Origin of the sequence: Vannielia litorea, assembly GCF_019801175.1 — a bacterium.
Taxonomy (GTDB): domain Bacteria; phylum Pseudomonadota; class Alphaproteobacteria; order Rhodobacterales; family Rhodobacteraceae; genus Vannielia; species Vannielia litorea_B.
In genome coordinates this window covers 105155-160121 of sequence record NZ_JAHVJR010000003.1, presented here as the reverse complement: position 1 = coordinate 160121, position 54967 = coordinate 105155, and the positions used below count along the sequence as shown (strand labels likewise).

At 66.4% G+C, this 54967-nt stretch carries 54 protein-coding genes and 2 tRNA genes (2 of these 56 cut by a window edge); 30 read left to right on the top strand and 26 right to left on the bottom strand.

Annotated elements, in window-relative coordinates:
* From KUV38_RS19225 to KUV38_RS19210, 4 genes are all read left to right on the top strand, one after another.
* Positions 1 to 281 carry the end of a phenylacetate--CoA ligase family protein gene (locus KUV38_RS19225; RefSeq protein ID WP_222471840.1) on the top strand. Its footprint begins 931 nt before the window's first position, so 281 of the gene's 1212 nt are visible here — the last part of the coding sequence; its start codon lies beyond the left edge, outside the window; its stop codon occupies positions 279 to 281.
* Between the two features lie 28 nt (positions 282 to 309).
* Positions 310 to 1953 carry a peptidoglycan-binding protein gene (locus tag KUV38_RS19220; RefSeq protein ID WP_222471839.1) on the top strand — a complete coding sequence of 548 codons (1644 nt, stop codon included), beginning with the start codon at positions 310 to 312 and terminating at the stop codon, positions 1951 to 1953.
* Positions 1954 to 1977: 24 nt separating this feature from the next.
* Positions 1978 to 2340, top strand: a complete 363-nt coding sequence (locus tag KUV38_RS19215; protein WP_222471838.1) for a VOC family protein — start codon at positions 1978 to 1980, stop codon at positions 2338 to 2340.
* Between the two features lie 104 nt (positions 2341 to 2444).
* Positions 2445 to 3197: an SDR family oxidoreductase gene (locus tag KUV38_RS19210; RefSeq protein WP_222471837.1), complete on the top strand. Its 753-nt coding sequence runs from the start codon at positions 2445 to 2447 to the stop codon at positions 3195 to 3197.
* Between the two features lie 79 nt (positions 3198 to 3276).
* On the opposite strand, the gene ykgO is transcribed toward KUV38_RS19210, so the two are convergent.
* Together ykgO and KUV38_RS19200 are read right to left on the bottom strand one after the other, a co-directional pair.
* Positions 3277 to 3402: a type B 50S ribosomal protein L36 gene (gene ykgO / locus KUV38_RS19205; RefSeq protein ID WP_039685556.1), complete on the bottom strand. Its 126-nt coding sequence runs from the start codon at positions 3400 to 3402 to the stop codon at positions 3277 to 3279.
* A gap of 80 nt (positions 3403 to 3482) precedes the next feature.
* A tRNA-Val gene (locus KUV38_RS19200) sits at positions 3483 to 3557 on the bottom strand.
* A 134-nt stretch (positions 3558 to 3691) separates the two neighbouring features.
* Between KUV38_RS19200 and KUV38_RS19195 the strand changes: the two genes are divergently transcribed.
* Both KUV38_RS19195 and KUV38_RS19190 read left to right on the top strand, forming a co-directional pair.
* A complete protein-coding gene (locus KUV38_RS19195; protein WP_222471836.1) occupies positions 3692 to 4573 on the top strand; it encodes an N-formylglutamate amidohydrolase in 882 nt (293 codons plus the stop codon).
* Between the two features lie 79 nt (positions 4574 to 4652).
* Positions 4653 to 5057, top strand: coding sequence for a PaaI family thioesterase (locus KUV38_RS19190; RefSeq protein WP_222471835.1), 405 nt, complete (start codon positions 4653 to 4655; stop codon positions 5055 to 5057).
* 4 nt (positions 5058 to 5061) lie between these two features.
* Here KUV38_RS19190 and KUV38_RS19185 read toward each other — a convergent pair whose 3' ends face one another.
* The 3 genes from KUV38_RS19185 to hutX all read right to left on the bottom strand — a co-directional run bounded on the left by KUV38_RS19185 (position 5062) and on the right by hutX (position 7224).
* Entirely contained in the window at positions 5062 to 5346 is a 285-nt protein-coding gene (locus KUV38_RS19185) for a hypothetical protein (RefSeq protein WP_222471834.1), read from the bottom strand.
* A 71-nt stretch (positions 5347 to 5417) separates the two neighbouring features.
* Positions 5418 to 6671: a DNA polymerase IV gene (locus tag KUV38_RS19180; RefSeq protein ID WP_222471833.1), complete on the bottom strand. Its 1254-nt coding sequence runs from the start codon at positions 6669 to 6671 to the stop codon at positions 5418 to 5420.
* Between the two features lie 58 nt (positions 6672 to 6729).
* The gene (gene hutX, locus KUV38_RS19175; RefSeq protein ID WP_222471832.1) at positions 6730 to 7224 is read right to left on the bottom strand and encodes a heme utilization cystosolic carrier protein HutX; all 495 of its coding nucleotides are present in this window, start codon (positions 7222 to 7224) and stop codon (positions 6730 to 6732) included.
* A gap of 233 nt (positions 7225 to 7457) precedes the next feature.
* Here hutX and KUV38_RS19170 point away from each other — a divergent pair, with 233 nt between their 5' ends.
* The gene (locus KUV38_RS19170) at positions 7458 to 8354 is read left to right on the top strand and encodes an SPFH domain-containing protein (RefSeq protein WP_222471831.1); all 897 of its coding nucleotides are present in this window, start codon (positions 7458 to 7460) and stop codon (positions 8352 to 8354) included.
* Complete coding sequence (locus KUV38_RS19165) at positions 8351 to 8632, top strand: NfeD family protein (RefSeq protein ID WP_222471830.1); 282 nt, start codon at positions 8351 to 8353, stop codon at positions 8630 to 8632. The genes KUV38_RS19170 and KUV38_RS19165 overlap by 4 nt, the downstream gene beginning before the upstream one ends.
* Before the next feature lie 54 nt (positions 8633 to 8686).
* Here the strand turns inward: KUV38_RS19165 and KUV38_RS19160 are convergent, their stop codons facing one another.
* Entirely contained in the window at positions 8687 to 9058 is a 372-nt protein-coding gene (locus KUV38_RS19160) for a winged helix-turn-helix transcriptional regulator (RefSeq protein ID WP_222496694.1), read from the bottom strand.
* A gap of 121 nt (positions 9059 to 9179) precedes the next feature.
* Here KUV38_RS19160 and KUV38_RS19155 point away from each other — a divergent pair, with 121 nt between their 5' ends.
* The 3 genes from KUV38_RS19155 (at position 9180) to KUV38_RS19145 (ending at position 10924) form a co-directional block, all read left to right on the top strand.
* Complete coding sequence (locus KUV38_RS19155; protein WP_222471828.1) at positions 9180 to 9806, top strand: NAD(P)-dependent oxidoreductase; 627 nt, start codon at positions 9180 to 9182, stop codon at positions 9804 to 9806.
* A gap of 174 nt (positions 9807 to 9980) precedes the next feature.
* On the top strand, positions 9981 to 10511 hold the full coding sequence (locus KUV38_RS19150) for a type VI secretion system amidase effector protein Tae4 (RefSeq protein WP_222471827.1): 531 nt from the start codon (positions 9981 to 9983) through the stop codon (positions 10509 to 10511).
* Entirely contained in the window at positions 10508 to 10924 is a 417-nt protein-coding gene (locus KUV38_RS19145; RefSeq protein ID WP_222471826.1) for a hypothetical protein, read from the top strand. The genes KUV38_RS19150 and KUV38_RS19145 overlap by 4 nt, the downstream gene beginning before the upstream one ends.
* A 9-nt stretch (positions 10925 to 10933) precedes the next feature.
* On the opposite strand, the gene pyrF is transcribed toward KUV38_RS19145, so the two are convergent.
* From pyrF to KUV38_RS19125, 4 genes are all read right to left on the bottom strand, one after another.
* Positions 10934 to 11665, bottom strand: coding sequence for an orotidine-5'-phosphate decarboxylase (pyrF, locus tag KUV38_RS19140; RefSeq protein WP_222471825.1), 732 nt, complete (start codon positions 11663 to 11665; stop codon positions 10934 to 10936).
* 164 nt (positions 11666 to 11829) lie between these two features.
* Positions 11830 to 13887 carry a penicillin-binding protein 1C gene (gene pbpC / locus KUV38_RS19135; protein WP_222471824.1) on the bottom strand — a complete coding sequence of 686 codons (2058 nt, stop codon included), beginning with the start codon at positions 13885 to 13887 and terminating at the stop codon, positions 11830 to 11832.
* Positions 13877 to 14437, bottom strand: a complete 561-nt coding sequence (locus tag KUV38_RS19130; RefSeq protein ID WP_222471823.1) for a putative glycolipid-binding domain-containing protein — start codon at positions 14435 to 14437, stop codon at positions 13877 to 13879. The genes pbpC and KUV38_RS19130 overlap by 11 nt, the downstream gene beginning before the upstream one ends.
* 14 nt (positions 14438 to 14451) lie before the next feature.
* A complete protein-coding gene (locus tag KUV38_RS19125; protein ID WP_222471822.1) occupies positions 14452 to 19917 on the bottom strand; it encodes an alpha-2-macroglobulin family protein in 5466 nt (1821 codons plus the stop codon).
* A gap of 197 nt (positions 19918 to 20114) precedes the next feature.
* On the opposite strand from KUV38_RS19125, the gene KUV38_RS19120 reads away from it, so the two are divergent.
* The gene (locus KUV38_RS19120; protein WP_222471821.1) at positions 20115 to 22430 is read left to right on the top strand and encodes an ATP-binding protein; all 2316 of its coding nucleotides are present in this window, start codon (positions 20115 to 20117) and stop codon (positions 22428 to 22430) included.
* Positions 22431 to 22442: 12 nt separating this feature from the next.
* Here the strand turns inward: KUV38_RS19120 and yaaA are convergent, their stop codons facing one another.
* The 4 genes from yaaA to KUV38_RS19100 all read right to left on the bottom strand — a co-directional run bounded on the left by yaaA (position 22443) and on the right by KUV38_RS19100 (position 26356).
* On the bottom strand, positions 22443 to 23219 hold the full coding sequence (gene yaaA / locus KUV38_RS19115) for a peroxide stress protein YaaA (protein WP_222471820.1): 777 nt from the start codon (positions 23217 to 23219) through the stop codon (positions 22443 to 22445).
* A 123-nt stretch (positions 23220 to 23342) separates the two neighbouring features.
* Complete coding sequence (recQ, locus tag KUV38_RS19110; RefSeq protein WP_222471819.1) at positions 23343 to 25403, bottom strand: DNA helicase RecQ; 2061 nt, start codon at positions 25401 to 25403, stop codon at positions 23343 to 23345.
* A gap of 74 nt (positions 25404 to 25477) precedes the next feature.
* Entirely contained in the window at positions 25478 to 25918 is a 441-nt protein-coding gene (locus tag KUV38_RS19105) for a hypothetical protein (RefSeq protein ID WP_222471818.1), read from the bottom strand.
* Between the two features lie 147 nt (positions 25919 to 26065).
* Positions 26066 to 26356 carry a YggT family protein gene (locus tag KUV38_RS19100; protein WP_222471817.1) on the bottom strand — a complete coding sequence of 97 codons (291 nt, stop codon included), beginning with the start codon at positions 26354 to 26356 and terminating at the stop codon, positions 26066 to 26068.
* 119 nt (positions 26357 to 26475) lie between these two features.
* Between KUV38_RS19100 and KUV38_RS19095 the strand changes: the two genes are divergently transcribed.
* Complete coding sequence (locus KUV38_RS19095) at positions 26476 to 27015, top strand: acyl-CoA thioesterase (protein WP_222471816.1); 540 nt, start codon at positions 26476 to 26478, stop codon at positions 27013 to 27015.
* A 39-nt stretch (positions 27016 to 27054) separates the two neighbouring features.
* Here the strand turns inward: KUV38_RS19095 and KUV38_RS19090 are convergent, their stop codons facing one another.
* Complete coding sequence (locus KUV38_RS19090) at positions 27055 to 28425, bottom strand: mechanosensitive ion channel family protein (protein WP_222471815.1); 1371 nt, start codon at positions 28423 to 28425, stop codon at positions 27055 to 27057.
* Positions 28426 to 28757: 332 nt separating this feature from the next.
* Here KUV38_RS19090 and leuC point away from each other — a divergent pair, with 332 nt between their 5' ends.
* The 3 genes from leuC to leuD are packed head-to-tail and all read left to right on the top strand — an operon-like array spanning position 28758 to position 31065.
* Positions 28758 to 30164, top strand: coding sequence for a 3-isopropylmalate dehydratase large subunit (gene leuC / locus KUV38_RS19085; protein ID WP_222471814.1), 1407 nt, complete (start codon positions 28758 to 28760; stop codon positions 30162 to 30164).
* Positions 30161 to 30448: a hypothetical protein gene (locus KUV38_RS19080; RefSeq protein ID WP_222471813.1), complete on the top strand. Its 288-nt coding sequence runs from the start codon at positions 30161 to 30163 to the stop codon at positions 30446 to 30448. Before leuC ends, KUV38_RS19080 begins: the two co-directional genes overlap by 4 nt.
* An 11-nt stretch (positions 30449 to 30459) precedes the next feature.
* On the top strand, positions 30460 to 31065 hold the full coding sequence (leuD, locus tag KUV38_RS19075) for a 3-isopropylmalate dehydratase small subunit (protein WP_222471812.1): 606 nt from the start codon (positions 30460 to 30462) through the stop codon (positions 31063 to 31065).
* Between the two features lie 60 nt (positions 31066 to 31125).
* Here leuD and KUV38_RS19070 read toward each other — a convergent pair whose 3' ends face one another.
* The gene (locus tag KUV38_RS19070) at positions 31126 to 32325 is read right to left on the bottom strand and encodes a TsoY family (seleno)protein (protein WP_222471811.1); all 1200 of its coding nucleotides are present in this window, start codon (positions 32323 to 32325) and stop codon (positions 31126 to 31128) included.
* A 439-nt stretch (positions 32326 to 32764) separates the two neighbouring features.
* Between KUV38_RS19070 and KUV38_RS19065 the strand changes: the two genes are divergently transcribed.
* Together KUV38_RS19065 and KUV38_RS19060 are read left to right on the top strand one after the other, a co-directional pair.
* Positions 32765 to 33616, top strand: a complete 852-nt coding sequence (locus KUV38_RS19065; RefSeq protein WP_222471810.1) for a hypothetical protein — start codon at positions 32765 to 32767, stop codon at positions 33614 to 33616.
* A 101-nt stretch (positions 33617 to 33717) separates the two neighbouring features.
* On the top strand, positions 33718 to 34665 hold the full coding sequence (locus tag KUV38_RS19060; RefSeq protein WP_222472149.1) for an endonuclease/exonuclease/phosphatase family protein: 948 nt from the start codon (positions 33718 to 33720) through the stop codon (positions 34663 to 34665).
* On the opposite strand, the gene KUV38_RS19055 is transcribed toward KUV38_RS19060, so the two are convergent.
* Positions 34585 to 35505: an epimerase gene (locus KUV38_RS19055; RefSeq protein WP_222471809.1), complete on the bottom strand. Its 921-nt coding sequence runs from the start codon at positions 35503 to 35505 to the stop codon at positions 34585 to 34587. The genes KUV38_RS19060 and KUV38_RS19055 overlap by 81 nt on opposite strands.
* Before the next feature lie 96 nt (positions 35506 to 35601).
* Here KUV38_RS19055 and KUV38_RS19050 point away from each other — a divergent pair, with 96 nt between their 5' ends.
* Positions 35602 to 36516, top strand: coding sequence for a LysR family transcriptional regulator (locus tag KUV38_RS19050; protein WP_222471808.1), 915 nt, complete (start codon positions 35602 to 35604; stop codon positions 36514 to 36516).
* A gap of 45 nt (positions 36517 to 36561) precedes the next feature.
* On the top strand, positions 36562 to 37668 hold the full coding sequence (gene leuB, locus KUV38_RS19045; protein ID WP_222471807.1) for a 3-isopropylmalate dehydrogenase: 1107 nt from the start codon (positions 36562 to 36564) through the stop codon (positions 37666 to 37668).
* A gap of 96 nt (positions 37669 to 37764) precedes the next feature.
* On the opposite strand, the gene KUV38_RS19040 is transcribed toward leuB, so the two are convergent.
* On the bottom strand, positions 37765 to 38445 hold the full coding sequence (locus KUV38_RS19040; RefSeq protein WP_222471806.1) for an ArsR/SmtB family transcription factor: 681 nt from the start codon (positions 38443 to 38445) through the stop codon (positions 37765 to 37767).
* A 108-nt stretch (positions 38446 to 38553) separates the two neighbouring features.
* Here KUV38_RS19040 and KUV38_RS19035 point away from each other — a divergent pair, with 108 nt between their 5' ends.
* The 4 genes from KUV38_RS19035 (at position 38554) to KUV38_RS19020 (ending at position 40371) form a co-directional block, all read left to right on the top strand.
* Entirely contained in the window at positions 38554 to 38868 is a 315-nt protein-coding gene (locus KUV38_RS19035) for an NIPSNAP family protein (RefSeq protein WP_222471805.1), read from the top strand.
* Positions 38865 to 39221 (top strand): antibiotic biosynthesis monooxygenase family protein, encoded by a 357-nt coding sequence (locus tag KUV38_RS19030; protein ID WP_222471804.1) that lies wholly within the window; start codon positions 38865 to 38867, stop codon positions 39219 to 39221. The genes KUV38_RS19035 and KUV38_RS19030 overlap by 4 nt, the downstream gene beginning before the upstream one ends.
* Positions 39222 to 39276: 55 nt before the next feature.
* Positions 39277 to 40248, top strand: coding sequence for a DMT family transporter (locus tag KUV38_RS19025; protein WP_222471803.1), 972 nt, complete (start codon positions 39277 to 39279; stop codon positions 40246 to 40248).
* Positions 40249 to 40294: 46 nt separating this feature from the next.
* Positions 40295 to 40371, top strand: a tRNA-Pro gene (locus tag KUV38_RS19020).
* A gap of 60 nt (positions 40372 to 40431) precedes the next feature.
* On the opposite strand, the gene KUV38_RS19015 is transcribed toward KUV38_RS19020, so the two are convergent.
* Genes KUV38_RS19015 through KUV38_RS18990 form a run of 6 tightly spaced genes read right to left on the bottom strand, consistent with a single transcriptional unit; the run spans position 40432 to position 46285 of the window.
* The gene (locus KUV38_RS19015; RefSeq protein ID WP_222471802.1) at positions 40432 to 41652 is read right to left on the bottom strand and encodes a four-carbon acid sugar kinase family protein; all 1221 of its coding nucleotides are present in this window, start codon (positions 41650 to 41652) and stop codon (positions 40432 to 40434) included.
* On the bottom strand, positions 41652 to 42914 hold the full coding sequence (locus KUV38_RS19010; RefSeq protein ID WP_222471801.1) for a ribulose-bisphosphate carboxylase large subunit family protein: 1263 nt from the start codon (positions 42912 to 42914) through the stop codon (positions 41652 to 41654). The genes KUV38_RS19015 and KUV38_RS19010 overlap by 1 nt, the downstream gene beginning before the upstream one ends.
* The gene (locus KUV38_RS19005) at positions 42914 to 43453 is read right to left on the bottom strand and encodes a VOC family protein (protein ID WP_222471800.1); all 540 of its coding nucleotides are present in this window, start codon (positions 43451 to 43453) and stop codon (positions 42914 to 42916) included. The genes KUV38_RS19010 and KUV38_RS19005 overlap by 1 nt, the downstream gene beginning before the upstream one ends.
* Positions 43454 to 43460: 7 nt before the next feature.
* Positions 43461 to 44738: a TRAP transporter large permease gene (locus tag KUV38_RS19000; protein ID WP_222471799.1), complete on the bottom strand. Its 1278-nt coding sequence runs from the start codon at positions 44736 to 44738 to the stop codon at positions 43461 to 43463.
* Positions 44735 to 45217: a TRAP transporter small permease gene (locus KUV38_RS18995; protein WP_315898664.1), complete on the bottom strand. Its 483-nt coding sequence runs from the start codon at positions 45215 to 45217 to the stop codon at positions 44735 to 44737. Before KUV38_RS18995 ends, KUV38_RS19000 begins: the two co-directional genes overlap by 4 nt.
* Positions 45218 to 45265: 48 nt before the next feature.
* The gene (locus KUV38_RS18990) at positions 45266 to 46285 is read right to left on the bottom strand and encodes a TRAP transporter substrate-binding protein (RefSeq protein WP_222471798.1); all 1020 of its coding nucleotides are present in this window, start codon (positions 46283 to 46285) and stop codon (positions 45266 to 45268) included.
* A gap of 157 nt (positions 46286 to 46442) precedes the next feature.
* Here KUV38_RS18990 and KUV38_RS18985 point away from each other — a divergent pair, with 157 nt between their 5' ends.
* Positions 46443 to 47456, top strand: coding sequence for a LacI family DNA-binding transcriptional regulator (locus KUV38_RS18985; protein WP_261385466.1), 1014 nt, complete (start codon positions 46443 to 46445; stop codon positions 47454 to 47456).
* Positions 47457 to 47572: 116 nt separating this feature from the next.
* On the opposite strand, the gene KUV38_RS18980 is transcribed toward KUV38_RS18985, so the two are convergent.
* Positions 47573 to 48295: a response regulator transcription factor gene (locus KUV38_RS18980; RefSeq protein WP_222471796.1), complete on the bottom strand. Its 723-nt coding sequence runs from the start codon at positions 48293 to 48295 to the stop codon at positions 47573 to 47575.
* Positions 48292 to 49617, bottom strand: coding sequence for a GAF domain-containing sensor histidine kinase (locus KUV38_RS18975; protein WP_222471795.1), 1326 nt, complete (start codon positions 49615 to 49617; stop codon positions 48292 to 48294). Before KUV38_RS18975 ends, KUV38_RS18980 begins: the two co-directional genes overlap by 4 nt.
* Positions 49618 to 49806: 189 nt before the next feature.
* On the opposite strand from KUV38_RS18975, the gene KUV38_RS18970 reads away from it, so the two are divergent.
* From KUV38_RS18970 to KUV38_RS18950, 5 genes are all read left to right on the top strand, one after another.
* Complete coding sequence (locus KUV38_RS18970) at positions 49807 to 51783, top strand: hypothetical protein (protein WP_222471794.1); 1977 nt, start codon at positions 49807 to 49809, stop codon at positions 51781 to 51783.
* A 136-nt stretch (positions 51784 to 51919) separates the two neighbouring features.
* A complete protein-coding gene (locus tag KUV38_RS18965) occupies positions 51920 to 52945 on the top strand; it encodes a Gfo/Idh/MocA family protein (RefSeq protein ID WP_222471793.1) in 1026 nt (341 codons plus the stop codon).
* 70 nt (positions 52946 to 53015) lie between these two features.
* Positions 53016 to 53942, top strand: a complete 927-nt coding sequence (locus KUV38_RS18960; RefSeq protein ID WP_222471792.1) for a D-ribose ABC transporter substrate-binding protein — start codon at positions 53016 to 53018, stop codon at positions 53940 to 53942.
* A 78-nt stretch (positions 53943 to 54020) separates the two neighbouring features.
* Complete coding sequence (locus KUV38_RS18955) at positions 54021 to 54665, top strand: DUF2291 family protein (RefSeq protein WP_222471791.1); 645 nt, start codon at positions 54021 to 54023, stop codon at positions 54663 to 54665.
* Positions 54662 to 54967: the beginning of a sugar ABC transporter ATP-binding protein gene (locus KUV38_RS18950; RefSeq protein ID WP_222471790.1), read on the top strand. 1236 nt of this gene lie beyond the right edge of the window; only the first 306 of its 1542 coding nucleotides appear in the window; it begins with the start codon at positions 54662 to 54664; its stop codon lies off the right edge, out of view. The genes KUV38_RS18955 and KUV38_RS18950 overlap by 4 nt, the downstream gene beginning before the upstream one ends.

Here is a 54967-nt window from a genome sequence, read left to right as displayed (position 1 = left end):
GGGCCGACCAGACCGCCAAGATCAAGGGCATGTTCGTGCGGCCCGAGCAGGTGGCGGAGCTGGTTTCCCGCGTGGGCGCGGAGAAGGTGCGGGTGACAGTGACGCGGGAGGACGAGCGCGACGTGATGGCGGTGGCCTTCGAATCGGAGGGTGGCAGCGAGGACACGCTGGCCAGCGCGGTGCGCGAGATCCTGAAACTTTCTGGTGAGGTCAGCATTCATCCCTTGGGAAGCCTGCCGAAAGACGGCAAGGTTATAGACGACCAGAGAAGCTACGATTAGGGCCGACCCAACGGCCCGGGAGGTGGGCATGAGATCGGTAATCCTTCTGACGTTGGCGATGATCGCCGGTCCAGCCACGGCCGACCGGGCCTTGATTTTGGGGCAGCCCGAGGGCGGGCGCGGGATTTTCGGCGCGAGCGCGCCGGATCTGGCTGCTGCCTACGAGGGCGCCGGCTTTACGGTGATCGGCGGCAGCCCGGCCACGGCGGCGCTGATGCGCGAGGGGTTGGCGCGGTTTCTTGAAGGTGTGGAGGGCGAGCGGCGGCTGGTGATCCACCTGTCGGGCAGCTTTGTGCGCTCTGGCTCCGACACATGGCTCTTGGCCGATGATGCGAAGGCCCCGAACCTTGCCACGGTGGCGGGGCAAGGGCTGGCGCTTTCGACCGTGCTGGAGATCGCGGCGGAGGTGCCCGGGCAGTCGGTTGTGCTGATCGGCAGCGGCGCGGCGCCCGAGGACTTGGGCGCGGGGCTTTCGGCCGGGCTCGGGGTGCTGGACATTCCGCAGGGTGTCACTGTGATCCGAGGCCGCTCGGCGCAGGTGGGAGCCTTTGCCGTGGGGCCGCTGATGCAGGAGGGCCGGAGCCTTGCCGCGCTGGCCGCAGCGGAGGATGTGACCGGCGAGGGCTTTATTTCGGCGGCGACGATCTGGCGGCCCGAGGGGGAGACCCCGGAGCAGCCCGCAGACGATGCGCCGGTGGCCGATGCCGCCGAGGTGGAGCGCGCGGTGTGGGAGAGCGCAGTGGATGCAGACAGCAAGGAGGCCTATCTGGGCTACCTCGCCCGCTATCCGCTGGGCCAGTTTGCCGATGAGGCTCGCAAGGCGATTGCCGAGATCGAGGCTGAGCCCTATCGCGCCGAGCGCAAGGCGGAGGAGGCGCTGGACCTCAGCCGCGACGAACGCCGCCAGATCCAGCGCAACCTGACGGTGCTCGATTATCGCCCGCGCGGGATCGACGGGATCTTTGGCCCTGGCACGCGCGGCGCGATCAAGGCGTTTCAGGAGAAGAACGGCTTTCCGCCCTCGACCTACCTGACCCGCCAGCAGATTGCCCGGCTGGGGGAACAGGCAGAGCGGCGCAGCGCCGAGCTGGAGGCCGAGGCGGAGCGGCGGCGGCTGGAGGCCGAGCGCGCCGACCGGGCCTATTGGGAGGTGACGGGGGCTGCGGGCGACGAGGCGGGCCTGCGGGTTTACCTGAAGAAGTACCCGGACGGGATTTACAGCGAGATCGCGCAAGAGCAGCTCTCGATCATCGAGGAAGACAAGCGCCGCGAGGCCGCCGCGCAGGACCGCGCCGCGTGGGATGTGGCGGTGAATGCCAACACGGTGGCCAGCTATCGCAATTACCTGGTCGCCTATCCCAAGGGCGCCTTTGCCGAGGAAGCGCGGGCGCAGATTGCCAAGCTGACCGAAGAGGCCAGCCCGGACCGGCAGGAGGCCCGCGCCCGCGAGGAGGCGCTGAGACTGCCGCAGTTTACCAAGGTGCTCGTGGAGCGGCGGCTGGCCCAGCTCGGGCTGGAGCCGGGGCCGACCGATGGCGAGTTCGACCAGCAGACCCGCCGCGCGATCCGCCGGTTCCAGCGGGACCGGGAGCTTGAGGTGACAGGCTTTCTGGACGAGGCGACGGTGAGCCGGATGCTCGCCGACGCGGGCATCAGGATCATCCGCGAATAACAGCGACACAGAGGGAGGACGGACATGGAGAAGGTCAGCGGTATCGGCGGGTTCTTCTTCAGGTCCGAGGCCCCGAAGGCGCTGGCAGCGTGGTACGAGGCCCATCTGGGCATCGCCCCGGTGCCCGGCGACTATGACACGCCGCCATGGGAGCAGGAGGCGGGCGCCACGGTGTTTGCCCCGTTCGAGAAGGTCACGGAGTATTTTGGTAACGCGGAAAAAGCGTTCATGCTGAACTTCCGGGTGGGCAACCTCGACGCGATGATCGCGCAGTTGGAGGCCGCCGGGATCGAGGTGCGGCGTGACCCGGAGAGCTACCCGAACGGGCGGTTTGCGTGGCTGAACGACCCCGAAGGCAACCCGATCGAACTGTGGGAGCCGGCGTGAGCGGGCGGGAGGCGCAGGAAACGGGTCGGTAAGGCGCAGGCTTCGGGTCGGCGCGGCACGGGCGGTGCGGGAAGGTCCGGTCATCCAGAACAGGAGACCGGATCATGCGATTTGCAGGAAAGACGATACTGATCACAGGGGCCAGCTCGGGCATCGGGGCGGCGACGGCGCGGCTGGCGGCAGCGGAGGGCGCGGCGGTGGTGCTGGGCGCACGGCGTGCCGAGCGGTTGGAGGCGCTGACAGGGGAGATCGAGGCCGAGGGCGGCCGCGCGGCCTGGGCTGCGGGGGATGTGACCGACCCGGGATTTGCAGGGGAATTGGTGACGCTGGCGGAAGAGCGGTTTGGCGCGCTGCATGGGGCTTTCAACAACGCGGGCATGGTGGGCGAGATGGGGCCGGTGGAGGAGATGGCAGAGGCCAATTGGCGCGCTGTTGTGGCCACGAACCTCGATGCTGCCTTTCATGGCGCGAAGGCGCAGATCCCGGCGCTGCGGCGGGCGGGCGGCGGGGCGCTGCTATTTACGGCGAGCTTTGTTGGCACCTCATCGGGCCTGCCAGGCATGGCGGCCTATGGCGCGGCCAAGGCAGGGGTGATCGGGTTGGCCAAGGGATTGGCGGCGGAGCACGGCGCGCAGGGGATCAGAGCGAACGCGCTGCTACCGGGCGGGACGCTCACTGAAATGGCGGGTGACGACCCGGCGTTCATCGACTTCGCCAAGGGGCTGCATGCGATGAAGCGGCTGGCCGAGCCGGAAGAGATTGCCCGCGCGGCGCTGTTCCTGCTCTCGGAGGAGGCCAGCTTTGTGACCGGGGCGGCGCTGTTTGCGGATGGGGGCAACGCGGTGAGCAAGGTTTGAGTGGCTGCCGTGCGCTGGCATGCCAAACAAAAAGGCCGCCCGAGTTGGGCGGCCCTTCCGTTTTAACGCGCTGAAACGCTTAGCCCTGACGGGCCTTGAAGCGGCGCTGGGTCTTGTTGATCACGTAGACGCGGCCTTTACGGCGCACGATACGGCAATCCCGGTGCCGGTTTTTCAGCGAGCGGAGCGAGTTGCGAACTTTCATCGTCTCTTTCCTCTCTTGCGGCCCCTAACGCGGCAGTTGGGTGCCAGGTTCAACAATGACCCCGGAAGGGTCGGCTCATATGGTGGGCGATACTGGGATCGAACCAGTGACCCCTTCGATGTCAACGAAGTGCTCTACCGCTGAGCTAATCGCCCGTCCCTCCTCGAATCGCCCCGTTCTCAAAGCAAAAGACGCGGGGCGGTCCGCGTCGGTGCGGTGCGTATAAAGTGAAGCTGCGCGCGGTTCAAGGGCTTTTGGCATGCCGCGATTTGCCGCTATAGTTTGGACCATGAGCACGACGGCGGAAAAGGCATATCGGATCGAGCGGCCGGTGGTGCGGACCACGGGCGCCGTCTTTGCATCGCCGCACTCGGGCGCGGCTTACCCATGGGCCTTTCTGCGGGCCTCTGTCCTCGACGAGCGCAGCATCCGCAGCTCCGAAGATGCCTTTGTAGACCAGCTTTTCAGCGCTGCGCCGGAGCATGGTGCGCCGCTGATCGCGGCATTGGCGCCGCGTGCATACATTGACCTCAACCGCTCGGCGGACGAGCTGGACCCCGCGCTCATTCGTGGCGTGGCCACGGTGACCCACAATCCGCGGGTCAGCTCTGGGCTGGGGGTGATTCCGCGCGTGGTGGCCGGCGGGCGGGCGATTTACCGAGGCAAGATCACGCTGGAGGAGGCGCAGGGCCGGATTGCCGAGGTCTGGCGGCCCTATCACCGCGCCTTGCAGCGCGAGATCGACGAGGCCCGCGCGGAGTTTGGCCAAGCGGTGCTGATCGACTGCCACTCGATGCCGCATGAGGCGATTGACGCCGCGGGGAGCCGCAAGGGCAACCGGCGCCTGCCCGAGATCGTGCTGGGCGACCGCTTTGGCGCCGCCTGCAGCGCCGAGATCATGGACCTTGTGGAATCGGCCTTTGCCCGGGCGGACTTCAGGGTGGCGCGGAATGCGCCCTTTGCCGGGGCCTATGTGGCGCAGAGCTATGGCCGCCCGGCCCGCGGCCAGCACGCGGTGCAGGTCGAGATCGACCGCTCGCTCTACATGGACGAGGCGCGGATCGAGCCTGCGCCGCAGTTCGACGAGGTCCGCGCCCGGCTTTCCGCCGTGGTGGCCGAGATCGCCGAGATCGGGCGGGGCAACACGGCGATGCCGCTGGCGGCCGAGTAACCCACCGGGACGTGACGTAAGGTTTGACCGCCTCGCCCACGGGCGCATCCTCCTTTGCAGTCAGGCAGAGGAGGAGCCGATGCTTCCACGTGAACAGGCGCAGGCGATTCTCGATGCGCAGCCATTCTCCAAGATGGTCGGGGCCGAGTTGGTGGAGTTCGGTGAAGGGCGCTGCGAGTTTTCGACCCCGATGCGGAATGAGCTGACCCAGCACATGGGGATCGCGCACGGCGGGGTGATCGCCACGCTGGCCGACATGGCGCTGACCTTCGTGGGCGGGTCGGTGCTGGGGCCGGTGATCACCTCGGAGATCAAGATCAACTACATCCGGCCCGGCGTGGGCGAGCGGCTGGTGGCCCGTGCCGAGGTGGTGGGCCACGGGCGGCGGCAGGCGGTGACGCGCTGCGATATCTTCACGGTGGTGGACGGAGAGGAAAAGCTGTGCGCGGCGGCGCAGGGGACAATCGTGAAGCTGGAGAGCTAGGCGCTCAGAAGCCGCAGAAATCGGACCCGAAGTAGCGGTAGCGGAACGGGTTGCGCGACAGCACTTCGATGTCCTCCCGCTCCGACACAGCGATGACGGCGTTATTGGCGCCCATTAGCCCATACCCGGCCTCCTGGTAGACCTTCAGCAACTGGTCCTCGGTCATCACGCAGGCGTTGGTCTCGAAGATGTAGCGCACGAAGTCGTCGGGATCGCCCGGCGTGGGCGGAGGCCTGTCTTGCGCCGCGGCGGGAAGGGCGAGGAGGCAGAGGGCGATTGAAATGCGCATGAGGGGATGGTGCGGGTTCATTGGGGGTGAGTCCAGCCCCCGTGGCGCGCTCGGCGGTCCTTCAAGGGGTCCTAGCGGAGCGCCCTGCCCTTCAGGATCGCGTCTTTGCCGAAGCGTGCGCGGATCGCGTCGGTTGCGCGTTCGGCCTTGGCGCGGGTCCCGGCACCGGGATCGAGCAGGTCGCCTGAGAGGTCGGCGGCAGCCTCGGGTGCGAGGTCGGACAGGCCCACGCCGATCAGACGGAAGGGGCCATCATTCCCGGCATGGTCGAAGAGTTCGCGGGCGGTGCGGTAGATCTTGTCGGCGATCTGGGTCGGCTCGCGCAGGGTGGTGCGGCGGGTGAGCAGCTTGAACTTGGCGGTCTTTAGCTTGAGCGTCACGGTGCGGCCAGACAGCTCCTTCGCCTTGGCGCGGGCAGAGACCTTCTCGGAGAGGCGCCAGATGTGGCCGTCGAGAATGTCGGCGCTCGCGGTATCTTCGAAAAAGGTGGTTTCGTTGCTAATGGATTTCAGGCCGGAGTCGCGGCTGACGCGGCGCTTGTCTTGCCCGCGGGCGAGGTGCCAGAGGCGTGCGCCGGAGGAGCCGAAACGGGCGGCGAGGTCTTTCTGGTCCCAGCGGCGGAGGTCGGCGAAGGTGCGGATGCCCGCGCCCTCGAGCGAGGATTGGAAGGCCTGCCCGACGCCCCAGATCATCCGCACCGGCTTGTCGCGCAGGAACGCCTCTGTTTCCGCCTCGCCGATCACCGAAAAGCCCTGCGGCTTGTCGAGGTCGGAGGCGATCTTGGCGAGGAACTTGTTGTGGCTGAGGCCGATGGAGCCGGTGACGCCCAGCTCGGCCTTCATCCGTTTCACCAGCTGGGCCAGCATGATGGCAGGCGGGTGACCGTGGAGGCGGGCGGTGCCGGTGAGGTCCATGAAGGCCTCGTCGAGCGAGAGGGGCTCGATGGAGGGGGTCAGCTCCTCCATCATCGCGCGGATCTGGCGGGAGACCTCGACGTAGACCTCCATCCGGGGCCGCACCACCACCGCCTCGGGGCAGAGCTTGAGGGCCTGAAACATCGGCATCGCCGAGCGCACGCCCTTGATCCGGGCGATGTAGCAGGCGGTGGAGACCACGCCGCGCTTGCCGCCGCCGATGATCACCGGCTTGGCGGCCAGCTCCGGATTGTCGCGCTTTTCGACCGAGGCATAGAAGGCGTCGCAATCCATATGGGCGATGGAGAGCGAGAACAGCTCGGGGTGGGCCGAAACGCGGGGCGAGCGGCAGGCGGGGCAGCGGGGGCCGGTCTCGAACGGGATGAGGCAATCGCGGCAGAGGGCGGGCATGTGGCACCTTTCGGCGCATAATCTAGCGCGGCTGGCCGCCCCGCCCAAGAGGCCGCGATCAGCCTGCTGCCATGCGGTCGCGCAGCTTGGCAAAGGCCGCCTCCTGCCCGGGCAGGAACGCGCGGTTCTCGTCGCGGCCAAGGTAGACCTTGAACATGCAGTTGCCGTCGAAACTGTAGAACTGCACCGAGTGGCCGAGCCGTCCCATCATCTCGCGGGAGACGAAGGCGATGGTTTCGCAGGCGTCGATCTTGAGGTGGCCGTGCAGGGGTTTGCCGGAGAGGTTGTAATAGCCGCGCCCCTCGGAGCCATCGGGGATAGGCGCTTTGACCTCGAGCACCACGTCGCCGGTGTTGACGATGAAGGTGACCTCGCCCCAGCTGCGCATCTCCTGCATGACCTCGATGAAATGGGTGCCCGCGATGCAGGTTGCCTCGCCGCCCGGCAGGTTGTGCAGCACCTCGGCCACGGAGGTGCCGGCCATGCGGGCGATGTCTTCAAGCGGGGCCATCGGCTTTTCGGCGAAGGCGGCGGCGAGGGTGGTGTGCGGCATGGGTCAGCTCCGTGAAAGACGACGGGGATGGAGCTGGCGGGAGGCGGGCGACCGTCGGGTTGAAGTGGCGCAAGAAGGGGCCGCGCGGCCTTGATTGTCAATGCATCGCGGGCCGTGTCCGGCTGGCCACGCTTGCGCCGTGACGGGGTCGGGTGATTCGGAAAAGCCTTCAAAACGGCGTGATCACTCCCCATATGTCATGTGGCAGGGGCAGTTAGTTACAGGATTTAGTCATGAACCTGATGGATTTTCTACCGGGCATCGGCGGCGGCACCATTGTGGTCGGCCTGCTGGCGCTGTTTGTCATCATTTCGATCTTTCTCGGCGTGCGGATTGTTCCGCAGTCGGAGAAGTACGTGGTTGAGCGGTTCGGGCGGCTGAAAAGCGTGCTGGGGCCGGGGATCAACCTGATCGTGCCGTTCATCGACCGGGTGCGGCACAAGGTGAGCATTCTGGAGCGGCAGCTGCCGAACTCCAGCCAGGATGCGATTACCGCGGACAACGTGCTGGTGCAGGTGGAAACCAGCGTGTTCTACCGCATCCTCCAGCCGGAAAAGACGGTGTACCGGATCCGCGACGTGGATGGCGCGATTGCGACCACGGTGGCGGGTATTGTGCGCTCGGAAATCGGCAAGATGGAGCTGGACGAGGTGCAATCGAACCGCTCGGCGCTGATCTCCTCGATCAAGCAGCTGGTCGAGAGCGCGGTGGATGACTGGGGCATTGAAGTGACTCGGGCCGAGATCCTCGACGTGAACCTCGACGAGGCGACCCGCGCAGCGATGCTTCAGCAGCTGAACGCAGAGCGGGCGCGCCGGGCACAGGTGACCGAGGCCGAGGGCAAACGCCGCGCGGTCGAGCTGCAATCGGACGCCGAGCTTTATGCCGCCGAGCAAAAGGCCAAGGCCCGCCGGGTACAGGCCGACGCCGAAGCCTATGCAACGGGTGTTGTGGCGGCGGCGATTCAGGACAACGGTATCGAGGCTGCCCAGTACCAGATTGCGCTGAAGCAGGTGGAGAGCCTGACCGCGCTGGGTGAGGGCAATGGCAAGCAGACGATCATCGTGCCAGCTGACGCGATGGAAGCCTTCGGCAACGCCTTCAAGATGCTTGGAGGTATCGCGAAATGACCGAGCTTTTCACCACATGGTGGGCGTGGCTTGCGCTGGCTGTCGTGCTGGCGATCCTCGAGCTCTTCGCGCCCGGCTTCATCTTCGTCGGTTTTGCCATCGGCGCGGCGATCACCGGGGTTCTGCTCGCCGTTGGGATCACCTTTGGCGGCAACCTGGCCTGGCTGGCGCTGTTCTTTGCGGTCGTCTCGGTGGTGGCCTGGGTGATCTGCTACAAGACCTTCGGCGGCAAGGGCCGGCAGGTGCAGACCTTTGACGAGGACATCAACGAGGGCTGACTGGCCTGTCCGCGAATTTGCAGGGGCCGCCTTCGGGCGGCCCTTTTGCGTTTGTCAGGCCTCTTCGCGGGCGTCAAACGCGCGACGGTTGGTGTTGATCGCGGGCTGATGCTCTACCGCCCAGTCGCGCAGGGCGACGAGGGCCGATTGCAGCGAGAGGCCCAGCGGGGTGAGTGCATATTCCACCGAGGGCGGCGATGTGGGCAGGACCTCGCGGCTCACCAACCCGTCACGCTCGAGGTTGCGCAGGGTGACGGTGAGCATCCGGCGGGAAATACCATCGACCACCCTCGCCAGCGCGTTGAAGCGGCAGGGGCCGTTCATCAGCTCGAGCATCACCAGCAGCGACCATGCATCGCCGATGCGGTCGAGCACATCGCGCATGGGGCATGCGTAGGAGATGCGGCGGCGAGCCTGCATGTTCATCGGGGTGGCTCCTTTCGGGGGTAACACCGGGGTAACCATGTGACGGGAGAATGCCTCTCCCGCCCTCTGGTTCTGCTGCGTAATTAGGTTCTCAATAGTAACCTACTACGGAGTGAGACAGATGAACATTCTTTTGATCGGCGCAAGCGGCATGATCGGGAGCCGGATCTTGGCCGAGGCAGCCGAGCGCGGCCACAGCGTACGGGCGGCGAGCCGGAGCCCCGGGAAGATCGCCCTGCCGGAGGGCGCGGAAGCCGTGGCGCTGGACGTGACCGATGGCGCGGCGGTGGCGGAGGCGGCTGAGGGGGTGGATGTGATCGTGACCACCGTCAGCCCGCGCAGCACCGGCGATGCGGTGAGCGAGATGGCGGCGATTGGCGCGGGCGCGGTTGCGGGGGCGAAAGCGGCGGGCGTGCCGCTGATGGTCGTTGGAGGGGCAGGCACGCTGAACCTGCCGGACGGCTCGCCCCTGCTACCCAACCTGCCGCCCGAGATCCTGCCAGAGGCAACCGGCATGAAAGCCTTCAAGGAGACCCTGCCGGACAGCGGCGTAGCGTGGACCTTCTTTGCCCCGGCGGCCCTGATCGCGCCGGGTGAGCGAACCGGCACATTCCGCCTTGGTAGCGATGTGCTGCTCTCGGACGAGGCAGGAGAGAGCCGGATCAGCGCCGAGGATTACGCGGTGGCGCTGGTCGACGAGCTCGAAGCGCCGAAGCACCGGGGCGAGGTGTTCACCATCGCCTATTGATCTGCCCCTGCCCCGCCGCGCTGAAACCTGCCCGGCGGGGCGACTTTTGCGTCCGCAGGTATCGCCAAAGTTGATGATGCGGTATTCTGAGCTTGTGCCTCACGTCATTTGAGGAGGCCGCGCCGCGTTTTTTTCAAACGGCTTGAGACTGTTTAAACAGATGGAGATTGTACGATGCCCAATATCCTTGGCACCGGTGGTGTGACTTTCAAAACCCTGTGGGACAATTACCCCGCGTTTTCAGACCCCTGCGACGGCCCCTTCACGAACCAATGCGCGATCAGGTTCACCCATGCGCTGATGGAACAGGGGCTGCAGCTCAAGGGCTTCCGCGGCACGAAATGCTGGGGGGACAAAAAAGACACCAACCACAAACACGCGATTCGCGCCGAAGACGTGGGCAACTGGCTTGCCGGTGTGCCCTATGGCGGTATGGGACGCCGCGAGAAGATCGACCCGGCGGAGTACCAGAAGACGCTCGACGGGCGCACCGGGTTCATCTTTTTCAAAGACTACTGGCAGCGAAGCCTGCCGAGTGGAAAGCTGCAGAGCTTCGCCAACCGTTCGGGCGACCATATCGACCTGTGGAACGGCTCCCACTGCTCCGGTGACGGCTCGATGGCGTTGCGGGAGGATGCCGAGGACAGCGGCGACCTGAGCGATCGTAACAAGGCCAAGCAGATCTGGTTCTGGGAGGTCAAATGACGAAGTGGGCGGCCTTGCTGAGCGTGGTGCTCGGCGTCTGCGGCATGGGCTGGTGGCTCGTGGCGCAGGCCGATGGCCACGACGATGACGCCACTCGCGCGGCGCTGCGTGCGGTAATGGCCCATGCCGCCGCCCCCATGCAGGACGATGGCTGCTACCTCGAGAGCGAGCCGCCGGAGGGCGGCTGGCAGGTGGCCGATTTTCTGGCCGACATGACCCTGTTCGGCACGGTCTCGGGCCAACCGCTGGCGCTGCGCCACGCCTGCGGCGAGCGCGGCGCAGATGTGTGCGGCTTGAGCTACGGTGTGGCCAGCGCTGAGGGCGGCATGGGCCAGAGCTGGACGCTCTTTTACACCCGGCGCGGTGAGGGCGGCGGGATCGATCCGGAGAGCTTCAGCTGTTTCGGGCAGTAAGGGCCAGGCTCAGGGCAGTTCGGCCACGATGGAGCGCGCTGCGGCATCGGGGTTTTCGGCTTGCCACACCGGACGGCCCACCACGATGTGGTCGGCCCCCTGCTCCACCGCGAAGGAGGGCGTGGCGATGCGCTTCTGGTCGCCCTTGGCGCTGCCGGTGGGGCGCACGCCGGGGGTGACTATGAGCTTGCCTTCAGCCTGAGTTAACGCCCGGATGGCGGCGGCCTCGTGGGGCGAGGCGATGACCCCGTCGGCCCCGGCCTCGAAGGCCTTGGCAGCGCGTTCGGTGACGATCTCGGCCACGTCGCCCGCGCGGATCAGCCCGGCATCCAGATCGGCCCGGTCGAGCGAGGTGAGGATGGTCACGGCGAGGATTTGCAGATCGGTGCCGCCCTTGCCCTCCTGCGCCGCCCGCACCACGTGCGGGTCGCCGTGGACGGTGAGAAAGTCGAGCTCGAACTGCGCGATCCCGCGCACGGCGGCCTCGACGGTGGCACCGATGTCGAAGAGCTTCATGTCGAGGAAGATGCGCTTGCCGTGCTCCTGTTTCAGCTCGTTGGCCAGCGCCATGCCGCCGCCACAGAGCATGCCGAGCCCGATCTTGTAGAAACTCACCGCCGCGTTCAGCTGCCCGGCCAGTTCGAGGCCCTGCACCGCGTTGGACACATCGAGCGCCACGATCAGCCGGTCATCGGGCAGGCGGTTGTGGGCGAGGGGTGCATCGGCAGTGGCAGTCTGCATGGGGAGCCTCCTGAGGGATGTTTCCCTTCCCTACGCCCTGCCCCGGCATCGCGCAAGCTGCGGGCGGGGTGGTGGAGGCATTGTAGCCGGAAAATGAGGCTGAGAGCGCCCTGCTTCATTTTCTTGCTTCAAATATCGACCAAAATCTCTTCTGGCCGATGCTCTCAGTCCAGCACCCGGATGGAGGATCGGGCGGTGGCGCCCGACGCGTCTATCACGGTGAGCTGCAGGTATCCGGGCGCAGACCAGTCGAACTGGGCCTCGCGGGCGCGCAGGCCGGTGGCCAGCGGGGCGCCGTTGGCGAGGAGGGTGAAGGGCGGGCGGCCATCGCGGAGTTTGACCACCAGCGCGCCGCCGGTTTCCAGCTCGGCCCCGTCGGGCGGGTAGGCGAGCTTGGGGGCACCGGGGGCGGTGGTGGAGAGGGCGGCGGAGCGGGAGGCGAAGTGGCGGAGCGGCTGGGGCAGCTCGCCGTTGGAGACCAGCAGCACCGAGGGAGGCGGGGGCGAGAAGGCCTCGCGGGTATCTTTCAGCCGGTCGAAGCTGGCAAAGAGCAGCGGACCGGCGATGCCTGCGCCGAAGGCTCCGGGCACCGGTGTGCCATCGGCGCGGCCGATCCACACGCCCACTACGTGCCGCGCGTCATAGCCCACGGCCCAGGCATCGCGGTGGCCATAGCTGGTGCCGGTTTTCCACGCCATCGGCCCGTGGGAGGCGCGGGGCGGCGGGGTGAGCTGGGCGAGGATATGGGTCACCTGCCAGGCCGCCTCGGGGGAAAGCACGCGCCGGGCTGGGGCGCGATGCGGGCTTTGGGCGGCGGAGAGGGCGATGCTTTCGCCGCCGCGGGCGATGGCGGCGTAGAGTTGGGTGAGGTCGGTGAGGGTGACGCCGAGGCCGCCCAGCGCCACAGCGAGGCCGGGGCGGCCCTGCGGCAGCTTGGGCTCCATCCCGGCGCGGCGCATGTGGGCCAGCAGGCGCTCTGGCGTGAGGGCCTCGGTGAGTTGCACCACGGGGATGTTCAGCGATTGGCGCAGCGCCTCGGAGAGGCGGATGGTGCCGCGATAGTGGTTGTCGAAGTTTTGGGGCGCGTAGCTGCCGAAGGCCATTGGCCTGTCTTCGATCAGCGTTTCAGGATGGGCCAGCCCTTGGTCGAAGGCGAGGCCGTAGACCAGCGGTTTCAGCGCCGAGCCGGGGGAGCGGAAGGCGCGGGTCATGTCGACCCAGCCGGCGCGGCTGTCGTCGAGGTAGCCCGCCGAGCCGACGGTGGCGAGGATTTCACCGGTCTGGTGGTCGGCCACGACGACAGCGACGGAGATTGTTTCACCAATCTCGCGCGCGGTCTGCGCGGCGAGCGGTTCAAGCGCCTGCTGGAGGCGCTTGTCGATGGTGGTGGGGTGGCGGGTGCCGATGGGGTTTCGGGCCAGCAGGTGGTCGGAGAGGTGGGGCGCGAGGGCCGGGAAGTCGCGGCGGCGGGCGGGCACCGGGTCGCGCAGGGCAGCGCGGGCCTCGGGCGCGGTGAGCAGGCCTTTGCCCACCATCCGGTCGAGCACGCGGCCGCGGGCGCCGGTGGCGGCATCGTTGGCACGGTCGGGGCGGCGGCGCTCGGGCGATTGCGGCAGGGCGACCAGCAGCGCGGCCTCGGCGGGTGTCAGGCGGCGGGGCTCCTTGCCGAAGTAGGCCAGCGAAGCCGCACGCACGCCTTCGAGGTTGCCGCCGAAGGGGGCGCGGTTGAGGTAGAGTTCCAGGATCGCATCCTTGCCCAGCCGCCGCTCCATCGCGAGCGCAAGGCGGACCTGCCGGATCTTGCCTTGCCACTGCCCGGTCGACCCGTCTTCAAGGATGCGGGCGACCTGCATGGAAAGCGTGGAGCCGCCGGAGATGACCTTGCCGTTCCAGACCGCCTGCCCCACGGCCCGTAGGGTGGCGCGCCAGTCCACCCCGGGATGGGTGCGGAAGCGCTTGTCTTCATAGGCCAGCAGCATGTCGACATAGCGAGGGTCGACCTCACCCAGCGTGGTGTACAGCCGCCAGCGGCCATCGGAGACGGTGTAGGCCCTCAGCAGCGTTCCGTCGCGGGCGAGCACCTCGGGGGAGGCTTCGGCCACCAGCGGGGGCAGCACCGTGGCTTCCACCCATGCATCGAGCTTGTCGCGGCCCAGCGCGAGGGCGAAGAGGGTGACGGCGGCGCAAACCGCCAGTCGCGCGATGAACCGCTCACCCCACATCGACGGTGCCCTCCCAGAGGCCGGGATAGCTGGTCACGAAGCCGGTGGGATGCACCTGCAGATCGGCCTCGAAGCCGGGGAAGGCGTAGGTAAAGCGGCCCGCGCCCTTTTGGGTGTAGCGCTGGGGTAGCCGGTTGAGCGAGCCGTTCTCCTCTTCGCGGAACCAGGCAGCGGCCACCTCCTCGGTGCCTTCGAAGGCGAGCCTGCGGAGCGGCAGGAGGTTGGTGGCGGGGGTGAAGGCGAGGTCGATATCGACACAGTCCTCCAGTTGGCCCGGCCCATCGCCAAGGCACCAGCCGGTCGGGCCTTTCAGCAGCCGCCAGGCCACCTCCTGCCCGCCGATAAGGCCGGTTACATCTGCGGATTGCGTTTCCCAGCCTGCATTGCAGCGCACCACGTAATCCAACGCTGTGCGCTGGCCGCCGTGGTCGTAGCGGGCGTGGCCGCAGAGCATCCAGCCGCCGGGCTCCTCGACAAGGCGGCAGGTGTCTTCGCCGGGCCGGTCGAGCCGGCGCCAGCGGGCCGTGGCGTGGGGCTTGCCGTTTTTCACCCGCTCCCCCGGCCCTACTCCACCACCGTCACGCCGCCTGCATCGGTGCGGGCGCGGAAGGCGGGGCGATACATATCCTCCACCGAGGCCGCCGGGTGGTGGTAGCTGCCGGGCGAAATGGCGCGGACAATATAGGCCAGCCGGAAGGGCTTGTCGGACCGCCAGTTGACCGCCGAGAGGAAACGCTCCTGCCGGAACTCGGAGTGCTCGGCGGAGGTGGTCTTGAGCCAGTCCAGCTCGCGGATGTCGCCGGAGCGGATCAGCGAGGGGTTGTCGATCTCGAAGCCTGCGGGCAGGGCATCGTCGACCATCAGCCGGGCCTCGCGGTTGCCGAAGGGGGTGACCGTGAGCACGACGACCATGCGCTCGCCCGCAGGCACGGCGCCGAGGTCCACCCCGAAGCCTTCCATGGTGTAATACTGCCGCTCGATGGCATAGCCGTTGCCGCCAGCGGGCTCGGGCTCTGACGGCACGCCGAAAGTGGTGAGCGTCAGGGTGGTTGCCGCGCCGCTGTCATTGCGGATTTCGACCGGCTGGGCTGCCGTTTCATCGGCCAGCACCTCGACCAACGGGCCGGTGACCGGCTGGCCGTTGCGGGTGAAGCCATCGCGCGGGGCGGCGTCGATCAGGGCCTTGGCGGCCATCAAGGTCCAGACTTTCTCTTGGGTGGAGCGGTGGCCGGTTTCGCCGGTTACACGCACAGAGAGGGCCTCGCGGTTGACCACCTGGCTGCCCGCCTCTGCCGCAAGCGCCAGCACTGCCGCTGCATCGCGCAGGTCAGTGCCGTAGTCATCGCGCCAGCCGGTGCCGGGCTCTTTGCCGGTCTGGGCCACCAGTTGGGCGGCCGCGCGGGTGAACATGGCATCGGCCCGGGTCGGGTCGCCGTAAAGCGACAGCGCGGTGCCGAGTTGTGCCGCCCCGAGCGGGGTGGTGAAGGCCTGCGGTTTTACATCGGCGTAATACCGAAGATCGCCCATGGAGGCCGCGCCCTCGCGGGCCAGCACCATCAGCGCATAGGCAATCGCCTCGCCGCCCTCGTCGAAGTCGGGCTGGTAGTTGACCTGATTGCGCAGGTTGTCGAGCGCATTGCGGAAGGCGATGGCGGGCACCTCGTAGCCCTTGCCCCGTGCCCGGCTGAGGAAGTCGGTCACATAGGCGTCGAGCCAGAAGTCACGGTCGGAGTTCGCATACCAGAGGCCGAAGCCACCGGAGGCGGATTGGCGGGCGAGGATGCGGGTAATCGCGCCTTCGACACGCTGCCGGGTATCGCCGCGCTCCTCCAGCCCCATCGCGCGGCTCACCTCATCGAAGTAGAGCAGCGGCATGGCGCGGGAGGTGGTTTGCTCGGTGCAGCCGTAGGGGTAGCGGTCGAGCGAGGCCAGCAGGCCCGGCACATCGAAGCGGCCAAGCGGGCCGAGGGCCAGCGTGGCCTTGCCGGTGCCCGGTTGCAGGCCGGTGAAGACATCGCGGGTGAAGCTGAAGCTCTGCCCGGAGGCCAGCTCGAAGCGGGAGGTGCGGGAGACCTCCGGGTCGTTGAGCTGGATCGGCAGGTTCAGCGGCTTGTCGAGCACCTCGCCGGAGGGCGTTGTGAGAGCGACGTTGATCTGTGCCAGCCCCGGATCGCCTGCGACCACAGTGAGCGGCAGGCGGATGGTCTGGCCCTCGGCGAGCTCCATCGTGGAGGCCCCGCCGCTGGGCAGGGTCACGCCGCTGCCGGTGACGGCAAGGCCGATCTGGCCCGTTTCGCCGGAGGCATGGGTGATTTCCAGCAGCAGGCGGCCCTCGTCGCCCGGCGCCATGAAGCGGGGCAGCGAGGCTTGCAACACGATGGGATCGCGCACCAGCACATCGGCGGAGGCCTCGCCAACACCGGTTTTGGACCATGCCACCGCCATGACCTTCACCGAGCCGTTGAAGGAGGGCATGTCGAAGGAGGTGCGGGCGTAGCCATCGGCGCCCACCTCAAGCGGGCCGGAGAAATAGGCGACCAGCTCTTCGGTTGGCGGGGGCGATTGCGTTCCCGCGTTGGCGTTGGCGTCGCCGCCGGAGCGGATTTCGCCCATCGCGCCGTTCATCCCGTCAATCAGGCGGCCGTAGATATCGCGCATGCCCATGCCGAGCCGCCGCTGTCCGAAGTAGTGGCCGGAGGGATCGGGCGGGGTGAAGCCGGTGAGGTTGAGGATGCCTTGGTCGACGGCGGCGATGGTGACATGGGCGGTTTCGCCGGGCTGCACGCCATCGACCTTCACCGCCACGTCGAGCGGGCCGCGGGGGCGGATCTCGGCGGGGGCTTCGATGGCTACCGCGAGTTGATGCACGCCGGGATCGACGGAGGCGTGGCTGAGGCCCAGCGCACGGGCGGGGCCGCGCTTGTCTGACACGTCCATCGGGCGGATCACGGTGGCGCTCACGTAGGCACCAGCTCCCCAGTCGTCGGTGACGGGGAGTTGCACCAGCGTATCGGTCTCGGCTTCGACATCGACGGTTTTCATGTCGATCAGGCGGTTGGAGACCACGGTGACGAGCGCCTTGCCGGAGTATCGCGGGACGATCCGCAGGGTGGCGGTATCGCCCGGCTTGTAGTTTTCGGCATCGAGCGACACGTCGAGCGTGTCAGGGGTGGAAGACACATCCGCCGGGGCATACCAGCCAGCGTAGAACTCGTAGGAGGCGGCGGTGAAGGCACCGTCGACCCGCTCGACGACCAACTCGTAGTTGCCCCATTCGACGAGGCCCGCGACTTGCAGGGGCGTCTCGCCCAGGCGGCCTTCGCCAGTGGCGATGCGCTCGCGGCGGGTGATCGGCTCCCAGTTCCACGCGCCGTATTCGGAGTACCACTGGTAACGGCGGGTGACGCGATTCAGTGTCCATTTCACCGCCATTTCGGTGGGGGCAAGGTCGGCATCGACCGCGATCACCGAGAAGGCGGCCTCGGTGCCTTCAGGCACCACGCCTTCAAAGGCGGGCTTGATACCGATCATCGGCTTGCCCGGCCCGGTCACCACGGCCTCGCGGCGCTCCACCGGGCGGCCGGAGCCTTCGGCCACGCGCACGGTCAGACGGGCCTCGATGGGGCCGTCGAAAGCCTCCATCTCGCCGGGCATGTCGAGCGCAAGTTGCGCCATGCCCTCGTCATCGGTGGTGGTGCTGTTGAGGTAGGAGGTTTGCGGGCGGGCGCCGCTGTTGTGGGTGCCGAAGTGGTAGCCCGCGAAGCCATCGAGCTGGCGGCGGGGGGAGATGCGCAGCTCGCCCTCGACCGGAAGGCCCGCGCCGGGCGCGCCGAAGAGGTAGCGCACCTCGATATCGGCCACGACCTCGCCGTCGGTCAGCCCCTCGGTGGGCACCTCGATGGAGAAGTCGATGCGTTCGGGCAGGAAATCTTCCACCAGCACGGTTGTGGTGGCGATGGGCGGCGCTTTGGGGTCGGCGTGGAGCGCGAGGGACCATGCGCCGCGCGGGGCGGCACCGGAGACGGGCATGGAGAACACGTGGCCGCCATCGACGCCTTCGGCGGAGAAGTGGCGCGCATATTCCACCCCGTCAGGGCGGGTGAGAATGGCGGTGAGGGGCAGGCCTTGGACGGCCTCGGCCTTGGCATCGCGCACCAGAGCGGTGGCATAGATGGTTTCGCCTGCGCGGTAAGCGCCGCGGTCGGTGGTGAGGAAGGCATCCACCGCGCCGGCAGGCTCGCGGCCCTCGACGCCCCGGTCGGAGAGATCGAAGGAGGGATCGGTGAGCGACAGGAAGCCCATATCTTCTTCGCCGTTCTTGACCAGCACCATCGCGGGAGCCGCGCCGCCGCGCCCGAGGGTCAGCCCCGGCTCGAACTTGGCGTAGCCCTGCGCGTCGGTGGTGGCCTGCCCCAGTTCGCGGTTGGAGCGCGACAGCAGCGTGACGGAAAGCCCCTCGATCGGGTCGGCAGTGGTGAGCGAACGGGTGAATACGTGCAGACCATCAGCGCCCGACATGGAGGCGAGGCCGATATCGGAGATCACGAACCATTGGGTGGCTGCCGGGTTCTCGTAGGGGTCGGCGCCGCGGATGGCGGCCTTGAGGGCATAGACCCCGGCGGGAAGGTCGGCGATAGCCTCGGCCATGGGCAGGCGAGTGGTCACATCTTCGTTCAGGCGCCGCTCCATGTGGCCGGTGCCTTCCCAGACGGTTTCGGCGATGTCGCCTTCGAAATAGTCTTCTTCCCACTCATTCAGCGGGCGGCCGAAGTAGCTTTCTTGGATCACCCGGAGCAGGTTGCGGTCGGAGACGCGGTGCAGGGTAAGGTCGACCTCTTCGGTGTTGACGGTGACGATCGGGATCGCTGCATCGGTGGTTTTGGGCAGCACGTAGGCACGGCCCGGAAAGCGGACCTGCGCGGCACGGTCGCGGACGTAGAAGGATAGTTCGACATCCTTGGCCATCTTCTCGCCTGTGGCAGAGGGCAGGCCCGCGCGGAGCACAACGCGGTAGCGCTCGCCGTGCACCAGACCCTCGATGCAGAGCTGGTTGCCGGAGGCCTCGGCGGTGAAGGAGGTGCCCGGCAGGGACACATACGGCGCGTAATCGGTGCCGCTCTCCGCCAGCCGTTCGGAGAAGGTGGCGCAGACGCGGGGCACCACCGGGTTCGGGTCCACCTGATCGTCGGTAACGCGGAAGCCGTATTTGCCCAGCGCATCATCCAGCGCGGCCTGTGTTTCCGGCTCGGGCAGGGTCGCCTGTGCGAGACGGAGGGCGGGGATCATGTCACGCCCGCGGCCTGCCCGCTCCAGCGCGGAGGACATCACCTTGAGGGCGGAGGCCTGCTCGGAGGGCGTATCGGCCCGCAGGTAGCCATTGATCGTGCCCATCAGCGCGCGGCGGTCATACTGGCGCTTCTGGGAGCTATTCTCGCCGGTCGCGTCGAGCGCGTAGCGGGCATAGTCGATCCACTGATCGTCGCGGTCGGCCAGAACAACGGCCGGGCCCATCCAGATCATCGCCTCGCGGGCATTGCCGTTGCGGAAGGCTTCGAGCGCGCCGGATTGCAGGCGATCCAGCGTCCACCCGGCGGGGGAGTGGAGGCTTGCCATGCCCTCGGCGAAGTCGCGGGCGGAGGAGAGGTCTCCGGGGCGGAGGAAGGCCAGCTCGGCGGCGCGGCTTCGGGAGAGCGCGATGCGATCCGGGGTTTCGGAGACAACGGTGGCAGATTGCGCGCCTTCATAGGGCTCGCGCCGCTCGACCCCGCGCTTGGGGAAGCAGGCGTTGGAGCGGGCGTTGAAGGTGAAGGCCCCGCAGGCGGTATCGGCAAGGCAAGCGGTGCGGCAGGCATCGTAGGAGGTATCGAAGAGCGCGCGCAGGTCGGCACCGTAAAAGTCGGTGTCCTTCTCGGGGATCAGCCGCCGCTCGGGGATCGGCGCGGGCGCGCCGGGCCCCTGCTGGGCGGTGACAGGCAGGCCGGTGACGGCAAGAAGCAGCAGGCAGAGAAGGGGCGCGAGGAGGCGGCGCATGGGTAATGACCTCGGATCTGAAATGCGTTGAATCCGCGGCGATGGTGGCATGGCGCTGCGACGCGAGTCCAGTGGCGCGGAGGAGTTGTGAACGCTCAATTCACGTTAAGACGGTTTAAACCGAAAGCAGGCAAAACCGGTGCCGAGGGCGCCTTAACCATGATTCCCGCGCGCCCCGGACGATGGGGAGCCGAGACATGTCACTCACGGACAAGCTGGCGAGAGAGCGGCGGGGCCGGCTGGCGGCGGAACGGATGCTGGAGCTGAAGAGCCGTGAGCTGATGGCGGCCAACCGGAAGCTCTCGGACCATGCGCTGAAGCTGTCCGACACGATCATCGCCCAGCGCGAGGTGGTCGCCACCACGCGGGCGCAGGCCCATGCGCTGAAGGAAGAGGCCGAGACGATGAAGGGCCTGGCGCAGGAGACCCGCGCCAACCTCGAAAAGGCCGAAAAGGCCGCCACCATTGCCGAACGGCGGCTGTGGGATTCGGTCGAGACGGTGACGGACGGGTTTGCCGTGTTCGACGCCGAAGACAGGTTGGTCGCCGCCAACTCCGCGTGGCTCTCGCTCTTCGAGGGGCTGGAGTCGATGGCGCCGGGCATCACCTATATCGACATGCTGCGCCTCGCGGTGGAGGAGGGGCTGATCGACCCGGGCGACAGCTCCCCTGGCGACTGGATCACCTCGATGCTCGATCGATGGGATACCGAGACCATCCCCGACATGACGATCCGCCTGTTTGACGGGCGTTACCTGCGGCTGCACGACAGGCGCAGCGCCAATGGGGACATGGTCTGCCTCGGCATCGATATTACGCATAACATGCGCCAGCAGCGGGAGTTGAAGAAGGCGCGCGATGCTGCCGAGGCTGCCACGCGGGCCAAGTCGGCCTTTCTGGCCAAGATGAGCCATGAGCTGCGCACGCCGATGAACGGAGTCGTCGGGATGGCAGACCTGCTGCTCGACACCGGGGTCGACGAGGAGCAGGCGCTGTTCATCCGCACCATCCGCAACTCTGGCGAGGCGCTGCTGGAGATCATCAGCGATGTGCTCGATTTCTCCCGCGCGGAGGCGGAGAAGCTGGAGCTCTACCCCGAGGCCTTCGACCTCGAAGCGATGCTCTGCGAGGTGGTGACGCTCTCGATGCCCGTCGCAAAAGAGCGTGGTCTGGACCTGTTGCTGGACTATGCGCCCGATGCGCCCGTCATAGTGACCGCCGACCAAAAACGGCTGCGGCAGGTGGTGGTGAACCTTTTGGGCAATGCGATCAAGTTCACCGAAACGGGCTTCGTTCGGATCGAGGTGCGCGCCACCGCGCCGCGCGGGGAGGATGCGCCCTGGGGGCTGCGGATTGCGGTGGAAGACACCGGAATCGGCATTCCCGGCGAGATGCGCGAGCATATCTTCGGCCAGTTCAACCAAGTGCAGGACGAGGGCAACCGCAAGTTCGAGGGCACCGGGCTGGGCCTTGCGATCACCCGGCAATTGGTGGAGCTGATGGGCGGCGAGATCGGCTTTGTCTCGGAGCAGGGCAAGGGCACTACTTTTAGCGTGGACCTGAGCCTGCCGGCCGAAGCGCCTGCCGTGAAGATCGGCCGCTGGCCTGAAGGGATGGCACCGCGGATCATTGCGGCGACGGCCTCTAGGGCCGGGGCGACCGTGGCCCGAAGCCGATCGGAGGTGACGGGGCTGGAGATCGAGGTGGCCCGTGCGCCGGAGGTGCTGCGCAGCCTCATCGCCGAGGGGCCGGAGCCGGACCTCGTGGCGATCGACAGCGATTTCATGGCCGTCGGCCTCGCCGACCTTGTGCGGGAGTTGCGCGGGCAGCTGCCGCGCACGAAGGTGCTTTGCGTGTTGCGTCAAGGTCAGCAGGGGGTGCGGAGCGCGCTGGCGGGCACGGGGGTGGATCACGTGATCTCCTACCCCTACCGCAACGCGGAGATGGCGGAGGTTTATGCCAGTCTTTCGCCGGAGCCTTTGCGGCTGAGTACGCCTGAGGTCGGCCAGGGGACCTCCCCCGCCGATTCCACGCCCGAGCTTGTGGCAGATCCGGTGCGGGCCGCCGCCGCTGACACGCCGGGGCGCCTGATGCGGATACTGGCAGCGGAGGACAACGCTACGAACCGCCTGGTCTTTTCGCAGATGCTGAAGCAGCTGAACATCGAGCTGAGCTTTGCCGAGAACGGTCGGGAAGCGGTGGAACGATACGCTCTGGAGCGACCCGACATGGTGTTCATGGATATCTCAATGCCCGAGATGGACGGCAAATCAGCCACCCGCGCGATTCGCATTCTGGAAGCCGAGAATGGCTGGCCCCGCGTGCCGGTTGTGGCGATGACGGCCCATGCGATGGCTGGGGACGACGAGGCGATTCTGGCCGCCGGGCTGGACCATTACCTGACCAAGCCTCTGAAAAAGCAGCTCATTCACGAGCAGATCGCCATTCACGCGCCCGCAGGGGCGGAGCCATTCGACCGGCCGGACAAGCCGGAACCGGCGCTTGTTGGATAAGGCCCGCGCGGCTCAGTCGGTGGTGTCGGGCCGGGAGAAGGTGGGCGCGCCGGGTTCGGACAGATCGGGGCGGAAGCGATAGCCGCCGGTGTCGAAACCTTCCAGCGCGGTGGCGGATTGCAGGCGGTTCTGGATGATGAACCGCGCCATCGCTCCGCGCGCCTGTTTGGCGAAGAAGCTCACCTGCTTCGGGCCGCCCGGCTTTTCTTCAAGAAAGCGCGGGGTGACGACCGTCAGCCCGCCCAGCGCCTTGGGATCGACCGCGCCGAAATACTCCTGGCTGGCACAGTTGACGAGCGTGTCGGTGCCCAGCGCCTCGGCCTGCGCGGTGAGCGCCTTGGCCAGACGGTCGCCCCAATGGGCGTAAAGGCTGGGGTTGCGGCCGACCTTCAGCCGCGAGCCCATCTCGAGCCGGTAGGGCTGGATCGCGTCGCGGGGGCGGAGCAAACCATAAAGGCCGGACAGAATGCGGAGGTGGTCCTGCGCCCAGTCGAGTTCATCGGGCTCGAGCGAGGCGGCCTCAAGCCCGGTGTAGGTGTCGCCTGCGAAAGCGAAGGCGGCAGGGCGGGTCGCCTCGGCCTCCGGCTCGGGCGAGAAGGCGCGGAACCGGTCCTGGTTGAGCTTGGCCAGATCGGGCGAGATGCCCATCAGCTTTTGCAACGCGGGCCGCGAGAGTTTGGCACCGGCGCGGGCCAGTTTGGCGGCGTCTTCGGGGAAGGCCGGGGCGGTTTGGGCCAGGTCGCGCGGCTGCCAGTCGAGCCGCTTGGCGGGGGAGATCACGATGAGCATGAGGTGCTTTTAGCGGCTGTGGACGGGGAGGTGAACAGGGGGCGGCTCATCCGCCGTTTGAGGCGTTTTCGTCGCAGCCGGATCGGGGCTAGGAGACCGCCTGGGCGGATAACCAGCCCGCCGCTACTCGGCGGCAAGCGCGGCGAGGAAAGCCGGGCCGAAGCGGTCGACGTGGCGCTCGCTCATGCCCTGCACCCTTCCCAGGGCATCGATATTGGCGGGCGCGGCCTTGACGATGCGGCGCAGCAGGGCGGTGTCGCAGGAGAGCGGTTTTTCGGTGCCGTCTTCGCCTCGGTAGAGTTGCTGCACGGCCTCTTGCAATCGGTCGAAGGCCTCGCCCTTCCCCCGCGCGGCCATTTCGCGACGGGCCGGGTGCATTTCGGGCGTGGTCTCGCCGGTCAGAACGGCGAGGAATTCCGCGCCATAGCGCTCCAGCTTCTTGGCGCCGATGCCGCTCACCTGCGCCATCTGATCCAGCGTTGCGGGCCGTTGCTCGACCATCTCGATCAGCGTGCGGTCGGGGAAGACCACGTAGGCCGGCACGCGCTGTGCCTCGGCCAAGGCGCGTCGCTTGGCCTTGAGGGCCGAGAGCAGCGGGGCGTCCTCTTCGCTCACCAGCATCTTCACGGCGGGGCGGCGGGCGGTATCGGCCTTGGCGATGGAATCGCGGCGCAGGGTGATGTTGGCCTCGCCGCGCAGGATCGGGCGGGCGGCCTCCGTCATCCGCAGGGCACCGTGGCGCTCGGGGTCGGGGCGCATGAGGTCGAGCCCCATCATCTGCCGGAAAACCGCCTGCCAGACCTTGCGGCTGTGTTTGGTGCCGACGCCGAAGGTGGGCAGGTCGGTATGGCCGCGCTGGCGGACCTTGTCGGTTTCGATGCCGAGCAGGATATCGGTCAGGTGGCCTGCGCCGAACCACTCACCGGTGCGCAGCGCGGCGGAGAGCGCCATGCGCACCGCCTCGGTGCCATCGAAGACTTCGGGGGGCTTTTCGCAGAGGTCGCAGTTGCCACAGTCGTCGCTCTCCTCGCCGAAGTAGCTCAGGAGCAGCTTGCGGCGGCAGCCCTGCGCCTCGGCCAGACCGAGGAGCGCATTGAGGCGGCCGTGGTCGGCCACGCGGCGCTCGGGCGGGGCCAGCGACTCGTCGACCTGCGCACGGCGCAGGCGGATGTCATCTGGGCCGTAGAGGGTGAGCGTGTCGGCGGGCAGGCCATCGCGCCCTGCGCGGCCGATCTCCTGATAGTAGCTCTCGATCGACTTGGGCAGATCAGCGTGGAGCACCCAGCGGATATCGGGCTTGTCGACGCCCATGCCGAAGGCCACGGTGGCCACGACGATCAGCCCGTCCTCGGCCTGAAACCGGCGCTCGACCTCGCGGCGCGGCTCGGCCTCCATCCCCGCGTGATAGGCCACGGCGGCGTGACCTTCGGCGGTGAGGGCGGCGGCGATGCTCTCGGTCCGCGCGCGGGTGCCGCAATAGATGATGCCCGCCTGCCCGCGCCGGGCGGCGGCGAAGGCAAGCATCTGAATGCGGGGTTTGTCCTTGGCCTCGAAGGCGAGGCGGATATTGGGCCGGTCGAAGCCGCGCAGGAAGGCGCGGGGCGGGGTGCCGCCGAAGAGGCGGGTGATGATCTCTTCCTGCGTTTCGGCATCCGCGGTGGCGGTGAAGGCGGCGAGCGGCACCCCCATGCGGGCGCAGAGCGGGCCGATCTCGAGGTAATCGGGGCGGAAGTCATGGCCCCATTGGCTGACGCAATGGGCCTCGTCCACCGCGATGAGCTGCACGCCCGCACGGCGCAGCAGGCGCTCGGTGCCAGAGGAGCGCAGGCGCTCGGGGGCCATGTAGAGGATCTTCAGCGTGCCCTCGTCGATGGCGCGGAAGACGGCATCGGTCTCTTCCTCGGTGTTGGCCGAGCAGAGCGCGCCCGCTTCCACCCCGAGGCCGCGCAGGGCGGCGACCTGATCGCGCATCAGGGCGATGAGGGGGGAGATCACGAGGGTGGCCCCCTCGCGGCAGAGTGCGGGCAGCTGGTAGCAGAGCGACTTGCCGCCGCCGGTGGGCATGATGGCGAGAGTCGGCTCACCGGACAGCACCGAGGTGACGATCTCTTCCTGCCCCGGGCGAAACTCGGGGAAGCCGAAGACGGAATGAAGAAGTTCGGAAGGCGCGGTTTGGGCGGGCATGGGCGGGGGCCGGGTGAGGGGAAGTTGCCCCTACCTACCCCCCGCGCCAAAGGCGCCGCAACCGGAACCCGGCGCTAGCCGATCCGGTGCCACATGCCGGCGGTGGTGATGGCCGAAGCGCCCACCCCGATGGTGCCGCCGAAGCACTCCTGGCTGGAGAACATGTAGCCGCCCCAGTTGAAGGCGGTGATGATGGTCACACCATAGCCGACCGAGAGGCCCGCCCCTGCCGTGGTCAACCGCCCGGCGCTGCCGTGCAGGTCGTCGGCGCTGAAGGCGCGTTCGCACTCGAGGTCGGTGTAGCTGAGGCCACCGGTGCTGAAATCGGGCATGGAAGCGCCGCCGAGCGAGCCGCCCACCCCGAGGCCGTAGCCGGTGAAGGTATAGGTGCCGCGATGGTTGGCCGTTGCGCTGCGCATCTCGAACGTCCAGACGCCGCCGCCGACGGCGGCTGCACCGCCGATCTGGGCAAGCCCGGCAACGCGCCAGTCTGCTGCTTTGATATTGTTCGCCATAGGTTCGATCTCCCGAAATGACTTGATGAGGTTTGAATGACTTTTCTTGCCCCCCGCGGCAGAAATTTCCGCGATGGTGCCCTCAAGATAGGGGATTTCGGTCACGATTTTAAGAGGTGGGCGTGAGGTTTTGCCCGCGTGGGCCGCTCAGATCAGTTGCTGGAACACGCCGGGCAGGATGATGTTGCGCAGGGCGATCACCACGATGAAGGCGACCAGAGGCGCAAGATCGAGCGCGCCGGTATCGGGCAGCACGCGGCGGATCGGGCGGTAGACTGGCTCGAGCAGGCGGTTGAGGCCATCCCACAGCTGATAGACGAAGGGTTGGCGCAAGTTGAGGATCTGGAAGGAGATCAGCCAGCTCATGATCACGTGGGCCAGCATGATGAAGAAGACCACACCGAGGATGAGGTCAAGCAACTGGTAGATCATCAGCATGGGCGGGTCTCCGTAATGGCCGCGATGTAGGTATTCATGGCAGGCCAGAGTTGCAACAGGCTTAACCGTGCCGTGACGTCGCGATTGACGCTGGCGGCAGGCGGCGCAGGGTGCGCCGCATGTACCCATTCATCCGCATGGCCAAGGAGCTCTGGCTCGCAGGCCGCCAGCCCGCCCTGCCCTTCGACGGCACCCACATCAGCCACCATCGCTGCTGGCCGTGGGATCTGGATTTCTGGATGGAGCTCAACAACGGGCGCACGCTGACACTCTACGATCTGGGCCGCATCCCGCTGGCACGGCGCACCGGGCTTGTGCCGGTGTTGCGGGCAAAGCGCTGGGGGCTCACCATCGCAGGCTCGGCGGTGCGCTACCGCAAGCGGATCACCATGTTTCAGAAGTTCACCACCCGGAGCCGGATGATCGGATGGGACCATCGCTTCATTTACATCGAGCAGAGCATGTGGCGGGGCGAGACCTGCTGCGGGCAGGCGGTGTTCCGGAGTGCGGTGACGAGTTCGTCGGGCATTGTTCCGCCGGTCGAAGTGATGGAGGCGTTGGGGATTGCCGACCATCCGGGCAAGGTGCTGCCGGAGTGGGTGCAGGCGTGGATCGCCGCAGAGGATTCCCGGCCCTGGCCGCCGGAGCGCGTGGGGTAGCGCTTGGGGGCCTCCGGCCGTGCGACCTGACGGTGCTGGTCAGTCTGCCTTGCCTGCGGCCTCGGCCTTGTTCTTTGCATCGGCTGGCTGCGATGGGTCTTCGTCGGCGAGCATCCGGACTTCGCGCTGCGGGAAGGGGATGGAGATGTCATTTTCCTTGAAAGCATCCCAGAGCGCCAGAAACACGTTGCCGCGGATGTTGGTCAGGCCGCCTGTCGGGTCTTCGATCCAAAAGCGCAGGATGTAATCAACCGAGCTGTCACCGAAGCCGACGATATGGCAGACCGGCGGGCGCCATGTGAGCACGCGGTCGACGCTCTTGGCGGCTTCGATGGCGATCTTGCGGACGGCGTGCGGATCGTCGTGGTAGGCGGTGCCGAAGAAGATATCGAGCCTGACGTAATCATTGGAGTGCGACCAGTTCACCACCTGCCCGGTGATCAGGTCTTCGTTCGGGATCAGGTATTCCTTGCCGTCGCGTGTGACCACCGAGACGTAGCGGGCGCCGAGCGAGTTGATCCAGCCGAAGGTATCGCCGAGCGAGATCACGTCACCCGGTTTGATCGATTTGTCGAGCAGGATGATCACGCCCGAGACGAGGTTCGACACCACCTTCTGAAGCCCGAAGCCGAGGCCGATACCGATGGCACCGGAGAGCACGGCGAGGCCGGTCAGGTCGAAGCCGACCGCCTTCAGGCCAAGGAAGAAGGCCGCGCCGAAGAGGACGATTTGCAGGACCTTGATGATCAGTTCCTGCATCGAGGGCGAGATGTCTTTGTTGGTGCGGATCTTGCCCTGCGCGCCCTTGAGGATGACGCGGGCGAAGAAGAACAGCAGACCGGTGATGATCAGTGCCTTCAGCAGCCCGAGGACCGAGAGGCGGAACTCGCCCACCTCCAGCGCGACGCCTTCCATCAGGTCGGAGGCGCCCTCCCAGAGGCCAAGGAAGTAGAGCGTGACCCAGATCCACGCGCCCCAGCGCACGACGCGGCGAAGAAACTGGTTGCGGATCAGGCGGGTGGCGAGGCCGATGATCAGCCAAGCCGTGGCAATGGTGGCCACGATGCCGATGATGTAACTGCGGGAGGGCCAGGTGACCTCCTTCATGATCCAGAAGGTGGCCCATGAGAACATCACGAAGAAGATCAGCGTGAGGCGCTGTTCGAGCACCAGCAGCACGCGGAGCTGCCACTTCGGTCGGCCCTCCAGCGTGCGCATCCAGCCACGCATGCGGGGCGACACTGCCTTGCGGACCAGCCATGCGGCGGCGAAGAGGCCGACGACGATGGCAAGTTGGTAGAGCCGCCAGGGCTGGAGCATGGAGACGAGGAAGCTTTCTGCCAGCCCGAGAAGGCCGGTGAAATGCTGTTGCAGCGCTTCGATCTGCTGTGACTGCTCGTCGGGGTTCATCCGATCCCACCTCCCCCGCTATCGTGGCACGGCGAGAGAACTTGGGGCAAGTGTCTGGCGACACGGCAGATTCCGCACCAAAACTGCCGACAGAGGGCCTCGCACCACCCCACGGGGGAGGTGGCGGCACAGGCGCGACTCCTCTTGCCGCAAAGGCCTTGCGGGTGTATCTCCCCGGGTCATGAGAGTGGTTTTCGATATGGACGACCGGGCCCGCCTGCCGTGGCGGTTCTTTGGCGCGACCCTGACGATCCTCGCCTCGCTATGAGGCGCGGCGCCATTGGTGCGCCCTCCAGACTCGAACCCCCAAAGACTATCAAGGGAGAGGACCGATGTCCCCCAAGACACTCTATGACAAAATCTGGGATGCCCATGTGGCCCATGAGGCCGAGGATGGCACCTGCCTGCTCTACATCGACCGGCACCTCGTTCACGAGGTGACCAGCCCGCAGGCCTTTGAAGGGCTGCGCATGTCGGGCCGCAAGGTGCATGCCCCCGACAAGACCATCGCCGTGCCTGACCACAACGTGCCCACCACGGCGGGCCGCGACGACCCGAGCCAGATGACGGAAGACAGCCGCATTCAGGTGGAGGCGCTGGACAAGAACGCCAAGGAATTTGGTGTGCATTACTACCCGGTCAGCGACATCCGTCAGGGTATCGTGCACATCGTCGGCCCCGAGCAAGGCTGGACGCTGCCCGGCATGACCGTGGTGTGCGGCGACAGCCACACCGCCACCCACGGCGCATTTGGTGCGCTGGCCCACGGCATCGGCACCTCGGAGGTGGAGCACGTGCTGGCCACCCAGACGCTGATCCAGAAAAAATCGAAGAACATGAAGGTGGAGATCACCGGCCAGCTCCGGCCCGGCGTGACCGCGAAGGACATCACCCTCAGCGTGATCGGCCACACCGGCACCGGCGGCGGCACTGGCTACGTGATCGAGTATTGCGGCGAGGCGATCCGCGCGCTGTCGATGGAAGGCCGGATGACCGTGTGCAACATGGCCATCGAAGGCGGCGCCCGTGCCGGCCTCATCGCCCCCGACGAGACCACCTATGAATACGTCAAAGGCCGCCCCCACGCCCCCAAGGGTGCGCAGTGGGAAGCCGCGCTGAACTGGTGGAAGACGCTCTACTCGGATGATGACGCCCATTGGGACATGGTCATCACCATCAAGGGCGAGGATATCGCCCCCGTGGTCACATGGGGCACCTCGCCCGAGGACGTGCTGCCGATCACCGAGGTCGTGCCTGCACCCGAGAGCTTCAAGGGTGGCAAGGTCGAGGCCGCGCGGCGCTCGATCGAGTACATGGGGCTGACGGCGGGCCAGAAACTGAGCGATATCGAGATCGACACGGTCTTCATCGGCTCCTGCACCAATGGCCGGATCGAAGACCTGCGGGCCGCCGCGGCGATCCTGAAGGGCAAGAAGGTGAAGGACGGGATGCGCGCCATGGTGGTGCCGGGCTCCGGCCTCGTGCGGGCGCAGGCCGAGGAAGAGGGCCTTGCGGACATCTTCAAGGAAGCCGGTTTCGAGTGGCGCCTCGCGGGCTGCTCGATGTGCCTTGCGATGAACCCCGACCAGCTGGCCGAGGGCGAGCGCTGCGCCTCCACCTCGAACCGAAACTTCGAGGGACGGCAAGGCTACAAGGGCCGCACCCATCTGGTAAGCCCGGCCATGGCGGCTGCGGCAGCGATCACCGGCAAGCTGACCGACGTTCGGGAGATGATGTGAGCGCCCTCGCTCCGCATAAGGTTGGCCCTTGGGGCGAGCTCAGCGCGCTGGATAATCCCGGCGGGCTGGTGCTCGTGCCCATTCCCTCCTTCGCGGAAGTGATGACCCTCGTAAACAAGAGCGACGGACCGCTCACGGAAGCCGAGTTCGACACGGCCAAGGCCCGTGCCGTGACCATCGCGCTGCCGCAGGCGGAGGCCGAGGAGTTCCTCGCCCCGCGTGGCCCCGATACTGAAACCTACGGCGATTACCTGGCGGCCCATGCCGCCCGGACCGCCGGATAAGGACGACCGATATGGAAAAATTCGACAAACTCACCGGGATCGCGGCGCCCATGCCGCTGGTCAACATCGACACCGACATGATCATCCCCAAGGTGTTCCTTAAGACGATCAAGCGCTCCGGCCTTGGCGTGAACCTCTTCGACGAGATGCGTTATGACCGGCAGGGCAACGAGATCGAGGATTTCGTACTGAACAAGCCGGCCTACCGCGAGGCCAAGATCATCGTCGCGGGCGACAACTTTGGCTGCGGCTCCTCGCGCGAGCATGCGCCCTGGGCGCTGGCCGATTTTGGCATCCGCTGCGTGATCTCCACCAGCTTCGCCGACATCTTCTACAACAACTGCTTCAAGAACGGCATCCTGCCGATCGTGTTGCCGCAGGAAGACGTCGACAAGCTGATGGACGACGCCGAGCGCGGCGCCAATGCGGTGGTGACGGTGGATCTGGAAGCGCAGGAGATCACCGGGCCGGATGGTGGAAAGGTGACCTTCGATCTGGACCCGTTCAAAAAGCACTGCCTGCTGAACGGGCTGGATGACATTGGCCTGACGATGGAGAAGGCCGCCAGCATCGAGAGCTTCGAGGCGAAGGCGGCGCAGGAGCGGCCCTGGGTTTGACGCTCGGCTGAGAACAGCAGAAGGGGGCCTTTGCGGCCCCCTTTTTTGTTGGGTGGCGCGCTACAGCGCCAATGCGACCGGAGTGCGCGCGCCGCCGAAATGCTTGGCGTTGAGCTTGAGCATCAGGGCGACGGTCGCCAGTTGCAGCAGAAGCGCCGGTGCCGAGGCGGCCCAGTAGACGGCGGAGAACTTCTCGATCGCGCCTGCGCCGACGAGACCTTTATTCACGAAGAACTGCAGCATTGCGGAGAGCGCCACGCCGGGACAGACCAGCGCATAGCTGGCGGGGGAGCGCTCGGGGCCGGAGATGAAGCGGGCGAAGTAGCCCTGCGCCCGCAGAACCGTCAGCCCGAAGAGGGCGGTGACGAGTTGCAGGGCAAGGAGCGGTAGCAGCAGGGTGAAGCTGGCCGCCGGGCCGCCGTGCCCATCAAAGTGGACATGCAGCCCGTGGCTCTGGCGGAGCCAGGCGATGGCGACAACGGTCAGGAGCGGGATGGCGATGAGCAGGGTCGGCGCGGCCTCGGGGTTGGCGCCGTGCTCCATCATGGCGCGCAGGCCCATGATCATGGTGACCAGTGCGATCACCAACGCCAGCAGAATGAAGAAGCTTGAGAGCATGAGCGAGACCGCCACGGTTGCCTTGACCACGCTCATAGCGGCGGGCGCGGCGAGGCCGACACCCACCATGGCAAAGGCGAAGGCGGGCAGGGTCTGGGAGAAGCTGTTGTTACTCGCACAGTCGATGCCACCCTTTCCGATCCGCTCGGCGAGGAATCGGCCATAGAGCCTGAGCCCGTAGCCGCCGATGGCGAGGAAGGTGACCATGGCGAGGGGGAAGAGATATTCGACCACATTCCACAGCCCGGGCACGAAGACGAGGCCGAGGATGAAGCTGCCGTTCACCGCCATGGCCAGCGCCAGCGGCACGGCCATGAGTTGGCTGCCTGCGTTAAAGCCCATGAGCGCATCGAAGCCCGGCGTTGCGCGGAAGGCTGCGAGGGTGCGCAGATTCCAGACAAGCGAGCGGAGCATGAGGAAGGCGAAGGTGGCGATGCCGGCCCATGCGGTGACGATCATCGCCTTCGTCAGCAGAGTGCCTGCGAGGAAGGCGGCGAGGATATCTTCGAATACCGGAACGGTCTGGCCGGGGTGCGGCACCCAGAACATCAGGTAGAGGAAGAAGGTGACCATAAGGCCACCCGCGCCGAGGGCGGCGAGGAAGTAGAGAGGCACGTAGCCTGTGCGGGATCGGGGTTGCATGATCAGGTCTCCTTGATGAGTCCCGATGATATTATATTCTATTTTATGAATATGTCTTGATCCAGATCAACCTCGGCGACCTGCCCGGCAGAATGTGGCTCTCCGCCTGAGGTGAGTGTTTTCTTCGGTGATTCAACTAATCCGTGTCGGCTCCAGGCGCAGGGCGGGTTCGCGTTGGGGCGAATTTTGCTGCATCCACAATATGTTGCGATCGCACCCCGGACGGCCACCTTTCTGCCAGCAATTTGATGCAAAGCCGCACCAGTTGGCCCGCGAAACTGCCAAATTGATTTCGTTAACCTTAACCGAACCTTGTGGTGGCAAACGAAAGACGGCAAAAATTGGGCAAAGTTGAGGCATACCGTCTTAATCGGCGGAACACCGCGGACAACGGCCTTCGGCAATGCACTGGAGCCGGCTGCGGGAAAGGGATCGAGCAGTGATCACCCGGATCACAGGCGCCTTGGTGCGCGCAGGACTTGTAGCGTTGCTGATTGCAACGCCTTCTCTGCTGCTGCCGCGCATCGGCCCCGATGCCGCGCAGGTCACCGCGCTTCTGGCTCTGTTTGCAGCGGGCCTGACGATCTTTGAATACGCCTCACACTATCCGAGCCTTGTGGAATTTCGGGACGCGCCGCCGTTCAACCGGCTGAGATTCATCACGCTCTTCGTCACCGTCTTCCTGCTGACCATGCTCTGCCGTGGGCAAGTGGAAGAGAGTGGGCTCACCGTGTTCACCGAGGCCGTCGGTCGGCTCATCGGCGATGCGATCGACTTTCCGTACAGCCCTGTGCAACTCGTGCTCCTGAGCCTGCCTGCGTCTGTCAGCCCGGAGCATGTGGACCTCGTGCGCTCGGCGGCGGGTATCTCTTACCTCACTTCGCTGATCTCGCTGGCAGTCTTCGTGATCTACATCCGTGCGGGCGGCTGGCCCACCCGCTCGGGCGCCTTCAACGTTTGGGTGAACCTGCCCACCTTCGACCCGACAACTGGCGGCGATGTGGTGGACCGGCTCAACCGCGACGCAAGGCTCAACATCACCCTCGGTTTCCTGCTACCCTTCGTGGCACCGGCGGTGGCCAAGATGGCGGCAGTGGTGTTCAGCCCGCTCGCGATGGAAGCCCCGCAGACCCTGATCTGGACGATGGCGGCATGGGCATTCCTTCCTTCTTCGCTGTTCATGCGCGGCATCGCCATGGGGCGGATCGCCTCGATGATCGAGCAGAAGCGCCGCCGCACCAGCGAGGCCAAACAGCAAGGCGATGTGACCGACACGCTGGCCACCGCCTGACGCTTGCCGCGGTTGCGGCGCTCCTCTCCACACCTGCATGGGCCGAAACGGTCCGGATCGCGAGCTTTTCACCGGAGCTGACCCGCAAGGGGCCGGGGCTCTTGCTGCGTGACATCCTTCGAGGCGAGGCACAGGTGGAGGCAGTGGTGGAGGTGATCCGCGCGGCCGATGCAGATGTGCTGTTGCTGACCGGCATCGACATGGACGCTCAAGGTGCCACGCTGGAGGCGCTTGAAGGGCGTTTAGCCAAGGCGGGCGCCCCCTACCCTCACCTCTTCACCGCGCCGGGCAACACCGGGGTGCGCAGCGGGCTGGACCTAGATGGCGACGGGCGGGAGGAAGAGCCTGAAGATGCGCAGGGTTTTGGCCGGTTTCCGGGCGAAGGCAGCATGGCGGTCCTCAGCCGTTACCCGTTGGGCGATGTGACCGAGCTGACCACCGTGCTTTGGCGCGATCTTCCGGCGGGCGACCCTTGGTTTGCCTCTGATGAGGCGGCGGCGGTGCAACGGCTCTCTTCCGTGGCGCATTGGGACGTGCCGGTGAAACTGCCGGGGGATACGCTGCATCTGCTGACGCTGTCCGCCACGCCGCCGGTGTTCGACGGCGAGGAGGATCGCAATGGGCGGCGGGCGGAGGATGAGCTGCGAATGTGGCAGATCTATCTGGAGGGTGGCCTCGGCGGGCCGCCGGGTGGGCCTGCGGTTGTGGCTGGGCGCGTGAACGTGGACCCGGTTGATGGCGAGGGGCGGAGGGAAGTGCTGGCGGCGCTGGTGGGCGGCCCGTTGCAAGACCCGAAGCCAGAGGGGCCGGGCGGCGCGGCGGAGGCCGATGCGGGGCAGAGCGGCCCGCCCGCGCAGGATACCGTGGATTGGGACGGCCCCGGCAACCTGCGGGTGGATTACGTGCTGCCGCAGGCCGGTCTGGAGGTGGCGGGCGCCGGGGTGCTCTGGCCGGTGGAAGGCGCCCCGCTAGACGGGCTGAGCCTTGCCACGGCACAGGCGGCGTCGCGCCACCGGCTGGTCTGGGTCGATCTGGTGCTCGATCGCTGAGGACAGCGCCTCGATGAGCGGCGTGGGGCGGAACGCGGGCAGGATATCTGCGAGCGGGGCCGGGTCCAGCCGGTGCGGCATGCGCCACAGGTAGGACATTTCAACGAGGTGACGCGCCATGGGCCAAGCGGGCGCGGCGAGCCGGAGCGGCCACCACGGCATGGATTTGAGCGCAAGACGGCCGCCCCATGCCTGCTCAAGCGCGGCATGCAGCTCGGCGCCGGTGAGGGTGTAACCCGCGAAGGGGACGTCGGCAAAGCGGGGCAGGCTCTTGCGCTGCCCGGCAAGGGCCACGGCGGCGCGGGCGACGTCGGGCAGGAAGGCCCATGCGTGCGGCCTGTCCAGCGGGCCGGGATAGGTGAAGCTGCCGCGCTTCAGCTTGGGGGTCATGATCTTGTCGAACCAGTTGCCTGACGGCTCGGCATCGATGAAATCCCCGGCGCGGAGCAGGATGGTGCGGACACCGGAGGCGGTATAGGCGGCTTCCATCTCGGTGCGGAGGTGCCCGAGAGTGTTGGCGGCCTCGTGCGACGTGCTGGCGGTCAGGAGATCGGGCGCGGCCTCGCCGTAGGGGTAGACGTTGGCCGGGATCAGCACGGTGGCGCCGGTCGCCTGCGCGACCTCGATGATGCGGTCGGTCTGGCCGGGCAGATCGCGGGCCCAGTGCTGATAGGGCGGGTTCCAGCCGTTGACGATGACATCGACGCCCCATGCGGCATCCCACAGATCGTCACGGCTGCGGTCGAACAGGCGCACGCGCCAGCCCGACTCGCAGAAGGCCATGTGGGCGTTGCGGCCAAAGCGGCCGGTGGGGCCGAGGATAAGGGCTGTTCCGGGCATTGGTCTGTCTCCGGGCTGGTGTCGATGGGAGGACCCTGAGCTATTCATCTGCAAATGTGAATTGCATAAACATGAAGGTCATGTATTCATTTTTGAATGGCCAACTTTCTCTCTTCCCTCGACTGGTCGCGCGTGCAGGCCTTCCTTGCCGTGGTGGACACAGGCTCGCTCTCTGGCGCAGCGCGCCAGCTTGGCACCAGCCAGCCGACGCTGGGGCGGCAGGTGAAGGCCCTGGAGGAGGCGCTGGCCACCCGGCTCTTCAGGCGCGAGGCGAAGGGGCTGGCGCTGACCGAGGCGGGCGCGGCTCTGGTGGAGCCGGCGCGGGCGATGCAGGAGGCGGCGATGCGGATGCAGCTCACCGCCGCGGGCCGGGAGGAGGAGCTGGCAGGCACGGTGCGGATCACCGCGCCGGTGTCGGTCAGCCGCTGGATGCTGCCCGCCATCGTGGCCCGACTGCGGCGGGAGGAGCCTGAGATTCAGGTCGAACTTGTGCCGAACGACGCCAGCGACAACCTGTTGTTCCGCGAGGCCGACATCGCGGTGCGGATGTATCAGCCCACGCAGCTTGACCTAGTTGCCCTGCGGCTGGGCGACCTGCGGATGGGGCTCTATGCCGCCGAGAGGTATTTGGAGGGGCGCGAGCTGCCGACGGAATTTGCCGCGCTGATGCAGATGGACCTTGTGGGCAATGACCGGGAAGAGCGGATCATCCGGGGGATGCGCGAGTTCGGGATCGCCGCTGACCGGCACAGCTTTGGCGCACGGGTCGATGACCAGTCGGTCTATTGGGCGCTGGTATGTGCAGGCTGCGGGCTGGGCTTTGGCCCCTGCATGGTGGGCGACGTGGAACCGGGCGTGGTGCCCGTGCTGCGCGGCCCGCCGGTGCCCTCGCTACCGATGTGGCTGGCCGCCCATGAGGAGGTGCGGCGGGTACCGCGCGTGGTCCGGGTGTGGGATGCGTTGGCCGAGGCCTTGCCGCCTTTGCTTGACCCTGCTGCACCAAGGGCGTAGGCCGTCGCGCGACCCTGTTTTGCAAAGACCTGCGAGGAGACCGCGATGAGCAACCCTTCCCTTCTGATCCTGCCCGGCGATGGCATTGGCCCCGAGGTGATGGCCGAGGTCCGCAAGGTGATCGACTGGTATGGCGACAAGCGCGGCCTCAAGTTTGACGTGTCCGAGGATCTGGTGGGCGGCTGCGCCTATGACAAGCACGGCACGCCGCTGCATGACGACACCATGGCCAAGGCGCAGGAGGTAGACGCGGTTCTGCTGGGTGCCGTGGGCGGCCCGAAATACGACAACCTCGATTTCAGCGTGAAGCCCGAGCGGGGGCTTCTGCGCCTCCGCAAGGAGATGGACCTGTTCTCCAACCTGCGCCCAGCCCAGTGCTTCGACGCGCTGGCCGACTTCTCGTCGCTGAAGAAGGATGTGGTGGCGGGCCTCGACATCATGATCATTCGCGAGCTGACCTCCGGCGTCTACTTCGGTGAGCCGCGCGGGATCATCAAGGAAGGCAATGAGCGCGTTGGCATCAACACCCAGCGTTACACCGAGAGCGAGATCGCCCGGGTGGCGCGCTCGGCCTTCGAACTGGCCAAGAAGCGTGGCAACAAGGTCTGCTCGATGGAGAAGGCCAACGTGATGGAGAGCGGCATCCTGTGGCGCGACGTGGTGCAGGAGATCCATGACGCGGAGTACCCAGAGGTCGAGCTGAGCCATATGTATGCCGACGCGGGCGCAATGCAGCTGACCCGCTGGCCCAAGCAGTTTGACGTGATCGTCACCGACAACCTGTTCGGCGACCTGCTGTCGGACCTCGCCGCCATGCTGACCGGCTCGCTGGGCATGCTGCCCTCCGCCTCGCTCGGCCTGCCGATGGCGAACGGCCGCCCGAAGGCGCTTTACGAGCCGGTCCACGGCTCGGCGCCCGACATCGCGGGCACCGGCAAGGCGAACCCGATTGCCTGTATCCTCAGCTTTGCGATGGCGCTGCGCTACTCCTTCGACGAGGGCGCAGAAGCCGACCGGCTGGAGCAGGCGGTGAATGCGGTGCTGGCCAAGGGCCTGCGCACGGCGGACCTGCTGGGCGAAGAGGGCGTGCAGCCCGTGAGCACCGCCGAGATGGGCGATGCGATCGTGGTGGCTCTGGAAGAGTCGCTCTGAGGCTGACGGATGCTGGGGGGCCAGCCCCTCCCCGGGAATATTTGCAGCAAGAAAATGCAGGCGGGGTGGGGACAATTTTAGACGAATTGTTCTGATTCAGATCGGGAAGGCGCTTTCGAACTCGGAAGCGCCTTTTTTGCTGAAGGTGATCAGGCGGGAGCCGTTGGTGCGGGTGGCCCAGCCAACTGTTGTGGCGTGGGTGAGGATTGCCGCGCCGAGGGCGCCTGCGAGATGAGTGCGGCGCTCGGACCAGTCGAGGCAGGCGCGGCAAAGCGGGCGGCGCTTGGCCTTGAGGGGCGCAAGGTCGATGCCCAGCGCGGTGATGCGCGCCTCGCCTTCGGGTGTGAGGGTGATGGCCTCGCGGTCGACGGTGAGTGCGTGCGATGCAGCGAGGCTCTCGAAGATGCGGACGCCTGCCGAACCGGCGAAATGGTCGTAGCAGACGCGGGCCTCACGCAGGGCGAGGTCGCGCGGGCCGGTACGGGTGCGCAGGTGGCCTTTTGAGGCGGCGAGGCCGGCGAGAGCCTCTAGGGCCGAGGCCACCTCGGTTCCGGCAAGCGCGAAATAGTGGTGGCGGCCCTGTTTGCGACGCCAGAGCAGGCCGGCTTCTTCGAGCTTGGCCAGATGCCCCGAGGCGGTGGGTGCAGTGATGCCGGCCTCATGGGCCAGTTCGCTCGCCGTGAGCGCCTTGCCGGAGAGCAAGGCCGTGAGCATGTTGGCGCGCGCCGGATCTCCGATCAGCGCGGCGATGCGGGTTATGTCGGGGCCTTCCTTCATGCGGGCAGCCTGCGGGGTGGCCCGGTGCCGGTCAAGCGGGGATGGTTTGGTGCAGGCCGAAGCATTGGCGGGGCTCGTCGGGGTATGGGGAAGAAAAGGAGCCTGACCATGATCACCTGTTTCATCCGCTACGAGATCGAGCCGACGCAGCGAACGGACTTTGAGCAATATGCCCGCACATGGGGCCAATGCATCCCGCGCTGCGGGGCCGACCTGATCGGATACTTCGCGCCGCATGAGGGTTCGTCCACCCTTGCGTACGGCGTATACTCCCTGCCCTCTCTGGCCGCCTATGAGGCGTATCGCGCGCGGTTGGCCGAAGATCCGCTGGGGCGCGAGAATTATGCCTTCGCGCAGGAAAAGCGGTTCATCCGGCGCGAGGATCGGGCATTCTTCAAGCTGGCATCAGGGAGGACCACATGATTGCAGTGATTTTCGAGGTGGAGCCCGCCGACGGGCGGCGCACGGAGTATTTAGAGCGGGCGGCAGCGCTGCGGGAGAGCCTTGAGGGGCATCCCGGCTTCATCTCGGTGGAGCGGTTCGAGAGCCTCACCACACCAGGCAAGATGCTGTCGCTCAGCTTCTTCGAGGATGAGGCAGCAGTGGAGGCCTGGCGCAACCGGGCGGGGCACCGGGCCCAGCAGGCGGCGGGTCGTGGCGGCGTGTTTGCGGACTATCGCCTGCGGGTGGCAGAGGTGCTGCGCGATTACGGGATGACCGAGCGGGCGCAGGCCCCGCAGGACAGCCGGGAGGCGCACGAGCAGCCCCACGATTGACGCGGCAGTGCAGCATGGTAGCCTCGCCCAAAGCGTTAGCGCCAACACGAGACCCATGCAGACCTCAAACAACATCAAGGGCGCCCTGATGGCGCTGCTCGCCTTTGGCCTCTATTCGGCCCATGACGTGGTGGTGAAAACGCTGGGCGGCAGCTTTACCACCTTTCAGATCATCTTCTTCTCGGTGCTGCTGAGCTTTCCACTAGTGATGCTCATGCTGATGCGGGACACGACGCGGGGAACGCTCATTCCGCAGCATCCGTGGTGGACGGCGCTGCGGACCGGATCGGCGGTGGTGACAGGGCTGTGCATCTTCTACGCCTTCGCCACGCTGCCGATGGCGCAGGTTTACGCGATCATCTTCGCCATGCCGCTGATTATCACCGTGCTCTCGGTGCCGATCTTGGGCGAGACCGTGGGGATGCACCGCTGGGGCGCGGTGATCGTGGGGCTGATCGGGGTGATCGTAGTACTGAGGCCGGGGCAATCTGACCTCGAGTTGGGGCATCTGGCGGCGCTGGTCGGCGCCTGCACCGGTTCGTTGGTGTCGATCATCGTGCGGAAGATCGGGCAGGATGAGCGCTCGGCGGTGCTGCTGCTCTACCCGATGATGGCCAACTTCGTGGTGATGGCCTGCGCCCTGCCCTTCGTTTACGTGCCGCTGGAACTGCATGAGCTGGGGCTGCTCGGGCTGATGGCCGCGTTGGCCTTCGCGGGAGGGCTGTGCTCGATTCTGGCCTACAAGGCGGGCGATGCGGCGATCGTCGCGCCGATGCAATACAGCCAGATGCTCTGGGCCGCGTTCTACGGCAGTTTCTTCTTTGGCGAGACGGTCGACCGGGTCACGTGGATCGGCGCCGGGATCATCATCGCGAGCGGGATCTACATCGTACTGCGGGAGAGCTTTGGCGGGCGCTCCACCGCCCATCCGGTGCTGCAGAACCGCTCCCGGGCCGAAACCGGCACCACGCCACGGGTGCGACTGCTCGGGCGGCTCGTGGGGCGGGTGGCGCAGGAAAGCGACTGAAGGGCTTGCATTGCCCTGCGGGGCGCGATACAGCCCGCGCCACGGTCGGAGTGTAGCTCAGCCTGGTAGAGCACTGTCTTCGGGAGGCAGGGGTCGGAGGTTCGAATCCTCTCACTCCGACCAATACATCAAACAGCTTTGGCGCATGTGAGACAGTGATCCTAGTGACACTAAATCACGGCGTTACCGTGAGATGTGTTCTGCGAACTCATCGAACAGATCCGTGGACCCCATCTGTCCGCCTTTCAGCAGAACCCGCATGCCGTTTCGTTTGCCGTCGGCGTGGCTTGCGGAGCAGATGCAGGCGCCCTGCCCCATGTCGGTGAGGTAGTCCAGCGCCGTAAAGCCGAGGCGTGCGACGATGCGGCTCGAGGTGTCGCCGCCGGCGAGGCCAAGGGCGCGGAGCGGGTGCTGGGCTGCGATGCTCTCCACCAGCTCGGCGCAAGCATCGGCGAGGGCATCGGGGCTGCGGTGGTAGCTGGCGTCCGGATCGAGGTGGAGGAGGAGTGGCTGGCCGGTTTTCAGGCTGTCTGCCAGCGCGCGGGGGGCTGCCGGATCGTCGAGCATCTCGGGGGCCAGTCGCACACGCTTGTAGGACCGTGCTGCCTTGACCTGTGCGGCGGTCACCGCGGAGCGTGATCCGGCGAAGGAGAGCACGGCACCGGGTGGCGCAGGTGGCGCTGACGGCGCGACGATGCCCTGCCCTGTGCTGTGGATTTCGGCGACCGAGCTGGCGCCGATCAGCAGTTGACGGCCGCCGGCCAGTTTTAAGGCCTCACGGATCTTCCCGAGATCATCCGGGCGCATTACGTCGATCAGCGCTGGGCCATCGGTGAGCCGGGTGGCGACCGCGCGTGGGTCTTGCAGGTCCGGCACGGTGATCCGGGTCAGAGGGCCGAGGCCCTGGGCCGCAAGATGCAGGCCAAGGTCGGCCTCCTGCATCGGCGTAACCGGGTGGCAGGACATCACCGGATGCCGGTCGATCCGGTGCACCGCGCTATCGGGGCCACGGGCAAAGAGCGTGCCAAAGGCACAGTAGCGGCCAAGGCTCGGTTGCCCGCCGATGACCGCCGTCACATCGGGTTTGAACCGCTCGATGAGCTGCTGCGCCACGGCTCCGATCGAGCCGATATGCGGGGCGGAATCGAAGGTGGAGCAGGTTTTCAGGTGCAGCACCTGCGGCGCCTCGCGGGCGATCACTGGCCAGAGCCGCTCCACAACCTGCACAGCCCGCTCCGGCGGCAGCGAGCGCAGGTCGGTGGCGATGCCCAGCACATCAAGCCCCTGTTGCGGCGCGGCCTCGCCCGTCACCAGACGCGCGGTGAATCCGCCGCGTGCATAGGTGGCGAGGCTGTCGGAGGCGCCGGTGAAATCATCACCCAGAAAGACGATCCGGGCGCCCATCAGCGCGTGCCGAAGAAGTCGAGCGCGGCGGCGAGGGCCGGGCGACCGGTGGCCGCTTGAGCAAGGGTTTCGCCAGCCGAGAGCGCCTCGTAAGCTTCACGCAGTGAGGCGATGCCCGCCGCAGGTCCGCCGGGGTGGGCGAGGATGCCACCGCCGCACATGAACATCAGGTCGGCAGATCCGGCCGCCTCCAGAGCCGAGCCGAGGGTTCCGGCCCATTGGCCCGAGGAGAAGGCGGGCATTACCGCGTCGTCGCATCCCTCGGCGAGTGGCGCGAGGCAGGCGCGGGCGGCCTCTGTGACCTCCTCCGCCGAGTCGACGAACTTGCCGCCGATCCCATGCACATGCATGTGGTCGACCCCGGCCAGCCGGTAGAGCGCCTGATAGGCAGGGAAGGCCATGCCCAGCGCCGGGTGGCGGCTCATCGCGCCGAAGCCGTTGCGGTGACCGTGGATTGCGAGCGGCGTGTGGGCGCGGAGGGTTTCCATCGCCGAGAGGCCGCACCAATTGAGCGAGGCCATTACGCAGGTGCCGCCGTGCTCGGCCACAAGGTCGGCGTGGCGGCGCATTGCATCCGTCTCGTCGGTGATGTTGAAGGCCATCATAACCCGGCGGCCAGAGGCATCCTCGGCGCGTTTGATTGCGTCCATCACCAGTGGCACCCGCTGCGCCAGTGGCGCGACATCGGGGTTGGCGCAGATCTCGTCATCCTTGATGAAGTCCACACCCGCCGCGCAAAGCTCGGCCACCAGCGAAGCAATCGCCTCGGGGGTCATCCCCACGTTGGGCTTGATGATGGTGCCAAACACCGGGCGGCCCTGCACGCCGAGGCTCGCCCGCGTGCCCGCGATGCCCTGAGCGGGGCGCGGGTAGCGGGCGCGGTAGGCGGCCGGGATGGTTACGTTCAGCAGCTTCAGCCCGCTGACTTCGCCCAAGTCGTAGAGGTTGCCCGAAACGGTGGCGGCCAGCGTCGGCAGGTTCTTCCCGATATTTCCGACAGGAAAGGCGATGCGCACCCGCGCCCGGCGGAATGGCCCCGGCGCGCCCTTGCGGGTGATGTTGGCGGAGGCGAGCGACGGCTCTGCCACTTCGCCCAACTCGTCGATGCTCAGCACCTCGGCGGCGGACCGCGCACGCAACTCGTCGGTCTCGCCCGCCACGCGGACGAAGGTGCCCGACGATTGCTCGCCCGCCATCATCGCTGCCATATCAGCGAGCGGAAATGGCGTTTCGATCAGGTAGTCGGCGATGACGCGCTCCATCAGATTGCGGAGAGGTCGGGGAAGGGGCGCACCGGATCTGTGCCATCCCAGCCCTTGGATGCCTCGCGGATCATGTCGAACATCCGCCCCTTCGGCCCCATCACCTCGGAAAGCTCTATGCAGGTGCCGGGGTGATGCTCCTGCGCAAAATACACGAACCTGCCGTTCTGGCCGACAGTGCCGGACATCTTCACGGTGAAACCGCGGGCCTCCATCATCGCCAGATCGTCATCAAACTGTGTGGTCCAGAAGGCCACATGCTGAAGCCCGCGCAGGCCCTTTTGCATGTAATCGCGATACATGGAGGGCACATCATTGCGGGTCTGGATCAGCTCCACCTGCATCTCGCCCGAGTTCGCCAGCGCCACCGAGTTATGCGGCACATAGCACTGCCCGTCGTAGGTGTAGTTCTCGATTGGCACCTGCGGGTTGTAGAACCACGGGCCTACGCCCATGACCTCGGACCAGTGCTTCATGCCGGCCTCGATATCGTCCACCACGATACCGAGTTGCCGGATCGGGCCGAGTAGATTGCTCATGGGAGCCTCATTTCATTAGTGTTTCGGGGAGCCAGGTCGAGAGCGCCGGAACGGCGGAGACGACCAGAAGCGAAAGCAGGAGCGGGATGAAGAAGGGCATCACCCCGGCGATGACGCGGGTGATGGGCATCTTCGTGATGATGGTGATCATGTAGAGGCTCATGCCGACGGGCGGGGTGAGCAAGCCGATCATCAGGTTGAGTACGAAGACGATGCCCAGTTGCAGCGGGTCCACCCCGGCAGCGGTGAGCGCAGGGGCAATAATCGGCGCGATGATCAGGATGGCGGCGATGCTCTCCAGCACCATGCCGACAACCAGCAGCAGGATGTTGACCAGCAGGAGCAGGAGCAGCGGGTTCTCGGTGAGGCCGAGCAGCAGGGCGGAGACCTTCATCGGAACCTGATCGAGCGTCAGCACCCAGGCGAAAAGCGCCGCCGTGGCCACTACGAAGAGGATGTTCGCCGTGGAAGTGGTGGTATCCTTCAGCGCCTCGAAGAGCCCGCGCAGGGTGAGGCTGCGGTAGATGAACACCCCGATGAAGAGCGCATAGGCCACGGTGACGCCCGCCACCTCTGTCGGCCCGAAGTAGCCCGACATGAGGCCGCCGATCAGCAGCACCGGGGCGAGCAGCGCCGGAAAAGAGATGGCGGCCTTGCGTGCAATGTCGGCGGGGCGGGCGGCGATGGTGTCGCGCGGGAGCGATTTGACGCGGGCCAGCACGCCGACCTGCACCATGAGCAGGGCGGTCAGCAGCAGCGCCGGGACGATGCCCGCCAGAAGCAGTTGCACGGCGGAGACATTGGCGACCGAGGCATAGATGATGATCGGGATCGAGGGCGGAAAGATCGGGCCGATGGTGGCGGCGGCCACGGTGAGCCCGGCGGCGAACTCGGGCTTGTAGCCCTGCCGCGTCATCTGGTCGATCTGGATTTTGCCGAGCGCCCCGATGTCGGCCAGCGCGGCGCCGGAGACGCCGGAGAAGATCAGGGAAACGAGGATCGAGACCTGCGCCACCGCGCCCCGGATCCGGCCCAGCACCATGCGCACGAGATCGAAGAGGTGGGTGGTGACCCCGGTCGCATTCAGCAGCGAGGCCGCGCAGATGAAGAGTGGCACGGCAAGCAGCGGCGAGCTGTCGAGCGCGTTGAGGCTGCGCTGCGCCAGCACCGAAACCGGCAGCCCCTCGGTCACGATCACCACGGCGGCGGAGAGGCCGAGGCAGACCGCCACCGGCGCACCTGCGATCAGCAGGACGAAAAAGATGGTCAGCAGCAGGGCGGTCATGCGGTTTTGAGTGCCTCTTCTTCACCCGTTTCGCCGTAGGGGGCGGAGGGGGCGCCGCCGCGCAGGGTGGTCACGATCCGCTCCAATGCCACGAGGGCCAGAAACAGGGAGCCGGTCAGCGCGAGTGAATAATAGACCCAGTTGGGCACCCGCATCGCGGGCGTCAGGAACTTGCCGGCGCGGGGCAGAAACTCGGCAAAGCTCCAGAGCAGCAGCGCGGCGAAGGCGAGGGTGGCCACATCGGACACCAGACCGAACCAGCGGGCGGCACGCGGGCCCAGCATGTCGGGGAGCATCGTGACCGCCACCAGCGAGCCACGGCCCGCGAGCAGAGGCACCGAGAGAAACACCAGCCCGATGCAGGAGAACCTCGCCAGCTCATCGGCCCAGGGCAGGCCCACATCGGCAAAATTCCGGGCCGAGACCTGAAGCACCACCAGCCCAGCCATGAGGGCGAGAAGGGTGAGGCCGAGCCCCACCCCCCATCCCGCAAGGCGGGCCAATATGTGCCGCAGGCGCGCCAAGGATCAGGCCGAGACGGCGGCGATCTTGGCGTAGAGGTCGCCGTACTCGGCGCCGAAGCGCTCGTCGACCAGCTTCGACACGCCCTCGCGGAAGCCGGCAAGGTCGAGCCCGTCTTCTTCGCCGATCACGGTCATGCCGAGATCGCGAAGCTGCTGGGTCTCGCCTTCCTCGTTGTCGAGGATCGCCTTGGTGGCCTTTTCGCGGGTCTGGGTCGAGGCCTCGCGCACGGCGTCCTTCTGGGCGTCAGTCATGCCCTGCCAGACATCTTCGTTCATCACCACCACTTCGGCATTGCTCATGTGGCCGGTCAGCATGAGGTGGCTCTGCACCTCGTAGAGCTTGACGTTGAGCACCACGTTCACCGGGTTCTCCTGCCCCTGCACCACGCCGGTGGCCAGCGCGGTGGGCACCTCCGACCAGTCGACCGGCACCGCGACGGCGCCCATGCCTTCGACGGCGGTGGTGTAGATCGGGAAAGGCACGGCGCGGATCTTCACGCCTTCGAGGTCGGCCGGGCCCATGACCGCCTTGGAGCAGGTCAGGTTGCGGCGGCCGAAGTAGTGGGCATAGATCACCCGCACGTTGGCGGCGGCGATGAGGCCCTCGTTCAGCTCCTGCATCACCGGGCTTTCTACGTCCGTCACCGCCATCAGGTGGTCGATGTCACGGTAGAGGTAGGGCGTGTCGAGCGCGGCGAAGGGCTGGTAGAGCGAGCCGAGCGCCCCGGCGGTGTTGTGCGAAAACGCAATGGTCCCAAGCGAGACGGCTTCGGCCAGCTCCTGCAACTTGCCCAGCTGGCTGTTGGGGAAGACCTGCACCTCGATATCGCCGCCCGAGGTCTGGCCGAGGGCTTCGGCAAACCAGTCGGCCTGCGCCCCGGCAACCGAGGCGACCTCGTTGTTGTGGCCGTAGCGCAGCGTGGTGCTCTGCGCGAAGGCGGGCCGCGCGACAAAGGGCGCGGCCACGGCGGCGCCCCCGAGGGCCAGCACGGAGCGGCGGTTGAAACCGTTGAATTTTGTCATGTGTCTCCTCCCGATATATGTGAGTTCTTGTGAGGGGTTTGCGCGGGAACATTGCCCGTATAACTCACAAAACGCGGCATTTGACGAAAGGTAGAAGTTCTGAGCATGATTGGTCCAGTACTTTAAATTGAGGGTTTTTGAGGGGTTTCTACCGATGATGGATACGGCAAAAAAGCCGTTGCTTACCGATATCGCGGCGCGGGCCAATGTGTCGCTTGCCACGGTGGACCGGGTGGTCAACCGCCGCAAGGGCGTGTCGGAGCGCACCCGGCGCCGCGTGCTCGAAGCGGCCCGTGCGTTGGGCTACATCGGCGAGGAGGAGGCCGCGCATATCGGGGCCGAACGCGCGCTGAACATCGCCGTCCTGCTGCCCGCTGGCACCAACCCATACCTCCGGCTGCTAGGCGAGCGGGTGAAGGCCCGCATCGGGCTGGCGGGCGCGAGCGACCCGTTCTTGCGGTGCCTCTTCATCGAGAGTTTTGACGCCGATGCGCTGGCGGAGGCCCTGCGCAAATGTGCCGACTGGGCCGATGGCGTGGCTTTCTTCGCCATCGAGCACCCCAAGGTCCGCGCGGCGGCGGAGGAGATCGCTGCACGCGGCGTGCGGCTCGTCACCCTCGTGTCCAACCTCGGCGAGCGGGCGGGTGTGGCCCATATCGGGCTCGACAACCACGCGGTGGGTCGCACCGGCGGGCTGCTTGTCGGGCGCTTGGCCGGGCGGACCGAAGGCGCCGTGGCGCTGGTGGCCGGGTCCCGCAACTATCGCGCCCACAGTGACCGGGAGGCCGGGTTTCTGAGCCTGATCGACGAGATGTTTCCGGGGCTGACGCTCGTTGGGCTGCGCGAGGGCCATGACGACGCGGGCGAGAACTACCGCCACACCCTTGCCCTGCTGGACCAGCAGCCTAACCTCGTGGGCATTTACAATGTCGGCGGCTCCTCCGGCGGTATTACCCGCGCGCTGCGCGAGAGGGGCCGTGAGGATGTGGTGTTTGTCGGACACGGGCTCACAGCAGACACCCGCCGCGCCCTGTTGGACGGAACGATGGACGCCGTCTTCGACCAAGACCCGGATGTGCTTCTCGACCGAGGCATACACAGTTTGACACATCGGGAGTCCGCCCCCGCACCGCTGAAGCTGGATATCTACTTTCGAGAGAACCTGCCGTGATGACTCTGGCGCGTGATATCAGGTCGGCCTTCGTTCGGGGGCTATGCGCCGGAGTGAAGGCTTAACCGCTTTGCGAAGCACTTGGTGCCAGCAATCCGACGCGCAGCATTTTAAACCTATTGGCCTTTCTCCAGCCAACGCCTCAGCTTGGCCTCTCCCAGCGACATGCCCTCAAGGTTCAACAACCCGCGTGACAGCGCTAGCGCCACCGCACGGGCGCGGGAGTTGAACACCGGGCCCTCATCGTCGTGCGGCTGCTGGTCTATGCCTAGCTTCTCGTAGAGCTGCTTCAGGCGGCTCTGCACCGAGCGGGTCGATATGCCCCTCCGTGCCGCAATGGCCTTGTCTGTTAGGCCAAGCGCAATGTCGGTCAGCACCTCGAACTCTGTGTTCGACAGACCCTCGTGCAAGTCCATCGCCCGCTGCTGAACGCCGCGCACCTCGCGATCGATAATGCATTGGTCCTCAAGAAAAATCCCCATCATCGCGAGGCCAAGCCGTTGGGCCGAGGCGGTCTTCAACACGTAGCCATAGACGGCCTCCTTGGGCACGATCCGGGACACGCCGCGCACGTAGGCCTCGTCGGAGTAGTTGGACCAGAACAGGATGCGCATGTCGGGACGGGTCTCCCAGATCTTCGAGGCGGCGGCGATGCCGCTGACCTCCGGCATCTGGATATCCATCACCACGCCGTCGATCCGGTTGTCCCGCGCAAGCGCCACCGCCTGTTCTCCGCCTTCGGCCTCCAGCACGGCCTCGCAGCCAGGTAGAGCCTCTCGGACGGTGCCAGCGAGGAAGGCGCGGTGAAACGGGTCATCTTCGGCGATGAGAATGTTCATGGAACGCGCTTCCCAGCGGCGGCAAGGGCGGCAGCGTCCAAGGTGCCGACATCGGTGGCTATCGCGGCAGCGGCCTCCGGGGTCTCAGTGCCAGCCCGAACGATTTCGCACGGGATGCTCAGCACCGTCCGGCTGCCAGAGCCCATCGGGTCGCGCTCGAACGCCACGCTCGCGCCGATCAGCGCGGCCCTGATACGGATGTTGTCGACCCCTCGCCCCGACCGGCGCCAGCCCTCAGCGGGCACGCGCCCATCATTTGCTACGGTGACCTCGAGGCAATGCTCACCAACAACGGCGAGGTGCACGTCGATCTTGCTGCATTCGGAATGCTTTACCGCGTTTGTCACTGCCTCCTGCACGATACGAAAAACGGCCAGTTGCAATCGGTATTCCGAACGTTCGAGCAGGTCGCCAGTATCGTCGCTCACAGAGGTCTTGACCCTGCGGTCCAGCCCCTGTGTGGCCCTCTCGAGTTGGGCTTCGATGGCCTGAGACAGACCGAAGAGGTCAAGGATGCCGGGCTTGGTGTTTTCGATGATGCTGCGCAGATCGGTCGTGCAGCGCGAGATGGCCTTGGCGATTTCCTGCAATTCCGCGCTGTCCGGTCCCGGTTGCCCGGCAAGCCGCGAAACGCGCCGGAATACGGCAGATAGGTCGGCGAGGGTCTGGTCGTGCAGTTCCATGCCGAGACGACGGCGCTCGGCTTCCATCGCCTCGGTCAGCCGTTGCGCGCCGTGACGCAGCGAATGCTCCCGCCCGCGTGCCGCGCCCGCGGCCCGCGCAGAGGATTGCGCCTGGTCGGACATGTTGAGCGCGTAGAAATAGGGGGCGATGAGGTCGGCCACGTTCTGAGCCTTGCGCACGTCCTCCTCGCCATAGGCATCGCGCTGCGGCGACGAGAAACTGAGCACGCCGATGACCTCGCCATGCACCGTCAGCGGCACATGAATACGGCTGCGCAGGTTTGCCTCGAAGATCGGCGCGTCATCGGCCCCATCGAAGTGAAACCGCGGATCGGCCCAGGCATCGCCCGTCATCAGGCTGCCCAATTCGCCATTGAGCACCTGCCGCACCGGCGCCAGATCATTCGGGCGGCCCTCGCCATCGCGGTTCCAAACCGTTTCGATGCCTGTTTCCAGCGCGAAATGCTTGGATTTGTCGCCGGGCAGGACCACCGCCACATCGAGGTGGTGATAGTCCAACAGCTTGGACTTCACCGCACCCGCGATGCCGTTGAGAACGTTTTGCAAATCCATCTCGCCCGCCACTGCCCGCGAAATCGCAAGGTAATGAGCGAGCTCGGTTTCCTCCCGGCTGTCCATCCGCATCCTCCTCCTGCGGCCGATGCTACGCCCTCCCGGTGCACCCGCCAAGATACCTGTCTGCGTACTTCTACAGCTTCGATTGCGGGATCCCGCAGGTCGTGCTGCAGAGAGCCGAGAGCGGTTTCCCGTATCCCGACCTGTTGCGCAGGTGCAGGCGGGATAGCCTGAAGGTGGAGGAGACAGAGTTTGGACAGTGGGATGGAGACAGGCGCCAACGCCGCCTCCGCCGCGGGAGGAGATGCGGCAGAGGTTGGGGAAGAACTTGTACTGACATTCGGCACCGAAGAACTGCCGGTGCCGTGGCGGCGCGTTTCGCTCGGGCCGCTGTCTTTCCTGCTTTCCGATCAGTCGATCCGTCGGATTTGCTGGCACGACACCGAGCTTGTGCGGGCTATCAGCTGGCCCATCCGCGACGAGAACTGGGCCACCTACCCTGCCACCACGCTGCATGATGCCACCGCCCGCTCGGGCGGGTGCATCACCGGGCGGATCGAGCAATCCGTGGCCGGTGGGCGGCTGGGGCTGGTGGTGGAGTTTTCCGCCAGCGCGGCGGGGGAGCTTTCGGTTACGGTTACCATGACGCCGGCGGATGGACTCTTCGCCACCAACCGGGCCGGCCTCACCGTGCTGCACCCGATCCTCGGCCTGACCGGCGCGCCTGTGACAGTGACACATTCGGACGGAAGCACTGAGGCGACGGTATTCCCAAAGCACATCAAACCGTCGCAGCCGATGGGAGACATTACGGGCCTCGAATATGCCATCGGCGCCGCAAATGCGGACATTAGCTTTGAGGGCGAAGTCTTCGAGATGGAGGACCAGCGCAATTGGTCCGATGCGTCTTACAAGACCTACTGTGTGCCGCTGAAAGAGCCGTTTGCCTATGAGATCGACGCGCCGATCACTCAGACTGTTCGCGTTTCTCTGAGTGGGGAGACCGCCGCCGACACGCGCAGCGCAACTACGCCCTCGCCGCAATTGGAAACGCTCGACCAAATGGCGCCCGCTCTCGGCCTCGCGCTGGAAGAGGGTTGGCTTGGCGGCGCTGAGATGCAGGAAACCATTGGACTTTGTGGCGCCTCGCACCTGCTGCTCCGCGTAGAGAGTGCCACCAGCCCCGCCTTTCTCGCAAAGGCCGCAACCCTCGCAAGTGCGCTGGCGGCCCCGATCGACACCGAAATGCTGCTCGAAGATGACGCGGCCGAAGATGGGCTTGCTACCCTCGCCGCGCGGCTCGAAGAGGCGGGTATCGCGCCGCGCCGGGTCATCGCCTTGTGCCGCAGCTACCTGCAAAGCTACCAGCCCACAGCACAATGGCCCGAAGGACCCCGCCCGGATTCACTGATCGAGGCGGTGCGGCAGGCCTATCCGCAGGCGCAAGTCGGCGGCGGGGTGCTCACCAACTTCACCGAGTTCAACCGCTGCCGCCCCGACCCGGCGCTCTGCGACTTCATCTTCCACGGTAACTCCGCAACGGTGCATGCCGCCGATGACCTCTCAGTCGCCGAGACATTGGAGGCCCTGCCGCAAGTCTATGCCAGTGCCCAAGCCCTCTCCGCCGGGCAACCCTATCGGCTTGGGCTGGTGTCCATCGGGATGCGGACGAACCCGTATGGCACGAGTGTTTCGGCGAACCTCGAGCAACGGCGTGAAACGATGGCCAGCCCTGACCCGCGGCACCGTGGGCTGTTCGGCGCGGCATGGGCGGTGGGTGTGCTCGCCAGCACCGAGGGCAGCGCCGTGAAGGCGCTCTGCCTCGCCGCGCCCACCGGCCCCTTCGGCCTTGTGCCCACGCCACAGCCCTATGCGCAGCCCGGATTCGACGAGGGCGAACGCTGCGTTGTGCCGCTATTCCATGTTGTACGCGCCGCCCGCGAAATGGCTGGCAACGCACGGGTTACACTGCGCGATCTGCCCGAGGGCGTGATGGCCTACGGCGCGGTCGTAGATGGTTGCGCCCGCCTCATGGTGGCCAACCTTTCGCAAACCACACGTACTGTGGCGCTACCAAAAACCGCCCTGGTATCCGTGTTGGACCGGGCGAGCGCCGCCGCTGCAATGGCCGATCCACGCTGGCTCGACACCACGCCGGAGCAGCGGATTATTAGCCTCGAACTCACGCCCTACTCTGTGGCCTTCGTCACGATGGAGTTGGAGGAATGATCGTTACTATCACTGCCACCCCGCCGCGAACTGCGGTTTCCCGCAAACGATCTGCGCGCAATCCGCTTAATCATCCCGCCGCCCCGGCCTACGGTGCGGCCACCGGAGGAACAGGGCAGCGATCTGGGGAGGGCGTATGCTGAAAGGTGGAATCATCGGCACGGGCTTTTTTGCCGCCAATCACCTGAACGGGTGGAAGGCGGTGGAGGGTGCCAAGATCGTCGCACTCTGCGACCTCGACCAGCAAAAGGCACGGGCGGCGGCCGACAGCTTTGGTGTGGCGCACGTGCATACCGATGCGGGTGAGATGATGCGTGCTCATGGGCTCGACTTTGTGGATATCATCACCACCGCCCCCAGCCATCGCCCCTTGGTCGAACTGGCACTCAGCCATGGCGCACACGTGATCTGCCAAAAGCCCTTTGCCGAAATCATGGCCGACGCCCGCGCCATGGTGGAGGCCGCCGAAGCTGCAGGCAAAACCCTGATGGTGCACGAGAATTTCCGGTGGCAATCACCAGTGCGGCGGGTGATCGAGCTGGTCCGCGCTGGCAGGATCGGTGTGCCGTTCTTCTGCCGTGCCTCGTTTCGCTCGGGGTATGACGTGTTTTCCGGCCAGCCGTATCTCGCGGAGGGCGCGCGCTTCATTATCGAGGACCTCGGCATCCATGTGCTGGACATTGCTCGCGCACTCATGGGCGACGCTGCCCGTGTTTCGGCGGTGACGACCCGGATCAACCCGGCCATCAAGGGCGAGGATGTGGCCACCATCCTGCTGACGCACGAGAGCGGCATGGCCAGCGTGGTCGATTGCTCCTACGCCACCCGCCGCGCGCCCGAGACGTTCCCCGAAACCCTGCTTGAGATCGACGGGCCGAAGGGCTCAATCCGGCTGGACGCAGGCTACAGGCTGACGGTGCAGGCGGAGGGTGCAGAAGAGGTGATCGATGCTTCGCCGCCCCTACTCCCCTGGGCTGAGCGCCCCTGGCACAACATCCAGGAGAGCGTCGTCACGATTCAGCAGCATTTCATCGACAGCCTGTCTGCAGGCACGGCACCCGAAACCAGCGGTGCCGACAACCTGAAGACACTGGCACTTGTCGAGGCCGCCTATGTTTCGGCGGCCGAAGGGAGGAGCGTGGCGACCGACAGCCTCGGCTGAGGCGCCCGCACAACAAGTTCCGGCCGCCCGGAGGACAAGGGGCACCGGACAACACGGAGGAGAGAAAGACATGACGTTCAAGACCAAGCTGATGGCCGCCGCTACGGCCCTGATGACCCTGCCGCTGATGGCATCGGCAGACACCATCGCGATCATCACCCCGAGCCACGACAACCCCTTCTTCAAGGCCGAGGCCGATGGCGCCGCCGCCAAGGCGGAGGAGCTGGGCTACGAGACCATGGTGCTCGTGCACGACGATGACGCCAACAAGCAGTCCGAGCTGTTCGACAGCGCGATTGCCGCAGGCGTGGCGGCGATCATCCTCGACAACGCCGGGGCCGATGCCTCGGTGGCCGCAGTGCAGAAGGCCAAGGATGCGGGCATCCCCTCCTTCCTGATAGACCGCGAGATCACCGAGACCGGCGTGGCGGTGAGCCAGATCGTCTCGAACAACTACCAAGGCGCGCAGCTTGGTGCCGAGGAGTTCGTCGCGCTCATGGGTGAAGAGGGTAAATATGCCGAGCTGGTGGGCAAGGAGAGTGACACCAACGCCGGCATCCGAAGCCAAGGCTACCATGACGTGATCGACCAGTATCCCGAGCTGGAGATGGTTGCCCAGCAAACCGCCAACTGGTCGCAGACCGAGGCCTTCACGGTGATGGAGTCCATGCTGCAGGCGAACCCCGACATCAAGGGCGTGATCTCTGGTAACGACACCATGGCGATGGGCGCATGGGCCGCGCTCGAGGCCGCTGGCCGGACTGATGTGATCGTGGTGGGCTTCGACGGCTCCAACGACGTGCGCGACTCTATCCTCGCGGGCGGCATCAAGGCCACCGTGCTCCAGCCCGCCTATGCGCAGGCTCAAATGGCGGTTATGCAGGCCGACCAGTTTCTCAAGACCGGCTCCACCGGCCTTGACGAAAAACAGCTGATGGATTGCGTGCTGGTGAACGGCGACAACGCCGGCCAGCTCGAAACCTTCGCCCTGCAGTAAGGCCAGGCCGCAAAACTGGGTCCACGCGTGCCGGTCACGCGCGGACCTTGCCGCCTCGAACATGAGAAAGCGCACGATATGAACAGGGTACTCCTGCTCGCACTGGCCGCATCCACGGCGCTGGGCCTCTCGGGCTGCAAGATCGTCTACGATGACGACAAAGATGAAACGGCCATCCCTGCCGGGCCGGAGGGTGACGACGCCCGCAACGAGGCGCGGCTGGAGGAGACCTTCGAGCCACAGCTCCTGCCCTATGTTCGCGACAAGGCGGTGGAGGTGAGCGAGTTGCGCAGCCAGATCGCCGCCGATATCGAAGCAGCCGGAAAATCCCATGCCCAGCGCGGAAGCGGTGCGGGCGCGGCCTGGAACTTTCCGGTCTCGGGCAGCGGCGTGGTGGTGCAAGCCAAACTCGACACGCGCGCGCGAACGTTGGGGCTAGATACAGATGCGGATGGCAGCGCCGATACCACGCTGCAACTCGGCCCGGTCATCAAGGGCACGGCCCTGCGCGATGGCGTGCCGTTCTACAACTTCGACGATTTCCGCGACCAGATCGAATACGCCAAACTCTCCCGCGCCCTGAACGATCGGATCAGTGCGGCGATCACCCTGCCGGAGGGCGACCCGCTGGGCAGCACCGTCAGCTTCCTCGGCGTCACGCCGCTACGCTCGGCCACCGACGCGCTGGTGGTCACCCCGGTGGAGGTCACCTTCCGGCCATGAGCGATACGCAGCAGCACCCAATCGGACTGTCGATCCGCGATGCAGTGAAGGTCTATCCCGGCACCCGGGCGCTGAAGGGCGTGGATTTCGATATCCGCATGGGCGCGGTCAACGTGCTGGTGGGCGAGAACGGGGCGGGCAAGTCCACCCTGATGAAGGTGATCTCCGGCGTGGAGCCGCTCACCGAAGGGCAGATCACCGTCGAGGGGCAGCCGGTGAAGTTCGCCTCCAAGGACGACGCCGTGCGCGCAGGCATCGGCATCGTTTTTCAGGAGTTGAACCTGTTCCCCGAGATGACCGTG

What these genes read in the sequence shown, in the direction of transcription:
- KUV38_RS18985 (WP_261385466.1), top strand. Translation starts at nt 46,443, where the DNA reads ATGGATACGGCAAAAAAGCCGTTGCTTACCGATATCGCGGCGCGGGCC.
- KUV38_RS19035 (WP_222471805.1), top strand. Translation starts at nt 38,554, where the DNA reads ATGATCACCTGTTTCATCCGCTACGAGATCGAGCCGACGCAGCGAACG.
- KUV38_RS19145 (WP_222471826.1), top strand. Translation starts at nt 10,508, where the DNA reads ATGACGAAGTGGGCGGCCTTGCTGAGCGTGGTGCTCGGCGTCTGCGGC.
- pbpC (WP_222471824.1), bottom strand. Translation starts at nt 13,887, where the DNA reads ATGTGGGGTGAGCGGTTCATCGCGCGACTGGCGGTTTGCGCCGCCGTC.
- KUV38_RS19120 (WP_222471821.1), top strand. Translation starts at nt 20,115, where the DNA reads ATGTCACTCACGGACAAGCTGGCGAGAGAGCGGCGGGGCCGGCTGGCG.
- KUV38_RS19210 (WP_222471837.1), top strand. Translation starts at nt 2,445, where the DNA reads ATGCGATTTGCAGGAAAGACGATACTGATCACAGGGGCCAGCTCGGGC.
- KUV38_RS19160 (WP_222496694.1), bottom strand. Translation starts at nt 9,058, where the DNA reads ATGAACATGCAGGCTCGCCGCCGCATCTCCTACGCATGCCCCATGCGC.
- KUV38_RS19105 (WP_222471818.1), bottom strand. Translation starts at nt 25,918, where the DNA reads ATGGCGAACAATATCAAAGCAGCAGACTGGCGCGTTGCCGGGCTTGCC.
- leuD (WP_222471812.1), top strand. Translation starts at nt 30,460, where the DNA reads ATGGAAAAATTCGACAAACTCACCGGGATCGCGGCGCCCATGCCGCTG.
- KUV38_RS19155 (WP_222471828.1), top strand. Translation starts at nt 9,180, where the DNA reads ATGAACATTCTTTTGATCGGCGCAAGCGGCATGATCGGGAGCCGGATC.
- yaaA (WP_222471820.1), bottom strand. Translation starts at nt 23,219, where the DNA reads ATGCTCATCGTGATCTCCCCCGCCAAGCGGCTCGACTGGCAGCCGCGC.
- KUV38_RS19070 (WP_222471811.1), bottom strand. Translation starts at nt 32,325, where the DNA reads ATGCAACCCCGATCCCGCACAGGCTACGTGCCTCTCTACTTCCTCGCC.
- KUV38_RS19050 (WP_222471808.1), top strand. Translation starts at nt 35,602, where the DNA reads ATGGCCAACTTTCTCTCTTCCCTCGACTGGTCGCGCGTGCAGGCCTTC.
- KUV38_RS18960 (WP_222471792.1), top strand. Translation starts at nt 53,016, where the DNA reads ATGACGTTCAAGACCAAGCTGATGGCCGCCGCTACGGCCCTGATGACC.
- KUV38_RS19150 (WP_222471827.1), top strand. Translation starts at nt 9,981, where the DNA reads ATGCCCAATATCCTTGGCACCGGTGGTGTGACTTTCAAAACCCTGTGG.
- KUV38_RS19190 (WP_222471835.1), top strand. Translation starts at nt 4,653, where the DNA reads ATGCTTCCACGTGAACAGGCGCAGGCGATTCTCGATGCGCAGCCATTC.
- KUV38_RS19090 (WP_222471815.1), bottom strand. Translation starts at nt 28,425, where the DNA reads ATGAACCCCGACGAGCAGTCACAGCAGATCGAAGCGCTGCAACAGCAT.
- ykgO (WP_039685556.1), bottom strand. Translation starts at nt 3,402, where the DNA reads ATGAAAGTTCGCAACTCGCTCCGCTCGCTGAAAAACCGGCACCGGGAT.
- leuC (WP_222471814.1), top strand. Translation starts at nt 28,758, where the DNA reads ATGTCCCCCAAGACACTCTATGACAAAATCTGGGATGCCCATGTGGCC.
- hutX (WP_222471832.1), bottom strand. Translation starts at nt 7,224, where the DNA reads ATGCCGCACACCACCCTCGCCGCCGCCTTCGCCGAAAAGCCGATGGCC.
- leuB (WP_222471807.1), top strand. Translation starts at nt 36,562, where the DNA reads ATGAGCAACCCTTCCCTTCTGATCCTGCCCGGCGATGGCATTGGCCCC.
- KUV38_RS19040 (WP_222471806.1), bottom strand. Translation starts at nt 38,445, where the DNA reads ATGAAGGAAGGCCCCGACATAACCCGCATCGCCGCGCTGATCGGAGAT.
- KUV38_RS18955 (WP_222471791.1), top strand. Translation starts at nt 54,021, where the DNA reads ATGAACAGGGTACTCCTGCTCGCACTGGCCGCATCCACGGCGCTGGGC.
- KUV38_RS19010 (WP_222471801.1), bottom strand. Translation starts at nt 42,914, where the DNA reads ATGGAGCGCGTCATCGCCGACTACCTGATCGAAACGCCATTTCCGCTC.
- recQ (WP_222471819.1), bottom strand. Translation starts at nt 25,403, where the DNA reads ATGCCCGCCCAAACCGCGCCTTCCGAACTTCTTCATTCCGTCTTCGGC.
- pyrF (WP_222471825.1), bottom strand. Translation starts at nt 11,665, where the DNA reads ATGCAGACTGCCACTGCCGATGCACCCCTCGCCCACAACCGCCTGCCC.
- KUV38_RS18990 (WP_222471798.1), bottom strand. Translation starts at nt 46,285, where the DNA reads ATGACAAAATTCAACGGTTTCAACCGCCGCTCCGTGCTGGCCCTCGGG.
- KUV38_RS18975 (WP_222471795.1), bottom strand. Translation starts at nt 49,617, where the DNA reads ATGGACAGCCGGGAGGAAACCGAGCTCGCTCATTACCTTGCGATTTCG.
- KUV38_RS18965 (WP_222471793.1), top strand. Translation starts at nt 51,920, where the DNA reads ATGCTGAAAGGTGGAATCATCGGCACGGGCTTTTTTGCCGCCAATCAC.
- KUV38_RS19195 (WP_222471836.1), top strand. Translation starts at nt 3,692, where the DNA reads ATGAGCACGACGGCGGAAAAGGCATATCGGATCGAGCGGCCGGTGGTG.
- KUV38_RS19055 (WP_222471809.1), bottom strand. Translation starts at nt 35,505, where the DNA reads ATGCCCGGAACAGCCCTTATCCTCGGCCCCACCGGCCGCTTTGGCCGC.
- KUV38_RS19185 (WP_222471834.1), bottom strand. Translation starts at nt 5,346, where the DNA reads ATGCGCATTTCAATCGCCCTCTGCCTCCTCGCCCTTCCCGCCGCGGCG.
- KUV38_RS19170 (WP_222471831.1), top strand. Translation starts at nt 7,458, where the DNA reads ATGAACCTGATGGATTTTCTACCGGGCATCGGCGGCGGCACCATTGTG.
- KUV38_RS19220 (WP_222471839.1), top strand. Translation starts at nt 310, where the DNA reads ATGAGATCGGTAATCCTTCTGACGTTGGCGATGATCGCCGGTCCAGCC.
- KUV38_RS19015 (WP_222471802.1), bottom strand. Translation starts at nt 41,652, where the DNA reads ATGGGCGCCCGGATCGTCTTTCTGGGTGATGATTTCACCGGCGCCTCC.
- KUV38_RS19165 (WP_222471830.1), top strand. Translation starts at nt 8,351, where the DNA reads ATGACCGAGCTTTTCACCACATGGTGGGCGTGGCTTGCGCTGGCTGTC.
- KUV38_RS19005 (WP_222471800.1), bottom strand. Translation starts at nt 43,453, where the DNA reads ATGAGCAATCTACTCGGCCCGATCCGGCAACTCGGTATCGTGGTGGAC.
- KUV38_RS19095 (WP_222471816.1), top strand. Translation starts at nt 26,476, where the DNA reads ATGTACCCATTCATCCGCATGGCCAAGGAGCTCTGGCTCGCAGGCCGC.
- KUV38_RS18980 (WP_222471796.1), bottom strand. Translation starts at nt 48,295, where the DNA reads ATGAACATTCTCATCGCCGAAGATGACCCGTTTCACCGCGCCTTCCTC.
- KUV38_RS19215 (WP_222471838.1), top strand. Translation starts at nt 1,978, where the DNA reads ATGGAGAAGGTCAGCGGTATCGGCGGGTTCTTCTTCAGGTCCGAGGCC.
- KUV38_RS19025 (WP_222471803.1), top strand. Translation starts at nt 39,277, where the DNA reads ATGCAGACCTCAAACAACATCAAGGGCGCCCTGATGGCGCTGCTCGCC.
- KUV38_RS19030 (WP_222471804.1), top strand. Translation starts at nt 38,865, where the DNA reads ATGATTGCAGTGATTTTCGAGGTGGAGCCCGCCGACGGGCGGCGCACG.
- KUV38_RS19000 (WP_222471799.1), bottom strand. Translation starts at nt 44,738, where the DNA reads ATGACCGCCCTGCTGCTGACCATCTTTTTCGTCCTGCTGATCGCAGGT.
- KUV38_RS19180 (WP_222471833.1), bottom strand. Translation starts at nt 6,671, where the DNA reads ATGCCCGCCCTCTGCCGCGATTGCCTCATCCCGTTCGAGACCGGCCCC.
- KUV38_RS19125 (WP_222471822.1), bottom strand. Translation starts at nt 19,917, where the DNA reads ATGCGCCGCCTCCTCGCGCCCCTTCTCTGCCTGCTGCTTCTTGCCGTC.
- KUV38_RS19100 (WP_222471817.1), bottom strand. Translation starts at nt 26,356, where the DNA reads ATGCTGATGATCTACCAGTTGCTTGACCTCATCCTCGGTGTGGTCTTC.